Source organism: Streptomyces sp. NPDC051214 (assembly GCF_040682375.1).
Classification (GTDB): Bacteria; Actinomycetota; Actinomycetes; order Streptomycetales; family Streptomycetaceae; genus Streptomyces.
Window position 1 is genome coordinate 54,989 of sequence record NZ_JBFBAT010000023.1, and the last position, 47,199, is coordinate 102,187.

Here is a 47,199-nt window from a genome sequence, read left to right on the forward strand (position 1 = left end):
GAAGGATGCCCACGACGACGGGCTCGTGCTCCTGGGAGGCGCTCTCCACCGGCCCGCCGGAGTAGCCCGAGTAGTCACCCAGGACCTGATCCACCGTCAACTGCAGCGCCTCGATGGCTGCTCCGCCCTGACACGCGTAGTCGTGGGACTGGGCGTCGATGTTGCCGCGCAGCTTCGCCTCGTCCAGACCAGGCCGGTAGGGCCCTTCCCAGCGGCCGCCGACGAGGGCACGTCCGGCCTTCCTGATCATTGTCAGCGGTACGTAGTGATGTGTCCCGATCTCGATCAGCGCCAGGTCGGCGCTCTCGTCCTGCCGGCACACCTGCCCCTCGATCAGGCTGCCGTCGGACAGGACGATGCGCACGCTGCGATCGGGCGCGCTCAGCCCCCGCAGACAGTGCAGTGCGGTAAGGACGTATCGGGGCGTCAGCAGGAAGCCTCCGCCGAGGCGTTGCTGCCCTTGAAACAGATCGACCCAGCAGTCCGCCCCCGTCGCGCCGGTCATGGCGTACCAGAGGTCCGCTCCACGGTCAGGGTGACCTCGAACGATGCCTCCGCCGACGCTTTGGAGAGGATGACCCCGGCTTCGGCGGCAAGGGTCAGGCCGAAGGTGACCTCCATCGAGGAGACCTGCCAGCCGTCCCGGGCGGGAGCCTGTGCCAGGGCCGTCTGCGCGATCGTGGACGCCTGCACGATCGCCTCCTCCACCTCGGCCGAACGCTCGGCGAGCGGCGACGTCGTCCGGGTCCGGCTGGCGATCTGCCTGTTGCCGACGGCGTCGAGCGCCACCGTCTCCACCCTGACGTGATTCATGTACCGCGTCGCCCCCGTACTTCGTTGCCCCGTCCGGCAGTTGACCGGCCCGTCCGGCGGATCGATCACCCCCATCAAAGCGCGTGAGGCGACGCAGCGGCAAGGGTCCGCCACAGCTGCGGCCCGGTCACCCCACCAGATCAGGCGACCGCAGCAGCTGCGGCGGGATGCCCCAGGCGTCGACGAGGTCGGCCGCGAGGGGGCGGATCTTGCGGCACAGGTCGTTGACCTCGCGGCGGATCGCCTTGGAGCGCTGTGTCGTCAGGCGGCCGTGTTCCATGAACCAGGCGCGGTCGGCCTCGATGGTGGAGAGGGCGAAGAGGTCGCACAGCAGCCCCAGTGCGACCTTGTTGTCGCCGTCGGGCAACCGGCGCATCTTGTCCACGAAGGCTTCGAGCACCAGCCGCTCCACGTGGGCGTGGGCCACCGCGATGACGTGGTCCTGCACCTGTGAGAAGACGACACCGGGGTGGGTTTTCTGGTCCATTCCGCGCTTGAGGCGGCGTGCGACGCCGGCGAGCATGTGCTCCTCGCGGAAGCGGAGCATGGCCAGTTGATACTCCGAGTCGAGCAGGCCCGCTTCCTGGTCCCACTCGTCGCCGCCGGGCAGCAGGTCGCGTACCCGCTCCAGCAGTTTGTGGGCCGAGGTCTTCTCGATGACCGTTTCCACGGCGAGGTTGGTGACGTAGCGGACCATGCCGAGCTGGTCCAGGTTCTCGAACTCGCTGGCGTAGTGAGTGAGCAAGCCCTTCGCCACCAGTTGGAGGAGCACGTGGTTGTCGCCCTCGAACGTCGCGAAGACGTCGCTGTCGGCCTTCAGGGCGGCGAAGCGGTTCACGGCGAGGTAACCGGCGCCCCCGCACGCCTCGCGGCACTCCTGGATCGTGCGGGTGGCATGCCAGGTGCCCAGGGCCTTGGTGCCCGCGGCCCGTGCCTCCAGTTCGCGGCGTGCGAGCTCGTCGTCACCGCCCCCGGAGAAGACTTCGTGCAGCTGTGTGCGGACGACGTCCTGTGCGAAGTGCAGCGCGTAAGTGCGCGCGATGAGCGGGAGCAGGCGGCGCTGGTGCATGCCGTAGTCGAGCAGCACCTGCTCCTCCGTGTCCGATGCGGCCTGGAACTGCCGCCGGCGCACGGCGTACTTGGTGGCGATCGCCAGGGCCACCTTGCTGGCGTTGATGGCGCCACCGCCGACGCTGACCCGCCCCTGCACCAGCGTGCCGAGCATGGTGAAGAAGCGGCGGTCGGGGTTGTCGATCGGGCTCTGGTAGGCGCCCTCGGGAGTGACGTCGGCGAACTGGTTGAGCAGCGCCTCGCGTGGCACGCGTACGCCGTCGAACCAGATGCGGCCGTTGTCCACGCCGTTGAGACCCATCTTGCGGCCGTCGTCCTCGATCCGTACGCCGGGGGCCACCTCACCGTCGACGCGGACCGGCACGACGAACGCGTGCACGCCCTCGCGCTTGCCGTCCACCTCGAGCTGGGCGAAGACGACCGCCAGCTCGGCGTGCCGGGCCGCGTTGCCGATGTAGTCCTTGCGGGCCTCGTCGCCGCCGGTGGTGATGACGAACTCCTGGCTGTCGGCGTCGTACCGAGCCACCGTGCCAAGGGCCTGGACATTGGAGCCGTGTCCGGTCTCGGTCATCGCGAAGCACCCCATCAGCTCCCCGGTGATCAGGCGCGGCAGATAGGCCTCGTGGTGACGCTGGGTGCCCAGGTGCAAGATCGCACCGCCGAAGAGCCCGAACTGCACGCCGACCTTCACCAGCACCGACAGATCGCCGAAGGCGAGCGTCTCGAACGCGGCGATCGACGCACCGATGTCGCCGCCTCCGCCGTACTCCTTCGGAAAGCCCATGCCCGTCTGGCCCGTCGCCGCCATCTCGACGACAAGCTCCCGCACGCGCTCGCGGAACTCGTCGAAGCCGAGTTCCTCCGCTTCGTCCAGGACGCCCGCGTACGTCGTCAGATTGGTGCGAACCAGATCGCGGACCTCGGCGTACTCACCGTCGAGCAGCTCGGTGAGAGCCTGGATGTCGATGGTGGGCTGCGCGTAGCCGCTGGGGGAGGCAGAGCTTTCGGTGACCATGTCGCCCTGCTACCCGCGCGTAAGCGGATCAAATCGGTCGCCTGGTCCATCTGCGCTGCCGCCGTGAGGACGCCCGATGGGCGAAGCCGCCGAAGGGGCGCCCTTGTCAGTGGGGCGGTGCATGATCGGGCGTATGACCTTTGGTTCGATCGAGGCCCTGAGCACGCTCGCTCACCGACACCTGCCCTCCGACGTCGCCGAGCGATGGGTGAGTCTGTTCCGTCCGGGGGTCCGGCTCGAGGCGGCTGCGGGAGCGGACCCCGTGGTGGGCAGGCTCGGTGGTCTGCCGCATCTCCCGTCCGGGTGGCTCATCCGCCCCGCGGACCTGGCCGAACGCCGCTTCGACCGGGCGATGTTCACCTGGCAGTGCAGCTGAGCGGAGCGGTCCGGTACGGCCCTGTTCGTCATTAGGCTGGAGGCCCCACCGTCCAAGGAGCAGCGTGCCGCCGGCCTTCGTCCACCGGATCACCAAGTACGACCCCGCCGACCGCGACGAGCGCGGGCACTACACCGGTACGCAGGACACAGCCAGCGACCACGGGCCGGTCGAGGCGGCGTATCTGGCGGCCATCGCCGCCTTCGCGGAGGCCTCGGGCATCGACCGGCTGGAGATGCGCGAGCCCGCAATCACCGGCTTCGTTCACTTCGGCCTGGAGCCGCCGACGGAGGGGCACGGCCTCGCCGGGCTCTTTCCGCCCGACCTCACCGGCTATCACGACGGGGCCGAGATTTGTCTTCCGGTCGCTCTGGAGCTGGTCCGGGCCATGCTGCGCGACCAGGGCGCCTGGTGTCGGCTGGAGGTGGGGGACGTGTTCACCGTGCATGTCGGGTGGGACCAGTACGTGTACGTGGGCACCGACCGGCCCTGCGCGGACGCCGTGGCCCATACGCGCGAACTCGGTCTCTTCGCCGAGCCGATGGCGGCCTCGCCCTACGCGGCAGAGGCCGAGGAACACGAAGTGACGCAGGCCGCCGACGAGGACTTCTGGGCGCGTGTGCGCATGGAGCTTGCCGCACGGCAGACGGTGCTCCTCGAAGAGGCCTTCGTCCGCAACGCAGCACGCTGGCACCGCCTCACGGCGGACAACCTCGACGAGGTGCGCGCCGGCTTCAGCCCGCGCGCCCTGCTGACCGTCTGGCCCGACCTGGACCCCGCTGTCGGCGCGGTTCTCGCGGCGCTGCCCGAGGAGGGAACGGTGGTGTTCGTCTGGGAGGCGCAGGACTCGACGATCAGTCACGTGATCGTCGACGACAGCGAGTACCAGGAGCTCGCCGCCCTGGCCGCCGGGATGCGGGCAGCCTGTGCCCTGCCGATGGACCTCGACGACCACCACCCGTTGCTCTGCGCCGCCCTGCCCGACAGCGACGGCGTGCTGCGCGCCACGTGGTGACTTGGTGATCTGGTGATTTGTTGACAGCAGGGTGAGCCGGCCCGCGTGGGCGACGCAGCCGGCGCGACCCGGTCGACCACGCATTCTCAGCTCGTGAACTACGTGAGCCTTCGGCACCCTTGCGCCAGACGTGGCTGCTGTAGTCCGCTGGCCCGCATGGGGAAGAAGAGCATTGCCGCAATGACCGCCGCCCTTGTCGCGGGGTCCCTTCTGACGGGCGTATCGCATGCCGGTGCGCAGAGCGCCGGGCATCCTGCCGAGAGTTCCTCACCGCCGACCGGGTCGGCTCGCGTTTCCGGGGTCGACCTGGACACCGTGACGATCCCGGAGTTACAGGCGCGCATGGGGGAGGGGTCGCTGACCTCGGCGACGCTGACCAAGGCCTACCTGCGGCGCATCGCACACGTCGATCCCAAAATTCACTCGGTCCTGCGCACCAGCCCGACGTCCCTGCGGGAGGCAGCCGCCAGCGACGTACGCCACCGACGTGGAAAGCCCCTCGGTCCCCTGGACGGTATCCCTGTCCTCCTCAAGGACAACGTCAACACCCGTGACATGCCGACGACGGCCGGGTCGCTCGCGCTCGCCGGGAGCCCGCCCGACACCGATGCCGCGCTGGTGACCCGGCTGAGGAAGGCCGGGGCGGTGATTCTCGGCAAGACCAACCTGTCCGAATGGGCCAACTTCCGTGGTGCGAAGCCGACATCGGGGTGGTCGGCGGTGGGCGGCCAGACCAAGAACCCGTACGTGCTCGACCGCAATCCGTGCGGATCGTCCTCCGGTTCCGCCGCCGCACTCGCCGCTTCGTTGTCGCAGGTGGCGATCGGCACCGAGACGGACGGCTCCATCGTGTGCCCGGCCGGGATGAACGGTGTCGTCGGCCACAAACCCAGTCTCGGCCTGGTCAGCCAGTCAGGCGTGGTGCCGATCTCCGCCGAGCAGGACACGGCCGGACCCATGGCGCGCAACGTGATCGACACCGCGCTCACGCTGTCGGTGCTGAGCGAGCGCCAGGACGCGCGTGGTGACGACGCCCGCACCGGCCCTCTTGCGGACCTCCCCGGCACCGGCCTCCGTGGCAAGCGGATCGGCCTGTGGCGCCTGCCCTCGCTGGGACCGGACGTGGACGCCGTGATGACCCGTACGGCCAAGAAGCTGCGCAAGGCCGGAGCCGTGGTCGTCGAGGTGACACCCCCGTATCAGGCACGGCTGGCCGAACTCGAATTCCCGGCGCTGCTCACTGAGTTCCACCGGGACATCGACGCCTACCTCGGCACGCGCAAGGGGCCCCGCGACCTCGCCGAGCTGATCGAATTCAACCGCGCCCACCCCGAGGAACAGACCTGCTTCGCCGGACAGGAGCTGTTCGAGCAGGCCCTGGCCGCGCCGCCCACCACCGACCCCGAGTACCGGGCGATGCGCGCCGAACTGAAGGACCTCTCCCGGCGCTCCATCGACGAGACCATGTCCGCTCACCGTCTGGACGCCATCGCCGCGCCCACGAACCCGCCCGCCTGGACCACCGACTGCGCGCGCGGCGACAACGACGTCATCCCCTCCTCCACCCCGGCAGCCGTGGCCGGATACCCGTCCCTCTCGGTGCCCGCCGGGTCCGTGAACGAACTGCCGGTCGGCCTGCTCCTGATGGCCGGCGACCACCAGGACGCCGGGCTCCTGTCGCTGGGGGCCGCGGTGGAGGACCGCCTGAAGGCCTGGCGTGCACCGCGCTACCTGCCGACGCTCGGGGCCGGCGGGCAGAAGTGACCGGGCGGGGGCGAACCCGACGCCCACGTTGAGAATGATGCCGGTGACACCGCCCGAGGCCGGCCAGGATGCGCGGCCGGTTGTGAAGGACCCGCAGGGGCACGACTGCGCGCCTACTTGGCCTGGTAGGCGCGCAGGAAGGTCCGCACTCCCTCGACGATGAGGGGCCGGACCCGTGGGTCCTCCGCGGCGTTGGCCGAACCGAATCTGTTGAGCGCGACGTTGAAGGTCAGCGCGATGAACTGGTCGGCCGCGAGGCGGGCGTCGGGGGCGTCGAGGAGGCCGGCCTCGGCGAGCGCGGCGAACCGCTCGGCCAGTGCCTCGTCGGGGGCGTCGGCCATGGAGTTCTCGCCGCCGTCCGGCAGTTGGCCGGCCTGCGTCCGGACCAGTCGCTGCAGTGTGGCGTACTCCGCTGAACCGAGCATGTCGGTCGCGATCCGCATCGAGAACGTGACCAGCACGTCCTCCAGGTCGGCCGTTTCGGTGAGTTCCGAGGGGTCGGTGAGAGTGTCGTCGAGGATGCGCCGGATCGTGGTGATCAGTGACTGGCCGACGCCGTCGACGACTGCTTGCAGCAGCGTCTGCTTGTCGCCGAAGTAGTCATAGACCGTCCGCTTGGACACCTCGGCCCGAGCGGCGACCGCGTCGACGCTGGTGCGGTCGAAGCCGTCGGCGAGGAACAGTTCCCGGGCCGCGGAGAGGATCGCGGCCCGCTTCTTCGTGGACCCCTCGCGCAGTGTCTTCGTGGTTGGCATGGCCGTATCTTAACTCGACTTTACTACACCGTGTAGTGTAATTCTGAGTCAGGAGAGCTGCTGCCGAAGGGAAGTTCATGACCATCACCACCCTGGGCCCCCAAGTCCGCGTCGGGAAAGCCGCGATAGCGGCTCTCGGTGCACTGGCGGCCGCCACCGGAGCCCTGGAGTCGGTGGTGACACCGACGCTCCCGCTGTTACAACGCGAGTTATCAATGAGCCGCGCGCAAGGGGCACTTCTCAGCGTCACCCTGCTCATCACCGGCGCGCTCGTCACGCCCGTCGCGGGCAACCTCGGTGACCGCCACGGCGGAAAACGCGTCATGCTCCGGCTGATGGCGGTGGTCGCGGCCGGTGGTCTGGTGTCCTCGCTCGCACCGAACCTGCCGGTGTTGCTGCTCGGGCAGGTACTGGAAGGCGCCATGGTCGGCGCGATGCCACTCTCCTTCATCCTGGTGCGCAAGCACCTCTCGACCGGAGAGTCCCAGGTGGCCATCGGGGTGGTCAGCGGCCTGTTCGTGGGCGGGGGCATGCTGGGAACGCTGATGGCCGGCCCCATCGCCGAAGGGCTGTCCCGGCACTGGATGTTCGCGATACCGACGATCGCGGTCGTCGCGGCGACCTTGGCCGTCCACAGGCTGATGCCGGATGATCCGCCGGCCCGCACGGACGCCAGGATCGACTGGCCCGGCCTGGCCCTGCTGAGCGGCGTACTGCTGACCCTCATGCTCGGACTCTCGATGGCGCCCGAGGTCGGCAGCCGGCCGCTCGCCCTTGCCGCCCTCGTCGTCCTCCTGGCCGTCCTGGTGGCCGGATGGGTCGCCGTCGAACGCCGGTCGCCCTCGCCCATGGTCGATCTGCACCTGCTGGCCAAGCCCGCGATCTGGAGCTCGTACGTCGTCACCTTCGCCGTCTGCGTGGGCACCTCGGTGTCGATGTATCTCGTTCCGCAGCTGTTCGACGTGTCCGCCGCCGGCTACGGCTTCGGGGCCGACTCCACCGACATCGGACGGTATCTGCTGCCCGGCGCCATCGCGGGGGCGATCAGCGGGCCACTGGGCGGGGCCGCGGCGCGGCGCTTTGGCTCAAGTGCCGTGGTCGCAGCAGGAATCAGCGTCATGACGGCCACGCTGCTCGCCCTGGCGTTCCTGCACGCCGAGGTCTGGCAGCTTATCGTCGGCAAGGCGCTGATCGCTCTGGCCAGTGGTGTCTGCATCACGGCGATGGTCGTCAGGACCGCCACCTCCGTCGATCACGAGAACACCGGCACCGCCACCAGCCTGGTCCTGGTGACGCGCGTGATCGGCTTCGCCGCGGGCGCCCAGATCTCCGGCGCCATCCTCACGGCAGGAACTCGCCCCGGTATGGACGACCCGGCCGAATCGGCCTTCGTCACCGGCTTCGTCGTCGCCGGCATCGTCACGGCACTGTCCCTCCTCGTCGTCCGCACCATGAACAAGGGAGCCAAGCGATGACCCCCACCGATCAGTTGACGGGCAGTCAGGCCGGTGGCCGTACGTCCCCGCGGCGCAAGGTCCTGATATCGGGGGCCAGCATCGCGGGTCCCGCCCTCGCCTACTGGCTGACCCGGCGCGGATACGCGGTCACAGTGGTGGAGAAGGCGGCCACACCACGCAGCGGCGGCTACCCCATCGACGTACGCGGCACCGCGTTGGAAGTCGTCCGGAGGATGGGGATGTTGCCCCGGCTGCGGGACGCGCACATCGACACGCGCCGGATCACCTTCCTGGACGCAGATGGCGGCAAGGTGGCCGCGATCAACCCGCACGCCGTCGCCGGCGGTGTCGCGGGAGAGGACATCGAGGTACGGCGCGGGGATCTGACCGACGCTCTGTACGCGGCGGTCCGTGACGACGTGGAATTTCTGTTCGACGACTCCATCGAGGCCCTCGACCAGTCCGGCCACGGGGTCGACGTCACTTTTCGCGGGGGCGGCAGGCGTACGTTCGACATGGTGGTCGGCGCGGATGGCCTGCATTCCGCTACCCGCAAGCTGGTGTTCGGCCCCGAGGAGCAGTTCCACCGCTACCTCGGGTACTGCTTCGCCGTGTTCACCATGCGTAACACCTTCGGCCTCTCCCACGAGATCATGATGTGGAACACCCCGGGCAGAGCCGCCGCTCTCTACGCCGTGGAGGACACGGCCGACGTGCACGCCTTCTTGAACTTCGCCCGACCGGAACCGCCCTTCGACACCTTCCAAGGTCCGGGAGCGCAGCGGGAGTTGATCGCCTCGGCCTTCGCCGGCGCGGGGTGGGAGGTGCCGGGCATGGTCGCCGCCCTGGACGACGCGGACGACCTGTTCTGCGACATGGTCAGCCAGATCCGCATGCCGCGCTGGTCCGGCGGCCGGGTCGCGCTGGTGGGCGACGCCGCGTACGCACCCTCGTTCCTCACCGGACAAGGCACCAGTCTCGCGCTCGTCGGCGCGTACATGCTCGCCGCCTGTCTGGCCGACCGGGACATCGCCTCGGGGCTCGCCGCCTACGAGAGCAGCACCCGCGCGTTCGTGACCGCGAACCAGGGGCAGATCGGCAAGGGTGAGGCCACACTCTTCCCCACCACGACGCGCGCCCTCGCCCGGCGCAACGACATGCTGCGCAACCTCAGCACGATGCCCGCGAAGCGGGGTCGAGGGGCGCACTCGGCTCTCACCCTGCCCGAAGTCATGCCCATGAGGTGACGCACCGTGCGCCAAGAACCGTGCGCCAAGAACAGTGCGTCAAGAAATCGTGCGCCCTGAGCAGGCGGGGCAGGTCATACGTGGCGGTCGGCCGGACTCCCGTCCAGGTCATCGGCCAGGCCGAGAACCGCGGTGATGCGCTTGCCCGACGGTTCGCGCTCCACCTGGAGTTTGTGGCACACGGCCTGCACGACCTCCAGGCCGTGCTGTCCCAGGCGGCTTGGATCCGGCGCCGAGACCGCGGGAAGCGCGGAGTTGCTGTCCCGTACGGTGACCTCGATGTTGGCGCCCTGCACCGCGAGGGCGAGCAGGCACGGTCCCGGCGCGTATTTGCGTGCGTTGGTCACCAGCTCGCTGACCACCAGTTCCACCATCCCCATGGCCTGAGTGGTCACGGGGAGCCCGTGAACGGATCGTAGGTCTGTCAAAAAGTTTCGGGCCAGATGCCGTGCGTGTGCGATCCCCTCGCTGCCCTCGAACAGCTGGGAGACCGACACGGAGCCGTTGTCTGTCGTCGGCTGGCCGTCTTCGCCCGCTGTCTGATCCATGCAGTCCGCCTTGCTCCTCGATCAGCTCGGCCTATGCGGGCCGACTACCCCCATAACTGCGCTTAATCCGCCCGGCGGGGGGCGTCGGCTCAGCGTACTTGTGCCGCTCGGCGCAGAGCTGCGAGGAGTTCCCTGTTGCTGGCGCCCTTGAGTACGTACGCAAGAGCGCCCGCGTTCTTCATCTGCTCGATGGAGGCTTTGTCGTCATACGCGGAGAACGCCACGATGCGGCTGGCCGGTGAACACTGGGCGATGCCTCTGGCGACAGCGGGGCCGCCGCCGGGGAAGCGGACATCAAGGACGACGAGGTCCGGTTGAAGACGAGAGGCGAGTCGAAACGCCTCCTCGCTGTCGCACGCGGTGCCCACGACCTTCAGGTCGGGCTGTGCTTGGACGACCTCGCTCAGGGTCTCCAGGAGCAGCGCGTTGTCATCACAGAGGACGACGCTGAGCGGTGCACGGGGGCAGCCGTCCGCGGGACTCGCCGCGGTCACGGCGCGTCGTCCGGGGATGGCGCGGGTGGTGGGGGAGTCGGAAGGTGGTTCGGTAGCCAGAACTCGACGGTCGTGCCTGTGCCGGGTCGGCTGTGTATGGACCACCAGCCGCCGGCTGTTTCGGCTCTTTCCCGCATCTCGATGATCCCGAAGTGATCACGGGCGCCGTCGCGGGCGACCGGGGCGCCGGTTCCGTCGTCCACGACGCGCGTCACGATGCCCCCGTCGGCGGACGCGACGTGGACGTCGACTTTGCTCCCGCGCGCGTGTTTGTGCACGTTCAGCAATGCCTCTTGGACGATACGGAAGATGGTGATGGCGGTCTCGGGGGAAGGTTCATGATCCAGCTGGTGCTCGAAGGAGTAGGGCATGCCCCAGGAGGATCCCACGACATCGGCCAGGTGGCTGGAGAGGCCGTCGACCAGACCATGCCTGTCGATCCCGGGCGGATGCAGCCGGAAGGTCAGACTGCGCAGGCGGCCGATCGCCTCGCGCACCGATGTGTCAAGGCGCTGCAGTTCCGCGGCGAACGAATCCGGTACGCGATCCGCCAGTAGTTCCAGCCGCATCGCGACGGCGACCATGGCCTGGATGGAGTCGTCGTGGACATCCCACGCGATGCGGCGTCGTTCCGTTTCCTGTGCCTGGACCAGGTGATCGAACAAGCGCCGACGCTCGCTGAGGGCGTGCTGCGCGGCCCGCCGCTCCGACATGTCACGCGTGACCTTGCCGAACCCCCGTAGTACGCCCTTTTCGTCCCACAGGGCGGTGATGACCACGTTCGCCCAGAAGCGGGAGCCGTCCTTGCGGACGCGCCACCCCTCGTCCTCCAGTCTGCCGTCGGCCACGGCGGTCTCCAGCTCCCATTGGGGCTTGCCGGAGGCCTGGTCCTCGGGCGGATAGAAGACGGAGAAGTGCTGTCCGACGATGTCTTCGGCGCGGTATCCCTTGATCCGCTCCGCTCCCGCGTTCCAACTGATGATGTGGCCCTGCGGGTCGAGCATGAAGATGCCGTAGTCCAGTACGCCCTGCACCAGCAGGGTGAACGCCGCTTCCGTCATCGGAGCCGCTTGCTTGCGCGCGCGCCTTTGCTGTCGCGGCTCCTGTGTCACGAAAGGAGCCCTTCACGGCGCGCGATCGTCACGGCTTCCAGCTGGGAACGCGCTCCCAGCTTTTCCAGCACCCGCTGGACGTGGTTGCGTCCGGTGTTGAGAGCGACGCCCAGCTGATCGCTGATCTCGCTGGTGCTGCGCCCTTGGCCCAGCAGCTGGAGGGCTTCCCGCTCCCGCGGGGTCAGGTTCGCGCCGAGGCTCGGCGTTCTGCCGGCCAGCCGTCCCAGTACGTCGCCCAGCAGCTCCTGGCTGAACACCACCTCACCCGCTGCCACCCGGCGAACGGCGTCCTCCAGTTCGCTCAGGCCGCGGGCCTTCAGGATCAGGCCGGCCCCGCCCGTCTCCGCGACGCGCGCGGCCACCGATGCGCTGCCCTCGCCCGCCAGGACCAGTACCCGCGCCTTCGGTCTGAGAGCCAGCAGGTCGGTGATGGCGGCGACCCCGTCGCCGTCCGGCAGGCGCCGGTCCATCAGCACGACATCAGGTTCACATCGCTCCGCGTCGGCCAGCGCCGATGCCACCGACGCCGCGTGGCCCACGATCTGCAGATCGGGCGACCGCTCCAGGGCGAGGCGGATGGCCTCGGCCACCATGTCGTGATCCTCCACCAACAGGATTCTGATCGGACGGCTGTGCGGGGGAGACGAGGGCATTGGTGCATCCTTGCAGGTGGCGGACTGCACGATCATGCCAGAAGGTCCCGGAGCAGCGACTTGTCGGCGGCCGCCTCGGTGTCGCGGCGGCGTGCGGTCGTATCGGAGGCGCAGAGGGCGGCTTCCGCCTCCGCGTCCGTAAAGGTGCTGCCCTCGGTGAAGATGCCGTCGGCCCCGATCAGCGCGAGAAGCCGCTCCAACTGGACTCCGACCCCTATGACGAGAAGCTCCACGCCTGCCTGGAGGACGGAAAGCCGCGCCGTCAGCAGGGAGTTCAGACCGGCGCAGTCGCAGAAGGAGATGCCGGTCAGATCGAGGCAGAAGCCAGTCGGCCGCTCGGCCAGGCAGGAGTCGACCGCTTCGAGAACACAGGGTGCGGTGTCGAAGTCGAGTTCACCGGCGAGCGTCACCCGGGCGTGGCCGGAATCAACGACGGCATGCGAGGTGAAGGGGGGGAAGGTCACAGCGTTCCGCACCTCTCCGTGCTCTTGTGCGGCGCGTGCGAGCGCGGTGCGATCCCACGATCCCTGCCCGCGGAGGCTTCTCCTGCTGTCAGCTGCGGCATCACTACCTCATAGCCTCATAGTGCGAGGGCATCAGTTGAGCTCTAGTGAATCTGCACTAGGCGCGGAAGTCAACACGCGTCAGCGGAGGTTGACGTCGGAGGATGCCGTGAGCCATGCGGCCGCCGAGTGGCAGGGCAGACCCGAAGTGGGCGCGGAAGCCGTGGAGTTGCCCGGCGGTCTTCGCCCTGGGGCTGATCGGGCGATCCCTGGTGACGCCTGCCGCGGAGTCGGAAGCGCGCGCCCTTAGCTTGTGACGGGCCGACAAGGCCCTGGTCCCAAGGAGGAAATATGCGCCCTCTGGTGCGGCGTGGTGCTCTCGTTGCCGGGGCGGTGCTGCTGGCCGCCGCCCTCACTGCTCCGTCGGGGCAGGCCGATGCCCCTGTCGGCGGTTCCGCCGAGGTGCGGAGGGAGCAGGTGCTCGGGCTGGTCAAGCAGTACTTCATCGCGCGTGACAAGGGTTGGCTCACGTCACAGACGGGGTTGCTCGCGGCACGACAGTCCGGTGGCGGCAGTAGTGGTAGCAGGTCCAGTAGGGGCAGCGTCGGCGCTCAGCCCCTCCTTGTGGCCCGATCCCTCGCCCGCATCGCAGACGAAGCGGCAGGGCAGCGGGGGCTGCGTGCGGTGAAGGTGCGCACGGGGTTCGGGCCCGATCAGCGGGTGGACTTCTCCGAGCGGGCCGCCACAGGAACGGCGACGGCCACCCTTACCACCGGCACGTACCTGGCCTGGAACGACAGGGCGCTCAAGGCGACTGAGCTCAGCGACACGTACACCGTGCGTCTGCGCCATGACGGGCGGAAGTGGAAGCTGACGCGCGTCTCGTACGCGCCCGTGCCCAGCACGGACGGCATCCAGGCGCCGGACAAGCCGGACCGCGGTAAGGGGCCGCGGCGCAGCGCAGGGCCACGGGCGGGAACCTACAACCGGGCCGCAGCCGCGGCGTACGCCAACAAATGGTCGGGGCAGTGGCGGAAAACGTCCTTCGGTATGACGTTCACCCAGGACGCGCACAACCCCGACTACGACCACTTCGACAACGACTGCGCCAACTTCGCCTCGCAGGTCCTGCACGCCGGCGGCTGGCCCATGAAGCATGGCAAGGGTTGGTTCCAGGACCCGGCCGACCCGCTCGTGTGGAGCAGCAACGTCAGTGGGATCCGGGGGGCGTCCCGCACGTGGACCCAAGCGCGTTCGCTCCACAGGTATGCGACCGATCCGGCACGCGGTCAGGCGTGGAAGGCCGGGTTGCCGGGCGACACGAACGACATCTGGAAGCTTCGGCCGGGTGATCTGCTGTTCTCGGACTGGGACCCGAACGGACGCTTCGACGGTCACATCGACCATGCGATGGTCATCAGCGGCACCTTCACGGAACTCGGCTTCACCGAGCCGACGTATTCGCAGCACAGCCCGCACCGCAAGAACGTTCCGTTGAGCATCGGCATCAAGATCGCCACCGCTACGCCGCCGCGGGTGGAACCAGGCGGCGGGATGGGCGGCCAGGGGCGTGCGGTGATTCTGCACCCCGTGCACGTGAAGGACTCGTACACGGGCTGAGATCGCGGCCCTCAGCGCTCGGACAGGCCTTGGCGAGCAGCCAGTCGCTCCATCAGGGCTGCGCTGCGCGCGAGCAACTCCCGCTCTTCATCCGTGAGTTCGGCCTCGATGGCCTGGGCCAGCCAGCCGGCCCTGCGGCCGCGTTCCGCTTCCAGCGCGGCCCGGCCCGCGTCGGACAAGCCGAGCAGGGTCTTGCGCCCGTCCGTGGGGTGGGCGGTGCGGGTGAGCAGGCCCTGTTCGAGGAGGAGGCCGACCGCGCGGGCCATCGACTGCGGGCGTACGCGCTGGTCGGTCGCGAGGTCGCTGGTGGTCATGGCGCCGTCGCGGTCCAGGACGCCGAGGACGGCGACCTGGCCGTGCGGGATCCGGTCCTCGTGCTTCACGCGCCGGGTGAGCTTGCCCATCGCGGTGCGCAGTTCGGCGGCGACGGCGGCGGCTTGCGAGGTGGGCATAGGGCACTTTAACCCGGACCGGCCGTCACGCAGCGGAACTGAACAGCAAGGCTAAACAGCTGAACTGAACAGCAAAACTGAACAGCAATGCTGTAGTGTCTGTCGCGTCGGGCTGAGCGCCAGTGCCGTCGCAGCCACGGCCCGACAGGCGACAAAGGGAGGAACTCCCATGCCCGCACCTGCAGTTGAGCCGACCAGCGTCCGCACCGTCACCGCCCGCACCGTCCTCGACAGTCGAGGCAACCCCACCGTCGAGGTCGACGTCGTCCTCGCCGACGGATCACTGGGGCGTGCCGCAGTGCCCTCCGGCGCCTCCACCGGAGCCCGCGAAGCGGTCGAGCTGCGCGACGACGACCCCCAGCGGTGGCACGGCAAGGGCGTCGACCGGGCCGTGGCCCACGTGAACGGCGAGATAGCGGATGCCGTCACCGGGCGCGACGCCGACGACCAGGCCGGACTCGACGCCGCGCTCGTCGCGCTCGACGGCACCCCCACCAAGGCGCGGCTCGGTGCCAATGCCCTGCTCGGGGTCTCCCTGGCCACGGCGAAGGCCGCCGCCCTCTCGCACCGGCAGCCGCTGTACCGCTATCTCGGCGGGGCCGACGCCCGCGTGCTTCCGGTGCCCATGATGAACATCGTCAACGGCGGCGCCCACGCCGACAATCCGCTGGACTTCCAGGAGTTCATGATCGCGCCGGTGGGTGCGGCCACCTTCGCGGAGGCCGTCCGGATGGGCTCCGAGGTCTTTCACACGCTCCGGCGCGACCTGCTGGCCGCGGGCCACTCCACCGCCGTCGGCGACGAAGGCGGCTTCGCGCCCGCGCTGCGTACGGCCGAGGAGGCGCTGGACTTCGTCATGGCCGCGATCGAGCGGGCCGGGTACCGGCCCGGCGCGGACATCGGTCTCGTCATGGACCCGGCGTCGTCGGAGTTCTACCGGGGCAGTGCCTACGAGTACGTGGGGGAGGGGGTGCGGCGTACGCCCGCCGAGCAGGTCGACTACTTCGCCAAGCTGATCGACGCGTACCCGATCGTCTCGGTGGAGGACCCGATGGCCGAGGACGACCACGACGGATGGCGCGAGCTGACCGCGCGGGTCGGAACGAGGTGCCAGCTGACCGGCGACGACGTCTTCTGCACCAACGAAGCGCTGGTACGGGAAGGCATTCGTACCGGGGTGGGCAACGCGGTCCTGATCAAGGTCAACCAGATCGGCACGCTGACCGAGGCGCTGGGAACGGTGAGCACCGCGCGACGGGCCGGCTGGGCGGCGGTCATGTCGCACCGTTCCGGCGAGACGGAGGACACGACCATCGCGGACCTGGCCGTGGCCACGGGATGCGGGCAGATCAAGACGGGTTCACTGTCCCGGTCGGACCGCACGGCCAAGTACAACCAACTCATCCGAATCGAGGAGGAGTTGGGGGAGTCGGCGGTGTACGGATACGCCGCTGCGTGAGCCCGGTCAGTCGGCGCCGGACCCGAATAATCGGTCGGGCGTATTGCGTCGGCCCTCGTACCGTTGCGCCATGACAAACGACAGAGAGCCGCAACTCTTCGTGAACCGCTGGGGTGACACGTCAGGTCCGGGTGCGGAGGGGCATGGAGGGCGCCAGGACGCCTGCTCGTGCCTCAACCAGTCCAGGCCGGCTCCGCGAGCCCGGGTCGGGTTTCACGCCGAGCGCCAGGACACCTCCGCGCCGGGCTGGCGACGTCTGCTTGAGCTGGTCGAGGAAGCCGTCGCCGACGGGCGGGAGGAGTTCCGTCCCCTGGTGGAGTTGAGCCCGCAGGAGCGGAGGCAGATCGTCACCCTGCCATCGAGCATCGGTCGGCTGACAGCGGTCAAGCATCTCGTGCTCTACGGCAGCAACCTCGTCCGGATCCCGCCCCAGATCGGGGGCATGACCAACTTGGAGGAGTTCACCCCTTACACCTCCTACCGGCTGCATTGGTTCCCCTACGAACTCACCCGGTGCGCCAGGTTGACGCGCAGCACGGTGAGCACGCGTGCGCTGTTCGGCAACTACAAGCTGCGGCCACCCTTCCCGCGGTTGCAGCCTGCGGAGGACTCCGGCACGGACCTCGACCCGGGCAACCTGGACCCCCGACGCCGGGGCGTCACGGCCCTCCATGGATGCAGCGTCTGCGACGGCCCGATCGGGCCTGCCGAACTCCACCAGAGGTGGATCTCACTGCGGGTGGCCACCGACGTACTGCCCCTGCTGGTGAACGCCTGCTCATCGGCGTGTGTCGCCGCGCTGCCCAGGGGCGCTGACGACTACATCGCGACGCCGCACCAGGGCGGCCGAGTCGATCAGCCGTCGTCTGACGAGGACTGACCTGGCAGAAGCCGGTCGGGCTGTCCGGCCCCGTGGCCTCAGCCGCTGAATGCCTTGCGAAGGAGTTCGCCGAACTGGGCGGGATGCGTGGTCAGGCCGGTGTGCCCGCCGGGGAAGTGCAGGAGTTCGGTGCCGAGGCGCTCGGCCATCAGCGCGGCCGGGCGGTAGGCCAGCTCGCCTCGTGAGTCCTGGCCTGCGGCGAGCACGAGCTGATCCGACAGCTCTGCCAGCCGGTGCAGGTCCGGCGTGTAGGGCATGAAGCTGGGAACGATGCGGCCGACGAAGTACGGCAGGTTGGCCATGGTCTGTTCAGCCCTCGCCGCTGCCTGCGGCGGAAGCTTGATCTCGGCCTTGGGTTCAACGGTGTCGGTGCCGGGGGCGGCGTCGCCGTCCTTCTTGAGTCCCGCGGCGAACACGTTCATCGCAGGCATGAGCCCTTGCGTGCGGAACACCTCCTGCACGCGGGCTATGAGGGCGAGATGAGTGGAGGCGTCCGGCAGCACCGTCACCGTCGGGGGCTCGTGCGCCACGACGCGTCGGACATGCTCGGGGCGGGTGGTGAGCAGATGCAGGGCCGCGATGGCGCCCGAACTGGAGCCGAACACCCGGGCGGGCTCACCGGGTGACAGCAGTTCCAGCAGGCGGAAGGCGTCGTCGGCGTGTTCGGCCACGCTCTGCTCGGCCTCGGGGTCGTCCAGCGTGCTTCGGGACATGCCGCGCGGATCGTAGGTGGCCACGGTGTATTCGACGGCCAGGTCGTCGGCGAGCTCGTCGAAGGAGGCCGCGCCGCCCGATCCTCCGGGTATCAGCAGCAACAGCGGGCCCTGGCCGCGCACTTCGTAGTGCAGGGTTGCGCCGTCCACGCGCAGGGTGCCGGTGGTCGGGTCAGCCATGGTGAGTCTCCTTCTCGGAATGGGGCCAGCGCTCCAGGAGGGTGTGCAGGGCGTCGAGGGCGCGGGCCCACGACTGCTGCGGCGAACGCTGGTGTGCGAACCCGCCCGCGGCCTCCAGGGCGACAAACCCGTGGAAGGTGCTGCGCAGCAACCGGACCGCGTCGGTCAGGTCGGGTTCGGTCAGGCCGTAGCCGTGCAGCATGCCGTAGGTCAGCTCGACCGCGCGCCGAGGGCCGGGCGCCTTCGCGGCGAGCTCGGGATCGATCTGGATCTGGGTCTGGGTCGCCATGTAGCGGCCCGGATGCTTGTGCGCGTACTCCCGCCAGGCGTTGGCGAAGGCGACCAGCGCGTCCTTGCCCGAGCGGCCGGCGGTCGCCTCCGCGATACGGATGGTCTTCTCGTCGGCCGCCAGCAGCGCGATGCGGCCGCGCAGATCCTCCAGGCCGCGCACGTGCGTGTAGAGGCTCGCGTCCTTCACGCCGAGCCGCCGGGCGACCTGCGACATGGTCACCTGGTCGAGCCCCGCCTCGTCCGCCAGCTCAGCGCCCGCGAGCGTCACCCGCTCCGGCGTCAGCCCTGCCCGCACCATGTGCCCTCCACCTCGTTCCTAGGGCTCCTAGGATAAACCTAGGAGCCCTAGGAACGGCAAGTCGGTTCTGGTGCGTCAGCGCAGCTCCTGCGCTCCGATGACGGAGAGCAGCTGCAACTTTTCGTAACTCTGGCTGCCGGGGCCGGCGGTGTAGACGAGAAGGAGATGCGACTGGTCGGGATCGAGCAGCGTCTGGCAGGTCAGTTCCAACTCCCCGAGCTCGGGGTGGACGAAGTGTTTTACCTCGTGAGGCCGGACGCCGATCTCGTGGTCGTTCCACACCTGACGGAACTCCTCGCTCTGGGCGAGCAGCAGGTCGGCGTAGTGGGCCGCGCGGGAACCGGGGCCCCGCAGTGTGGCCACCCCGCGCAGGCCCGAGACGAACATGCGGGTCAGGAAGGGATGGTCGTCAGGGGCGTAGAGCTGTCGCGTGGCGGGGTCGGTGAACCATCGGTAGCCGAGGCTGCGGGCCGGGCCGCTGTAGCGGGTCAGGTCGCCGGTGAGCGCGATGCCGAGCGGGGTCTGCCGCAGCGTCTCGCCGAGCTCGGTGACGATCTCCGCGGGAGTGTCGTGCAGCCGGTCCAGGATGCGCAGCAGGCCGGGGCTGATGTGCTCGCTGTCCGCGCCCCGCGGGGGAGGGCTCTGTCCGGCGAGCCGGAAGAGGTGGTCGCGCTCATCGAGGGAGAGGTGGAGGCCCTGCGCGATGGAGGCGATCATCTGCTCGGACAGCTGAGGTCCGCGCTCCCGCTCCAGGCGCGCGTAGTAGTCGGTCGACATGTGGCACAGCGCGGCCACTTCCTCCCGCCGCAGCCCGTTCGTCCGTCGGCGCTGTCCGCGCGGAAGACCCACATCCTCGGGTTGCAGCGACTCCCGGCGACGCCGCAGGAACTCCGCAAGGCCGGTCCGATCGATCACCGCGCGCCTCCGTCACCGTGCATGCCTGCGTACCTGCTCATGTCTACCGCCCGCGCACCTCGACAACCACGGATCGTCAGTCCCCCTTCACGGGTTGCCACCCCTACGGAGCCATCCGAGGCTTTGGTACGTACGCGGCGCTCTGTGACGTAGCCGCCCGCGAAAGAAACCCCAGCCAGGACTTCCCGATCAGTGGATCGACCGGCCCTGCACAGCGCCGCCGTCCTGCCCGACGGTGGAGGCAACCACACACCTCAGGAGTGGGCACATGCCACGCACAACCATCGACATCACCCTTCCCGGCCTGTCCGGCAAGCGCGCCGTCGTCACCGGAGCGAGCGACGGCATCGGACTCGGCCTCGCCACAAGGCTCGCGGCGGCCGGGGCCGAGGTGCTGCTGCCCGTACGCAATCCCCGCAAGGGCGAGGCCGCGATCCGCACGATCCGCCAGGCGGCCCCAGACGCGAAGGTGTCGCTGCGCGAACTCGACCTGTCCTCACTCGCCTCCGTGGCAGCCCTCGGCGCGACCCTGCGGGAAGAAGGCCGGCCGATCCACGTTCTCGTCAACAACGCCGGCGTCATGACCCCGCCCGACCGGCAGACGACCGCGGACGGGTTCGAGCTTCAGTTCGGCACCAACCACCTCGGTCATTTCGCCCTGGTGGCCCACCTGCTGCCGCTGCTGCGCGTCGGCCAGGCACGCGTGACCTCACAGATCAGCGTCGCGGCCCATCAGAACGCCATCAACTGGGACGACTTGAACTGGGAACGCTCCTACGACGGCATGAAGGCCTACAGCCAGTCCAAGATCGCGCTCGGTCTCTTCGGCCTCGAACTCGACCGGCGCAGTCAGGCCCATGGCTGGGGCATCACCAGCAACCTCGCCCACCCCGGGGTCGCTCCGACGAACCTGCTCGCCGCCCGCCCGGAGGTCGGCCGCGCCAAAGACACCATGGGTGTACGCCTGATCCGGGCTCTGTCTGCCCGCGGCATCATCGTCGGGACGGTCCACACCGCGAAACTCCCCGCCCTGTACGCCGCCACCTCACCCGACGCCGAGCGCGGCGGGTTCTACGGGCCGCGCGGACCCGGGCACATGGGCGGCCCTCCCGCAGAGCAAAAGCTCTACTCACGCCTTCGCAGCACCGAGGAAGCCCAGCGCGTCTGGCAGATCTCCGAAGAGCTCACGAGGGTTCCCTTCCTGGTCAGTTGAGAAGCTCGCCGCCGCTTCGTGCGTGGTTGCCGCGCCGGCTCATGCGTCCGGAGCGGGCTCGGTGGGGCCGTGCCAGTCCAGGATCATGACGGTGGCGTCGTCCTTGAGGTTGCCGCGGCAGGCGTCCAGGACCGCTGTCGTCAGGGTGCGAACGGCCTCCCGGGGATGCAAGGTGCGGGTCTCGCGCACCAGAGAGGCCAGATCGACGGCCGACGCCCCGCGTTCCTGCATGCCGTCGGTGAGCAGGACCAGGCGGTCACCCGGGCTCAACTGAAGCTCCTGCAGCCGGTACGGGGCGGGAGACGCCACCCCGAACGGCAGGTTGATGGCCAGCTCGACCTCCTCGACCTCCGCGGAACCTGCCCGTAGGCGCAGGGGCCAGGGATGCCCCGCGTTGATCAGTTCGCAGGTGCCCGTCTCGAGGCGGACGCAGAGCAGTTGCCCGGTGGCGAGCCCGCGGTTGTGGGCCAGCAAGGCCTCATGGGCGCGACGGGCTTGTTCCAGCGCGTCGCAACCGGAGCGGCGGGCACCGCGCAACGCGGCCATCACCAACGTGGCCAGCAGAGCGGAGTCGGTGTCGTGGCCCATGGCATCGGTGATGGACAGATGCAGCGCGTCGTGGTCGAGCGTGTAGTCGTAGGTGTCCCCACCGATGTCGTCGGCCGGGACCAGCCCCGCGGCGAGGGTGAACTGTGGTGCTTCGCAGCAAGAGGCCGAGGGCAGCAGCTGGTGCTGGATCTCGGCGGCCAGACTGGTCCGGGTGGTGCGCCGGCCCGCGTGATAGAGGTCCGTGAAGCGGCGGTCCGTGACGATGATGTAAGCCAGTGCGTGAGCTGCTTCGCGGATCTGTCCGAGCACGACGTCGTCGGCGTACTGCAGGCTCACCTCCAGCACGCCGATGCAGTCGCCGCGGTTGGTCACCGGCGAGATCACGCGCCGTCCGCCCTGACGGTCCGGCTCCACATGCTGGCGCTGGTCGCGCAGCACCGCCTCGTAGACGCTGCCCCGCAAATCGAGCCGCTCCGCGGCATCCGTCGCCTCTCCCTCGGCGGGCGCGCTCAGGCGCAGGAGCTGCTGCTCCATGAGATCGACGAACAAGAACGACACACGGTCCGCCCCGAACCGCTTGCGCAGATCGTGCGCTATGACACCGACGGACTCCCCGGGCGGCGCTGACTCCGCGGCGGCCAAAAGCTCGCCCAGTTCCAGATCTCTACCATCCATGGCAACCTCCATCGTCTAGTCGCCACTCCTTCCCCGGGATTGGCTGATCTCACCCAGGAAGTTCGTCACGCCCCGACCGCTGCCCTGTTCCGTCCGGCCGGTCCCGCGGCGTGGCGTGCGGGGTGCGCCCGCAGTGCATCTGACGCGGTGACCTGCTGTTTTGCCCCCGAAATTGGCCAGAGAGGCGTGCGTGTCGGCGCTTGGTCAGGAGGAGGTGAGGCTCACACATCCAGTGCATGGGGCTGTCGGCCGTGGGCTGCCGGTTCAACCAAACCGGTTGGCGAAGCCGAACGGGGGTACGTGCTTTCGATCGAGGTGCGGACGAACAGACACTCGAAGCGTGATTGCTCTCGCCTTGCTGACGACGGCACTCGAGAGCAATCACACGCGGCTTCGCCTACGCCCTCATGAACGTGCCTCGTCGGCCACCGCGCCGGAGTGCGCCGTGGATGCCCCGTACGCGGATCGGGTCCGCGTGCCCCAGCGTTCAAGCGGCGGGCCGACCGCGCCCACGGCTGCGAAGAACAGGCCGAGGAACAGCCAGCCGGTCGTGCCGTACCCCAGCACGAGGGTGGTGAGGACGGCGGGGGCCAGCGCCTGGCCCGCGCTGAAGCCGAGACCGAGAAGTCCTTGGTACTGGCCCTGGGCATGGTCGGGCGCAAGGCCGAATCCGAGGGCGAATCCGGCCGAGGACTCCCAGATCTCCCCGAGGCTGTGGACGCAGATCGCCGCGACCGCCAGGCCGACGGCCACCCAGACGGGGGCGTGTGCGGTCAGTGCCATCAGCGGACAACTGACCAGGAAGAGGAGCCCCGCGGTGCGAAACGCCCGGCCGCCGTCGCGAGGGGTCTCGATGCGGGAACCAATTCTGGTCTGCAGCAGGACGCAGACGGCGGCGTTCAGCGCGGACACCGCGGGCACCGTCCAGCGTGGTGCGTCCGTGTGTTCCGAGATCCAGATCGGCAGCAGCAGGGACACCACCGGGTACTGCAGCCCCATGGCCCCGAAAAGGGCTGTGAACGCGACGAAGGGCCGGTCGCGGAGCGCGATCCAGCGGCGTTGCAGCGGCGGAGGCGCCAGCGCCTCGTAGTGGGGGAGCAGGAACAGGAGAAGGGCGCAGAGCGCGAAGCTGGCGGCGTTGCCAAGAATCAGCACCACGTAGGCGGTTCGGGTATTGGCTGCCACGGCGAGTCCGGCGCCGACGGTACCCAGGACGACGCCCAGGTTGACGTAGGTGCGCAGCTTGGCCCGGAAGAGCGCGGGTTGATCGGTTCCGACGCGTACGACGAGGGCTCCCCACGCCGCTCCTCCCGCGGACGCGGCCAGTTGGTCGATGGTGGCGATGGCCGCGAGGGCGGTCCAGCTCTCGACGAAGACGAGGGCGGACATCGCCGCCGCCTGAACGGCGAGAGCCAGCATCATGATGGTGCGAGGACCCCGACGATCGGCGAGGTGGCCTCCCGGGATCCCCGCGAGCAGGCCGATCAGTCCGGCGACGGTGAGGGCGAAGCCGACCTGCACTGCCGGGAGTTGCACGACCAAGGTGAAGTACAGCGCTGACGCGGTGTTGAAGAGGCCATTGCCGACCCGGTTCACGAAGCTGGCCAGGATCAGCACCCGTTCGGACCGGGTGTCTCCCGCCATGCGCGCTATTCGTCCGGCTGCGGCTGATCTCCCCGTGATCATGGGGCGCAGGTTAGCAGCGGCCGTACGAGGCCGTACGAGGCCGTACGGGGCCTCTGCGGACCGCGGGCACGAGCTGAGTCGCGAGGGGCCACCCGGAGTCCGTGCGAAGGAGGGCCGCCTACCCGATCGCGTCCTTCGCGGTCACTCGATCCCTAGGGGGCCGAAGCCCAGGTCCTCTCTCATGCGGCTGCGCATCTCCGCCATGGCCGTGCGACGCTGCTGGATGAAGGCCCTGTCCTCCGCGGACCCGATCTCGACCCCGCGCGCATAGGCGTCGCGCATCCGACGCAGGCTGTGGAACGCCTCGTTCCCGGCCGCCACCACGGCCGGCGAGCCCACGAGCCAGAGCTGCTCGCTGGCCGTGTGCAATCCCGTTCCCCGAAAGGCTTCACGCACCGCCGCATCGCGCGCTGACTCGGACATGTGATCGCCCAGGGCGACAGCACGTATCTCTTCCCCCGCGTCCTTGAGGGCGACGGCGTACTCGGTGTAGACACCACGCCGCACTTCCAAGGCGTGCTGCCCTTCCTCGCGACGCCACCGGCTGCGATCGGCGACGAGGGTGGCAGCGATGCCGATGACAGCGCCTGTCAGCGTGGAGAGCAGAGGCATCCAGTCCATGCGCCGCATGCTGTCACCTCAGTGGGCGTCGTCGGCTTTCGGTGCGCCAGGGACCCGGCGATCACCGCCGTTGCGGTCCTGCCACAGGCGGTAGACGTCGACGGCGCTTTCGCGCGGCTCGTGGCGCATCGGCAGCCGGCGCTCCTGCCAGGGTTTGGCGAACTCGTCGTAGAACGTGCTCAGTTCGAAGTACTTGCGGTCGTCGACGTAGTGCGGCTCATAGGCGTCGCGGGTCGTGACGAAGACGACCTCGTCGGGGGAGCAGTAGTAGAGCGCGCCCAGGCACATCGGGCACGGCTGGGCCAGGACGTAGATCGTGGTGCCGGTCAGGTGCTCGGTGCCGAGCCGCACGCACGCGTCCCGGATGGCCAGCACTTCGGCGTGCGCCGTGGGGTCGTGGGTCTGGGCGACCTGATTGCCGCGCTCCGCGATGATCTCGCCGTCCTTGACGATGACGGTGGCGAAGGGGCGCCCGCCGTCAAGGACGTTCGCGCGTGCCAGGTCGATCGTGCGCCGGACGAAGTCCATGAAGTGCCTCCGGTCGGTCGTTTCCGCTGCGTTCGGACACCCTCCAGTGTCGCTGATCTGCGTCTATAGCGTCCAAGACGCGCTGTGCATGCCTCCTATAGATGTGAGCTATAGGCGGCGTTACGCTTCCTGGCATGGCCCCTGTGGAACTGCGGCACCTGCGCTATCTCCTCGCCGTCGTCGAGCACGGCACCTTCACCCGGGCCGCCGAGGCGCTGCACGTGTCCCAGCCGACCTTGTCGCAACAGATCCGGGCGTTGGAGCGGACCGTCGGCCTGCCGTTGCTCGACCGGGCCGGGCGCACCGTGCGGCCCACGGACGCGGGCCAGGTGTACGTGGACCATGCGCGAAGAGCGCTGCGCGAACTGGCAGCCGCCGACCGGGCCGTGCAGGACGTACGGGACCTCTCGCGAGGGCAGCTGCGGCTCGGGGTCACCCCCACCTTCACCGCCTATCTCGTCGGACCGCTCGTTGCCGCCCTGCACGCACGGCATCCCGGGCTGGCCTTGACCGTCCGCGAAGGGACGCAGGAGCGCATCGGCGAGGCGCTGATCGCCGACGAGCTGGACGCGGGGATCGGCTTCACCGGTGATCCCGTGCCCGGCGTCGAGGCTGCGCCGCTGTTCGTCGAGTCGCTCGGCGTGGTCGCGGGCGCCGGGGAGGGTTCCGGACCGCTTTCGGCCGCCGAGCTGGCCGGGCGTGACCTGGCGCTGCTCGCCGGTGACTTCGCGACCCGGGCCCGGATCGACGCCTACTTCACCGAGCAGGGTGCGACGCCGCGGGTGGTCGTCGAGGTGGACTCGGCGCTGGCGCTGCTTGAGATCGTGCGCGCCGGGGGACTGACCGCCGTGCTGCCGGACGCCGTGACTCTGGACCGGCCGGGGCTGACACAGGTTCCCCTGTCACCGCCGCTGCCACCCCGTACGGCCGCGCTGCTGACCCGGACCGGCGCCTACCGTTCCGCGGCCGTGCACGCCTTCGTCGCGCTGCTGCGCGCGCAGGTGAGGGAGCGGGGACTGCCGCCTGTCGGGCCGCGCGAGGAGTGAGGTCGCGGCGGGAGGTTCCGCATGGGGCGAACTGGCCTCCGGCGCACGGTTGTTGACGCGATGGTCCTCGGCATGATGGGTGCCGTCCACGGTGAATTGACGTCGGCCATCGCCTCTCCGCGGTTCGTGGTGAAGGCTTAGCAAGGCACTGCCGGCAAGTCGCAGCCAGCCAGCAAGGCGCAGGAGTACCCGGCGAAGATGTATGTCGCGATATAGCGTTAGTCTTCTACGCGCGCGTCGCTCCCTGCGTCGCGCAAAGCGTTCGACAGGACCAGGACGGAAGCATGTCGGGAGAGAACCCGCCCACCGGTAAGCACGCCGACCCCGGCTCGTCGCCCGGGCTGCGGGCCTCGCATGCGGACCGGGACCGGGTGGTCGATGTGCTGCGTGTCGCGGCGGGGGACGGCCTCCTGACCGCGGAGGAGCTGGACGAGCGCCTGGAAACCGCGCTGTCGGCGCGGACTCTGGGTGAGCTGGCCGCGCTCACCACCGACTTGCCGCCCGTATCGGTTACGGAGGGGACGGCTGCGCATGCGGCTGCGGCTGAGGCCAAGGATGTCGTCCGGATCGAGCAGATTCACAGTGGTGCGGTAGAGCGCCGGGGGTGCTGGGTGGTGCCGCGGCGCCTGGAGCTCGCGGTCGTCTGGTGCGACGTGACGCTCGACTTCAGCGAAGCCGTGATCACGCAGGACACCCTTCGGATCGATGTGACCATGGCGGGGAAGAGTCTGACCCTGATCACAGGGCCGGGCATCGAGGTCGATGCCGACGGCCTGACCCTGGTGCACTGCAAGCTGGTGGACCACGCCACGCGGACGCCCCCGGGCGTGCCGACCAAGTTGCGCGTGGAACTGGTCGGTCAGAAGGCCCACGGCCGTGTGGTGGTGCGGCCCCCGCGCCGGACGTTCGGGCAGTGGTTGTTGCGTAGACCTGCGATTTCAGGCTGAGCGGTGCTTCGTCGAGAGGGCGGGTCTCGCCCGCGCCTCACATGCTCTCTTGTGGTTACTGAGGAACCATAGGAGAGTGGTGGGCGTCGATGTGGAAGAACGCACTTCTCGGTGACTGGGGAACACAATGGGCACCAAGCAGCAACTCAAGGGCCTGCCCGAGGACGCCGACCTGAGGCGCGCGGACTCGTTGGCGCGGGAGATCTTCTCGGACGTCGCCAACAAATGGGCGCTCCTGATCATCGAGGCGCTGGGCGAACGCACCCTGCGCTTCAGCGAGTTGCGCAACGAAGTCGAGGGCGTCAGCCACAAGATGCTCACCCAGAACCTGCGCATGCTGGAGCGCAACGGACTGGTCAGCCGGAAGGTGTACCCCACCGTGCCTCCCCGAGTCGAGTACACCCTCACCGAGCCGGGCCGCGGCCTGCGCGCCGCGGTCGATGCCCTCTGCGACTGGACCCATCAGTACCTCGGGCACATCGAGGACGCGCGCCATCGCTTCGGTGCCTGACGGACACGCACCAGCGTGCCGCCCTGTCCAAGGGCTCGCCCCAACCACTGGCGCTTGAAGGCTCATTGGCCGAGGCTGCCCCGGCACAACGCCACCGTGGCGGGGTCCGTGACACCTTCGGCCATGTCGCACACGATCTTGGCGTCGTAGGTCTTCCGTTGACGCGGGGGACGGGGCGCCACCGGTTTGGGGCGCCGCTCGGGCCGTTGTGTCACGGGCTGGGGCCGCGGCGTTGACGCTCGCTGTACCGGTGTACGGGGAGGGGCTGGAGGCCGGGGTTCACGGTCGGCGGCCGCTGCGCTGCGGCGCGGCGTCGGCTCCGCGTCCTTCCTGTCCTCCTTGCTCTTCGGCCTGCCCGTGCCGCTCTTCACCAGCGCGTCACGGGCCGCGGGCTCGGTGGCGGGCGCGTGAGCCTCCCGCGAAACCGGCGCCTGCCCACCCGCGGGCTTCAGGGACGGAGGGAGACGCGGCGCCACGGAGGTGCATCCCGCGGTACTCAGCAGGACCAGAACGACGAGCGTGACGAGGCGGCGGCGCATCGGGCCACTGTCCCCCAGCGGAAAGCCCGCGCGCAGCCGCCTGCGGCCGAACCACCGGAGTGAGTGACGGGGACGCCGTGCGTTGAAATGCATCGGTCCCGGCGACGGCTCATCGAAGCGTGCGAGTGGCTGTGCGCAGCTTCTTCGCGCATGGCCGGTGGCCGTTCACTGATCCTTCGGTTCGAATGCCTGGGCGACGGCAAGGCTGTCCTCGTAGACGTGGTGCCGGGTGACAAGACCGTCTTCGACGGTGAGATGCAGCGCGAACCGCGCCTTGTAGGCACGTCCGGTGGGCCGGGCAGTCTGACGAATCTCGCCCAGCACGACCGCGTCGCTTCCGTCGACAAGGATGCGCTCGACCTCAGTGGCCGCATGCTCCGGCACGTGGTTCTCGGCCAGCTCGCGGTAGTGGGCGGCCGCGTCGGCCCGGGTGGAGCGGTGACGGATCCACGGTGTGGCGGTACGGCCGTGCTCGGACTCCGGCCAGTCCAGCTTCCAATCACCCTGCTCGGCATACAGATCGGCGATGCGCTCGGGGTTTCCCTCGCCAATTCTGCGCAGCAACTCCTGCACCACAGCACGCGTGTTGGTGGATGTGGCTATGGACATGGCCGACCTCTCCGTCCTGGTCCGCGTCCTCCGACGCGAAGAGATCACCAACCCTGCCAGCGTGGGCGCGCCGGGACGATTACCTCAGACGTAATGGGGGCGGCGGATCACCAAGATCCACTTTCGGTCAACGGCCTGGCGTCCGCTCAGCCTTCCGCATCGGTCTCCGTCGCTTCGCGTGCCGTGGCGAGGGCCCGCTGCCTGATGTCGCCGAACAGCTGGATCATGGTGGCGGCCAGGACATCGTTCCTGTCGATGGTCCGCCCGCCCTTTGTGCAGGTGGGCAGGGCCGGGACGGACTCCGGAACAGACGGGCGCGTCTCAGTCGGTTCGCCCGGCATCGTCAGGGTGACCGTGCCGAACCGTGTGATGCCGCCCTCCCGCACGACCAAGGCAGCGTCCCGGGCGAGGTCCGTCAGGAACACGCTCGCGAGCCCGTCCAGATCGCGGAGCATCGCCGGGACAGCAGCCGTACCCCGGTGGCGCAGCAGCTTCCTGATCCCGGCCTCGAACCTGTGGGCGCCCACCATGGCACTGGGCTTGCGGGACCTGCTGCGCTTGGGAGCCTGTACGGCGACACCCTCGGCGTCGTACACCACGCCGGTCAGCCCCTTGAAGGTAGGGCTGTGGCGATACCAGATTTCTCCCACCTCCAGCTCGACGTCCCGGCCGATGGCTGTCACAAGGTCCTTGGGCAGCAGCTTCTTTCGGGCCTCCTCCTCCGCCGCTCGCCGCGCGCCGTCAACGATGCCCGTCAGTACCGTCTGCGTCACCGACGCGGCAGCCCGCGCGGCCGAGCGCGAGACGTGCAGAGGGGTGACGTCCCTGAACACCGCCTTCACGAGGGAAGCCTTGAACACTGGAACGTGCATGCCTGCGGCGGACGCGGAACCGGTGCGCTCGGGGCGTATGGACTGTGCAAGCTGTGTGGGCTGTGCGGGTGGTGCGGGCATAGGAAAGGGCGCTCCTTGCTGTCGGTATGCATCGGGGCCCGCCTCGCCGCGCGGGCCCGCTCTCTTGCGCCGTCCTCCGTCGATGCCGTACGCGATCACGGGGCTGACGGGCACTGGCGCAGATCCACCACCGTATGTCGTCCATCAGTCGGCGCAGGCCAACTCCTGCGGGCACCCACCGCCGCAAAGCCGTGCAACAACCCTGCTATCGGGTCGAGTTCCGCCCACCGCGGCCATGATTCGGGTGACCGATAGGCTGATCTTCATGGAGACCGAGAGGGCCGGGGAGCCGGCGGGTGTGGTGTGTCCCGGGTGCGGCGGTGTCGAGGTGCGGACCGTTGAGGAGGCGCGCGGCGGCAAGGGCGCGATGCGTGAGGACCTGCACGGGCGGTTGGAACCGGGGCCGAACAAATCCGGCGACGGATGCCTGCACTTCGTAGAAGGCATGGTACTGACCGGCTTGGGCATCGCCCTTGCTTACATGGGCGTCGAGGAGGACAAACCGCTGTACACGGTCGGCGGTGTCGTCCTCGCGTTGATCTGTCTCTTCGGTACCTTCGCGGTCGTGCGCAGCGACGGGCGTGAGAAGTTCGCCGCAGAGGCAGGCCAAGCTCGTGCGGAACGCCTGTGGAAGCCCGCACGTTACTGCTACGGCTGCACCTCGGTGTTCTGCCCCGGCGGCACCCCGTGGCAGGGAGTGCTCACCCCGGAACAGTTCAAGAAGCTGGTGTGGACCGAAGCGGGTTACGCCGATCAACTCCAGCCGGGAGACAAGGCGAAGGACGCGGAGCTGCCTGCGAACGTACTGCAGGAACGGTCGTAGGGGCCCGACAGGGCCCGACAGCTCCGGCTGAACGCACGAGCATCAGTGGGGGGGATGAGGGGTGGGCCTTCACGTACGCACGAGCGTGACCGTCCCTGTCGCGGCGATCCGTCCGGCGACGCTGACGAGGACACGCGTGCCGCCGGTCTCCGTTGCCACGTCGATCTCAGCTCCACGCAGTGGTACCGGCGCATGCACCTGCATGCGCAGCCCCGTCACGGCTGCCGCCGTCATCCCCGAGTTGAGCAGCGTTGCTTGGCGCCCCGCTTCCAGCACGGCAAGGACGGGGAGCGTAGTGGGCCGGCCGGGCAGCAGTACGGGATGGCGGGGGTCTCGTGGTGCGATCAGCACCCTTCCTTGTGGTGCCCGCGCCAGCATGACGTCGAGATCGGCCGCAGCCCCCACCGCGGCGCCCGCGGGGGAGAGGAGTGCGGGAAGGACCCTGTCGTCCCCGTGGGCCGGGCTTGCAGGGGACGGACGTGCGAACTGCATGGTGCACGACGCGAACGGCTTCCCGCCGTGCAGGTACTCGGCCGTGAGCCGGTAGCGGGCGAGCGGGCCGGCCTGCGGCGCGCGGTCACTCAAGACGAGGCGGACCGCCACATCGGTGGCACTGCCGTGCTCGGTCGGCCGTACACGGGGATTCAGGCCAAGGCTCACCGAGAGGGGATCGAGCGGAGGCAGGCCCGTTGACGGCAGGTGTCGGCGTTCAAGGGTCAGGGCGAGCTGCCGGGTGGTTTCCACCACGATCAGCGGATGGTGCGCTACGGGCACGGCGCGCTCGTTGAGCGGATGGAGCCGGGGCCACTGGCAGCGGGCCGCGAAACTGCGGCTTCCCTGCTTGCGCAGGGACACGACCAGCATCAACGCCATCGCGTCGAGTCCGATCGAACTCCAGGTGAGGGGAGCATCCGGTGCGTGGGGCTCTTGCCACCAGGGGACACGGGCGCCGCTGTCATCCGGCCGCTGATCGGCAGTGTGCGCCCCGTCCAACGCCACACCACGCATGTGCTTCTCCTGCCGATGAGGCCTGACCAGCCGACGCGACCGATTCGCACGCAGAGGCGCCGACGGATGCAGCTTTTTCCCCGGACCCCCCATTCAGCGGCAGAGACGCAGCCACAACTCACGGCTCGCAGATCGCGACTCGAGGCTCGCAACTCGCGGTTTGACACTCACTGCTCGCAGAGAGCGAGGAGTGCGGTGACGGCTTCGTTGAGTCGGTGGGGGCGCAGGGTGCCCGCGAGGTGTGGTCCTGCCCAGCCGGGGCCGGCCACCATGACGGCTGACTGCGTACGGGCTCCGGGAACGCCCCATTGCAGCGAGCTGACATGCTGGGCGAGGGGGCGGCTTGCGGTGCCGTAGGACTGCGCCCACAGGACGACCGCGGCGGGACCGATGCGGCGTACGGCCTGGTCGAGCGCCTCGGCCGGCACCGAAGACCCGAACATGCTCACCGGAACGCCGCGTTCCGACAGGGCCGCCGCGAGGGCTTCCAACGGCAGGGTGTGCGCCTCGCCCGGCACGCAGGCGAGGAGTATGGGTGAGGTCGGGGCCCCGGCCTCGCGCTGCATCGCGCCGTAAGGTTTCGTCACGCGCCGCAGAGCCGTCGACACATGCCACGACAGCAGATGCTCGACCTCGACATAACGCTCGCCGGAGGTCTCCCATTTACGGCCGACCGCATGCAGGGCAGGCATGATCACCTCGTCCCACGCGGGGATCAGCCCCAACTGCGCGATGGCCGTACTGAGCAGGCTTTCGACTGCGGGGGAGTCGAGCCTCAGCGCCGCACGGCTCAGCCCGCGCAGGTGCTGGCGGGCCTGGCCGGGCGAAGCAGGCCGCTGGAGCGGCGCGGGCCGGCCGCTCGGATCAGGGGCCGCGGGTTCCAACTGGCCCGAAGGAGCTACGGAGATCTGCAGGGCGGCCCGAGCGGCTTCGGACGGTGGTACGCCCGTACTGGTGAGCCGGCACATGTGCTCCAGGACCGCTATGTCCTCGCACGTCCAGCGACGATGGCGCCCGCTCTGGTGGCCGGCGGGGCCGACGCCGTAGCGCTGGCCCCATGAACGCAGTGTCGTCGGCGCCACGCCGAATCGTCTGGCGACAGCCCCGGTGCTCAGGCCCGCCACGGCCAGTAGGGGGCGCTGCAGCTCGGAGTCCCTCATGGGTTCACCGTACGACGCAAGACCGACGCATGTTGCGCGGCCCGGCGCGTGATCGCGAGTCTTGGCCCGTCACAGCGCGCAAGGCGCTTGGTGGAACTGAGCTGCGGTGAGCTCTCGCAGCCCCGCCGAGCCGACTGGACCGAGCTCACCGGGGCGCCAGGTCCGGCAGGAGGAAACCCCATGGCGGTGAACGCGGCACCCGTTTCCACAGCGGTCCCATTGCATGTGCCGGCCGAGGAGAGCCAGGACGCCGCGGATATCGCGGCCGGGTTCGTCCGCGGCGACGAACGCTGTGTCGCAGCGCTCTATCAGCGCTGGGGCGCCCTGGTGCACACGCTCGCCGCGCGTGCGCTGGGCGATGCCCGTGAGGCGGAAGACGTCACGCAGCAGGTCTTCCTCGCCGCGTGGCGCGGCCGGGCGGGCTACCGGCCCGACCGAGGGCCTCTCTCGGCATGGCTTGTGGGCATCACCCGCCGGAAGACGGCGGATGCGCTGACGGCCCGCACCCGCCGTCTCGCGCTCACTACGGCCGCAGGTGTGCAGGGCGAGACGGGGGTGCTGCCGATGCACGATCACCCGGAAGCCGCGCTGGACAGGGTGCTCATCGTGCAGGAGCTCGGCAAACTGCCACCGGTGCAGCGGCTCATGCTGGGCCTGGCGTTCTACCAAGACCTCACCCAGGTGCAGATCGCCCAGCACACGGGCCTTCCTCTGGGCACCGTCAAGAGCCACATCCGCAGGGGCCTGCACCGGCTGAGGCACACCCTCGAAGGTGAAGAGGATCCGGTGGACGGATAGCGCCTCTGGTGCAGAGGCGCAGAAGCGACGCGATTTCGGTGCGATGGCAGAGTCTTCGCGAGCGGCCAGAAACATCTCCCGCACCCGCACCCGCACCTGTTCTCACACCCGCATCCACACCCGCACCCGCACCCGCACCCGCACCCGCTTTCAGTTTCGCGTCCGCATCCGGCAACGTGCCCTCGCGAGAAGTAGTCCGAGATCTGAGGTGCCGGGCGGCTTGAGCGAGGCGGGAGGTGCGCGATCGTGAAGCACATTGACTCATCGGACCTCGCTGAACTCGCTCTCGCAGAGGCCGATGCGGCGCGGTCCGGTCCCGTCGGCGCCCACCTTCGCCAGTGCGGCGCGTGCCGGGCGCATCTCGATGCGCTGCGCCGGGTCGTCGACGCGGCGCGGTCCGTTTCCCCGGCCGACGTACCGACGCCGCCACCCCAACGCGTCTGGCAGGCCATCTCGGCGGAGTTGACCGACGACCTGGGCGGCACCTCGCAGCCGCGCCCGCTGCAGTCCGCCACCGCGCAGGGCACCGTACGGCGGGAGCCGACCCCCGGGGACGGTGGGTCCGGGCCCAAACACGCCCCTTCGGTGCGTCACGCCGGACGCAGGTCCGCGCTGCTGCTCGCGGCGGCCTGTCTGCTGGTCGGCGCCGCGCTGGGGAGCGCGGCCACCCGGTGGCAGCTGCAGGCGCCGGTCCGGCAGGACAGCAGCGCAACCGCCCGCTCGGGCGCCGACGCCACGCTCGCTCCGCTGGCCGTTGACCGGGCCAGGGGAGTCGCACACCTCGTCGTGGACGGCAGCGCGCACAAAACTCTGCGCATCAAGGTGAAGGGGTTGCCCAGTACCGAGGGCTACTTCGAGGTGTGGTTGATGGACTCGACCCACAAGAAGCTCATCGCGGTCGGTGTCCTTGGGGCCGACGGGTCGGCCACACTGCCGCTTCCTCAGGGCGTGAACCTGTCCGGCTACCCCGTGGTGGACGTCTCCGACCAGGCGTACGACGGAGATCCCGCGCACTCCGGTAAGAGCGTCGTCCGCGGGGCGTTATGAGGTGCTGGCTTTCGTAAGTACCCATGTCTGTGCATCCAACGGCTCCCTTCGTAGGGAATGCTGGCTGCAAGGGCCGACGCACGGGCAATGTACGAGGGGCGGCATGGACGACGCGGAGATCGCCATCGTGGGCGCGGGCGCGGCCGGGCTGTCCCTGGCCTACCGGCTGTGCGCCCACCCTCCTGCGGGCACCGGCCATCCCACTAACACCACCCCTTCCGCACGCGCCACCGCTCTCGCACGCGACAGGCCTTCGATCGTTCTCATCGATGCCCCGCGCGGCCCGCTGAGGCCCCCCGAGCGGACCTGGTGTTTCTGGGAGGGGAGCGAGGGCGAGTTCGACGCGTCGCTGTCCGGCGTGTGGGACACCCTGCGGGTACGCGCCCCCGACGGAACATCCGTGATCGGCTCTCCGGCGCCGCTGCGCTACAAGATGCTCCGCTCCAGCTCCTTCGAGGAACTGGTCGCGGCGCGACTCGACCATGACAGCCGGGTGCGGCGCGTGGAGGCCGAGGTCAAGGAGGTGCGTGACCTGCCGCAGGGTGCGGAGGTGCGCGCCACCACGCCGCAGGGCGAGTCGTTGGCCCTGCGCGCCCGGTGGGTGTTCGACTCACGCCCGCTCACGACGTTGCCGCCCGCAAGGACCACGCTGCTGCAGCACTTTCGCGGCTGGTTCATCCGCACCGACCGACCGGTCTTCGAAGCCGGCCTGGCCGACCTGATGGACTTTCGCACCCCGCAGCCCGCGCACGGCCTCTCCTTCGCGTACGTGCTGCCCATGACTCCGTACGACGCCCTGGTCGAGTACACGGAGTTCTCCGGCGCCGTGCTCGATGAGCAGGCCTACGACGAAGCGCTGCGCCTGCACGTCAAGAAGCAACTTGGCCTGGAACGTTACGAGGTCAGGAGTGTCGAGCAGGGCGTCATCCCCATGACCGACGCGCGCTTTCCCCGTCGCTCAGGCCGGTCGGTCTTCCGCATCGGCACGGCCGGCGGGGCGACACGCCCGTCCACCGGCTACACCTTCGCGGCGGTGCAACGACAGACGTCCGCCATCGCGGCCGCCTACCACCTCGGGCGTACGCCCGAGCCCCCGCCCGTCCACGCCAGACGCTCGCTGGCCATGGACTCCGTCATGCTGCGGGCCCTGGACACCGGACGTGTGGACGGGGCCGCGTTCTTCGCCGGACTGTTCGACAAGGTGCCCATGCGACGGCTGCTGCGTTTTCTCGACGGACGTACCCGCTGGGACGAGGACTTCAGGATCGGTCTGCGTACGCCCGTCCTGCCCATGCTGCGTACGGTCGCGGAGCTGCCGTGGCTGCCCCGGCACCACCAGACGCACCCCCTGCCGCAGCGCCGAACGTCGTGACCGGCGACCGACACAGACGTGACAGGCAACAACCCGAAGGAGAAGCCGAGATGACGCTGCTGCGCGACGACGAACTGTCCGCCGCGTTCGACCATGCCGCTCACACCTACGACCGGCTGGTGTCCGCCAATCCCGGCTACCACGCCCATCTGCGACGCTCCGCCCGACGCCTGGGACTGGCGAACGAGGGCGCGGGCCTGCGCGTGCTCGACCTGGGATGCGGCACCGGTGCGTCGACGGCCGCCCTCCTGCACGCGGCACCGCGGGCCGAGATCGTCGCGGTGGACGCCTCGCAGGGCATGCTGGACCGCGCCGCGGCCAAGCCCTGGCCCCCAGGTGTGCGTTTCGTGCACGCGCCGGCCGAGCAGCTTGACCGGGCCGGGGTCGAGGGCCCCTTCGACGCGGTCTTCGCGGCCTACCTGTTCCGCAATCTCGATGATCCGGATGCCCTGCTGACCTCCCTGCGTGAACTCCTCGCCCCGCACGGCCGGTTGGGCGTGCACGAGTACACGCTCGGCGGCCGGGCACTGGACCGCGCGGTGTGGACCGCGGTGTGCAAGGGCGTGGTCCTTCCCGCCGGCACGGTGGCCGGCGACCGCCGCCTCTACCGGCACCTGTTTCGCAGCGTCGTCGAATTCGACACGGCGGCGGCCTTCGCCGCACGGGTACGGCGGGCGGGCTTTCGCCAGGTGCGTGTGCTGCCGATGCCGGGCTGGCAGACGGGCATCGTGCACACCGTGGTCGCTGCGGCCCCGGGCGCCGCGCGGTGAACGGACGCGACACGGTAAACGGGGGTGCGACGCGGCACGGGCGTGACCGGCGTGCGCGTGTGGTGCCGGGCCCGACGGGAGCGGCGCGCGTCTCCGGCGAGGCGCGCAACGTAGCGGTCATCGGCGGGGGCATCGCCGGTCTGGCCGCGGCAACCGCACTGGCGGAGAGGGGCGTTGAGGTAACGCTCTACGAGCGGGACGATCAGCTGGGGGGCCGGCTCGCGGGATGGTCCACGGAACTGGCCGACGGTTCCACGGTCACGATGAGCCGCGGGTTTCACGCCTTCTTCCGCCAGTACTACAACCTGCGTGGGCTCCTGCGTCGTGCGGATCCCGCCCTGAGCATGCTCTGGGGCCTGCCCGACTATCCGCTGCGGCACAGCGGCGGCCTGCAGGACAGCTTCGCGCGGGTGCCACGCACCCCGCCCTGGAGCGCGCTCGGCTTCGTGGCCCTGAGCCCCACCTTCGGCTGGCGTGACCTGACCCGGATGAGTCCGCGCTCCGCGTTGCCGCTGCTCGACGTACGCGTGCCCGACGTCTACCGGCGCTTCGACCACATCAGCGCCTGGGATCTGCTGGAACGCATCCGCTTCCCCCAGGCGGCCCACCACTTGGCCTTCGAGGTGTTCTCCCGCAGCTTCTTCGCCGATCCGCGGCAGTTGTCGGCGGCTGAACTCGCCCTGATGTTCCACATCTACTTCCTCGGCTCCAGCGAGGGGCTGCTGTTCGACGTGCCTCGCGAACCCTTCCCGGCCGCGTTGTGGGAACCGCTGGCCCGGTATCTGGCCGGTCACCGGGCCGACATCCGTACCGGCCAAGGCGTCGAGAGCATTGAGCCCGTGCGCCAAGGCGGCTTCCACGTCGTCACCCGGGACGGACACAAGCGGCATGACGCCGTCGTTCTGGCCCTGGACATCAAGGGGCTTCAGCAGGTGGTGGAACAGTCGCCAATGCTTGTCGACCGCGACTGGCGTGCACGGATCATGAGCCTGCGCACCGCGCCGCCCTTCCTCGTCTCCCGGCTCTGGCTCGACCGGCGCCCGGCGCCCGAGCGACCCGGCTTCCTGGGCACGAGCGGATACGGATCACTGGACAACGTCAGTGTGCTGGAGCGCTGGGAGAACGAGGCGGCCGCATGGTCGGCCCGTACGGGTGGCTCGGTCATCGAACTGCACGCCTACGCGGTGCACCCGGGAGCGGACCGGGCAGCGGAACAGCGCGATTTGTGGGCCCAGTTGCACCGGGTCTACCCGGAGATCCGTGACGCCAAGATCGTCGACGCACGGCATGAGTGGCGCGCCGACTGCCCGCTGTTCCCCGTCGGCGGATACCGGGACAGGCCCGCGGTGCGCACCTCGGACCCGGCCGTCACCCTCGCCGGAGACATCGTGCGCAGCGATTTGCCGGTGGCCTTGATGGAACGGGCGGCCACGACCGGCTTCCTCGCGGCGAACGCCCTGCTCGAACGCTGGGGCGTGGCCGGACAAACACTGTGGACCGTCCCGGACAAGGGCAGGACGATGGTGCTGAGGGCCTTCAACCAGTTGGCCGGTACGAGATGAGAGGTGCAGGTGGTGGCTCACACACCGGCTGAGCGTGTCCTGGCTCGCTCCTACAGCTCCGATGACGGTGCAACCCGATTCAACGTCACCGACTTGACGGTGGACCACCACCCGGATCGCAGCATCACGTTGACCTACCGACTCATCGTCGAGCGGAAGGGGCACGCGGAGGAGTGCTGGGTGTTCACGCTGCCGTGGAGCGACCGGTCCTTTGTGGACGTGTTCGCCTCGCCCGCCCCTGACCCCGAGCGTCTTCGCCACCTGGTGCAGCTGGTGCGTGGCCTGTTGGAAGAGTGGTGGGACACCAAGGGGCGCAACCGTCAGTTCGCGAAAATGGGGCGCCGGTGCACCTGACCTGTCTTCACGGGCAGGAGAAGGGGCTCGGCGTCTCCGCTTACCCGCGGTCGCCGCCACCCCAGGCGCTCAGCCCGGGAAGCGTCCGCTGTTGCGCAGAGTCCAGCGCCTCTCCGCGTACGCCATGTCATCACGCCACAGTCGCCCGGCCGCCGCCCGCATGACGGGGCGCAGCAGGGGCGTCAGGGACCTGGCGACCGCGAAGCCCCGCCGGTCGGACGCGGCGATCACTGCTTCGAACACGGCCGTACGAGGTTGTCCCGCAGGGTCCGGCTCGAGCGGCGTGGCGTGCGTTTCCACCACGGAGCCCGCTCCCTCGCCCTGGGTGATGTGCATGACCACGGTCCGCGGTTCGGGAGCCGTGAAGACGGCCGTGACCGGTACCACCGCGCGTGCGGCCACCTTGAAGGACACCTCCACGGCGAAGCAGTCCTCGGCATCGCTCACCGGCCCGGCGCCGGGCTCGTCCACCACGCGGAGATCGACAAAGGAGTAGGGGTGGAACCAGGCGCCGTGCCAGGGGTCGAGGCGATTGGCGATGATGTCCTCGGGTTCGCAGGCCCCCGTGGCGGTGCAGACCGCCGACACACTCCCGGCCGCCCGCGGACGCTCGGGGATCACCGGACGGTCCAGGGGCTGCTCACCGCCGACCGAGTCGAGGCGTACCCAGGCCAGGACCCCGTCGTCGTAGGCGGGGTAGGGCTGCCAGCCCGCCCGCGCCGATCCGTCGAGGGCCAGCCCGTGCCAGTGACAGAAGAGGGTGCCGCACCGCACGGCACTGTCCTTCAGCGGAGCTCCGAGATGGGGACAGGCGCCGGGGCCGGCCCGTAGAGCTCCCGCGGCGTCGCGCCACGCGACGACCTCGGTGCCGGCGATGGTGCGGCCCAGCGGTCGCTCGGCCGTGATGTCACGGATGTCGCCCAGCACGTACCAGTTGCCGGATGGCCTGGCCTGGGCGCGCTTGAGTGCCTGCGCGATGACGGCCGGCTTCGCCTCGCGCCAGGTCGGGTGCTGCCGCTCCCACGCCACGGGACGGCGCCGCAGCCTCAGCGGATAGCGGCCGGTGCCGGAGAAGCGTCCGGAGCTCATACGGCCTCCTTCCTCGGCTGCCGCGTTCGGGCCTGAGCAGGGTGCGGCCTGTTCGACGGTGACGGCGCGTCAGCTTCAGTTGCGTAGGAGACGGCGGCGCCCGTGGAGCGGGCGCGCAGGCGGGCCGCGGCCAGGCGGGCCAGACCGTCACAGGCGACCGCCGCCCGGCGGCGGCGCGGTACCACGGCACGTCGGTGCAGGACCGCGAATCCGTCGCGTGCGATGGCGTCGAGGATCGCGCCGTACAGCACGAACGCGGTGCGGATGCAGGGCCGAGACACGGGGGCGAGCAGCGGCAGGCCGGGTGCTGCCTCGCGGTAGACGCGCCGGGTGAGCGAGGTGGCGTCCCGCAGGGCCGCGGTGATGCGCCGGTCGTCGCGCCCGCTGTCCCTGCTCCAGCGCAGGAGGGCGCGGTCGACGCCGTGTGCGGCCAGCAGGTCCATGGGGAGGTAGACGCGTCCGCGGTCGAGGTCTTCGCCGACGTCCCTGAGGAAGTTGGTCAGTTGGAAGGCGACGCCGAGCGCGGCGGCGTGCGGGGCGGCCTCCTCGCGGGGGGCGACCGTGCCCAGGACGGGAAGCATCTGCAGGCCGATGACGGCTGCCGAGCCGTGCATGTAGTTCCGCAGGTCCGCGTAGCGCGGGTACTCGGTGACCTCCAGATCGAGGCGCATCGACGTCATGAAGTCCGTGAAGAGTTCCGGTGCGATGGCGTAACGGGCGGCGGTGTCCGACAGGGCCGCCACCACCGGGTCCGTGCTCACCCCCTTGCGCAGGCCGACTTCGAGGTCGGTCTGCAGGAGGTGCAGGGCCTTCGCGCGCTCGTCTGCCGTGGCCGTGGAGTCGAGGTCGTCGACGATGTCGTCGGCCCATCGGGCGAATCCGTACAGGGCGTGTACGGCGGGTCTGCGTTCGACGGGCAGCAGCCGTGTGGCCAGGAAGTACGTCTTGCCGTGCCGTGCGTTGAGCTGGCGGCAGTGGGTGTAGGCGGCGCGCAGGGCGGGGTCGGTGATGCCCGCGCTGTCGAGTTCCCGGGCGGTCATGGCGCGAGGCCCTTCGTGTGGGTCGGAGCCTGGATCCGGGCGGGTGCTGCCGGCCGCGGGCCGGTGATGCGTGCCGCGGCGAGCTTTCCCGAGATCAGGACGGTCGGTACGCCGACTCCCGGGGTCGTGCCGCAGCCTGCCAGGACGGCGTTGTCGATGCCGCGTACGAGGTTGCGGGGGCGGAAGGGGCCGGTCTGGGCGAAGGTGTGGGCGGCGGAGAACGGGGTGCCGGCCGCGTGTCCTTGCGCGGTCCAGTCCGCCGGCGTGACCAGGCACTCCTCTTCGATGGCGGAGGCCATGCCGTGCAGCCCGCGTCGTTCCAGTTCGGTGAGGAGGTCGTCGCGATAGCGGGGCGTGAGGTCGCGCCATTGGTGGGCGGAGGGGCCGATGCGGGTGTTGGGGCAGGGCGCCAGGATGTAGTGCAGGTGGCGTCCTGGCGGGGCGAGTGTGGGGTCGGTGGCCGTGGGGCGGGTGATCAGCAGGGAGGGGTCGGACATCAGGCTGCCGGTGCGGGTCAGTTCGTGGAAGGTACGTTTCCAGGCGGAGCCGAACGAGATGGTGTGGTGGGCCAGTTGGGGCCAGGTGCGGTCGGTGCCCGCGTGCAGGACCACCGCCGAGGGAGAGTGGCTCAGGCGGACGGGGCGGCGCGGCTGAGTTCCGAGCAGGCGGTAGGCGACCGGCAGGTCCGGCGTCAGGACCACGGCGTCGCACGGGAACCGTTCCTGATCGGTGACCACGGCCGTGATGCGGTCCCCGCGTCGTTCGAGGCGCGTCACCTCCTGCCCGAAGCGCAGGTCGGCTCCTGCGTCGGTGGCGGCCGCCGCCATGGCCCGTGGCAGGGCGTGCATCCCGCCTCGCGGGAAGTAGACGCCGGCGATGGTGTCCATGTACGCGATGACGGCGTACGCGGCCAGCGCGCGGGCCGGGGGCACACCCGCGTACAGCGCCTGGAAGGTGAAGACGCGGCGCAGTCGCTCGTCGGAGATGAACCGGCCGATGCGCGCGTCCAGACGGCCGAAGCCGCCGAGTGCCGCCAGGCGGACCAGATCCGGTGTCAGCAGGCCCAAAGGTGAGTCGAAGTTGGTGTCGATGAACCGGCGCATCTGGGCCTTGTACACGTGCTGCAGCCAGGTACGCAGCCTGCGATATCCGGCGGCCTCCCTGGCCCCGGCGAAGCGCTCGACCTCGGCTTCCATCGCCTCCGCCCGGGTGTGGACGTCCAGGCTGCTGCCGTCGGCGAACCGCGCCCGGTAGGCCGGGTGCAGCTCAAGCAGCTCCACACGGTCGCTGAGCCGGTCGCCGACCGCGGCGAACGCTTCGTCCGCCAGGTCGGGCATGGTCAGGACGGTGGGCCCGGTGTCCATCCGGTAGCCGCCGCGTTCGAGCAAGCCGGCCCGGCCGCCGGGCTCCAGGTCCCGCTCGATGACGGTGACACGTCGGCCGGCGCCCAGGAGGTGCAGCGTGGCGGACAGGCCCGCCAGTCCCGCTCCGACGACCACCACATGATCCGTCGGTCCTTGCAGACGCCTCATCGGTTCCTCTCCTCGCGGGCGGCAGTGGCAGCGGCACCGGCACCGGCAGTGGCAGCGGCACCGGCACCGGCAGTGGCAGCGGCAGTGGCGGCGGGGGCGAGCCGGGGGGCCGACACGCCGCTGACCAGGTAGAAAAGCTCCCGAAGTTGCGCTTCGGCCGCCCGGCGAGGGAGCGCGGCATCGGCCAGATGCCGCACGCTCTGCGCGGCGAGCCGTCGTACTCGGTTCTCGACGATGCCGCGGGCCCCGGTCGCCTCCAGCACGCTGCGTACGCGGTCCAGTGCGAGCCCTGTCGACTCGGCCCGGCCGCCGAGGACGGTGTCGAGGACGGCGAGTGAGTCCCGGTCGGCCCCGGCCTCGGCGCGCTCCCGGGCCACGGCCATCAGATACGTCGCCTTGCCTTCGCGGATGTCGTCGCCCGCAGGTTTGCCCGTGTGGTCGGAGTCCGCGTAGACCCCCAGCAGGTCGTCCCGCAGTTGGAAGGCGAGGCCCGCGCAGCGGCCTGCCGCGCACAGCGCCCGCGTGGTCCGGCCGTCCGCGCCGGCCAGCGCCGCACCGAAGGCCAGCGGCCGTTCCACTGAATACAGGGCGCTTTTCAGCGTCGCCGTGCGGGCAGCCCGGGACAGGGAACGGGAACCGGTCACCTGCCCGTGCAGGTCGAGGTACTGGCCCGCGACCATTTCCTCCCGCATGGCCTGCCACAGCGCACGGACGGCCCGTGCCGTGCCCGCATCGAGCGCCGTGTCGGCCACCAGGTCGTCGGCCCAGGCCAGGGCCAGGTCGCCGACCAGGATGGCCGCGGATGTCCCGAACGAGGCACTGGCCCTGCGGGCGGCTGCGTTGGTGCGGGTGCTGGTGCTGTAGCGGGCCTCGAGTTCGACATGGACGGCTTGTTGCCCCCTGCGCAGTGGCGAGCCGTCCATCACGTCGTCGTGGACCAGCGCACAGGTCTGGATCAGCTCGAGGCCGACGCAGAGGCGCAACGCGGCCCGGATCTGGTCGGCATCGAGGGTCTCGGCGCACGCCCGCAACCCCCACCAGAGGAAGCGCGGGCGCAGGCGCTTGCCGCCGCTGGAAGTGAAGTGGGCGACGCGTCCGGCCACGTCCTTGGCGAAAGCGGGGTCGATTCTGCGGGCGGCCTCAAGACGTTCGGCCAAGACCCGTTCCAGCGTGCGGCCCACGGCCGCGGGAACATCTGCGTCGATGAGGGCCGGATCGTGAAGAACCTCGGGGGCCGCTGCAGCCTCAGGGATCTCCGGGACCGCCGGGATTTCCGGCCGCTCCCCGGGGACCTGGGGCATCCCGGGGGAGGGGCCGGGATCTCGGCCAGACCTCGCCCGATCGTGCCCATGGTCGTACGCGATCCGTGGATCGCCCAGGTCAGGGGCGAGGAATGCCTCCGTCCGGGCGCGGTGCATCGCATTTCCTCTCGTCGCATTCGATCGGCATGACGTCTCCTCCCCTTCCGTCCGCCTGCACCGGGCGGATGCAGCTGACAAGCAAACCTTTGGGGGAGCAGGTCTGGGGCCGATTGGCTGGGTGCTCCCAGATGCCGCCGTGCCAACGTTCCGCGTGCGCTTCGGCTACGGATCCCTCGACGGGTACGTTTCGCTCGGCGGGACGAGTGGACGAGTCATGAGGCCACCGTCTCGCGGCGCGGCCTGACACGCATGTCGACGAGACGGTGCTGGAGGGCGGTTCGAGGAGCAAAGGACCGCGTCCCGCATGGTGATCCGTATGTCGTGCATCCATAGGTGCCATATCGGGTGAAACGACACCATGAAGCTGAAAGATGAACTCCCGGTCGACCATCACTTGGCGACCGTCTACCGCTACGGGGCGGCGTTCTGCGGTCTGGTGCTGCTGGTTTTCGCGGGCCTGGGCTTCGCCGACGCGCTCGACCCCTTCGCCACGAAGGGCGACACGATCGCGGGCATGACCACCAACGTCGCGCTCAGCACGATCTCGGTCGTGGTGGGGATCGCGCTCCTCGCCGGAGCCGTGATCGGCGGCAATTTCGCCTCTACGCTCAACGTCACCGTGGGCGCGCTGTTCGTACTCAGCGGCTTCGCCCACCTCTTCGTCCTCGACCGCGCCGCCAATGTCCTGAACTTCGGAATGACCAACGTGATCTTCAGTTTCGTGATGGGACTGCTCATCGCGACGTTCGGCATGTACGGCCGGGTCTCCAGCAAACTCCCGCACGACAACCCGTACTGGCGTCGTCGGCATATCGCGTGAGGCGGGAGCCGCCGACTGCGAGTGCCCCATGCCCGAGGGCCCCATGCCCGAGCGCTCCACGCCCGGGCGCCGCTGCCCACGTGCATGGTCGGACGGCCGTATCCCCCCACATCACGGCCGTCCGACCGACCGCATCCAGGTCGCGTCACCGGTGAAGGGGCCGAACTGGAGCTTTTCGTGTTCGCTCACGGACAAGAGTGGCCCAACAGGTGATCTGGGGTCGACGTGATTTGGCCTAGCCCGAATAACGACATCTTGATCAGGCTCTGCGCATGCCCTTACGGATCCACTTCACCGCAGCCGACTTGGCCCGCACCCGGCTGGCCGAGGGACCTCGTCCCATGCTGGAGCTGGATATCGCGTTGCGACTGCTGCAGGAAGGAAGCCATGCGACACGGTTCGGGGCCTGGCGCAAGGAATCGCTGCACCGTCTGTCGCCCAGGGTGCGGCGACTGTTCGATCTGATCCCGCCGACGGGCTGGACCGTGGACTTCCTCGATCAATCGACCGCCGGCAGCATCGACGAGGCAGTGGAGCGGGTGCGGGCCACGCCCGCCACCCGTATCCGCAAAGATACGGAGACCTGGGCCGGGCGCGACCGTCGGCGTGCCGCGCCGCCCTGGACGCAGTCACTCGGCAGCGACGGGCACCTGCTCACGGAACTGGCCGACACCGTCGCTCACGCCCACAAGCAGGTCATCGCCCCCTACCAGCGGCACATGGACGCCCTCAGCCGCGCGGATCAGGCACTGCGCGCCCGCCAGGCCACGCACGGCGGCCTCGACATGCTGCTGACCGGCCTCAACCCCCGCTACATCCGGTGGGAGGCGCCCGTCCTCGAACTCACCATGGCTTCCGGCAGCTCCGGCGACATCCATCTCGCGGGCCGCGGCCTGCTTCTGATTCCCTCAGTCTTCGGGGCGGTGTACCCGGCGCTGGATGACACAGCCGAACCCCAGCCGTGGCTGACCTACCCCGTGGGGCTCCGCGACACGGACCTCTGCCTGCCGTCCACCGACACGGCGCGAGCCCTCAGTACGGTCCCCGACTCTCTGACCGCGCTCCTCGGCCACACCCGCGCCGTGGTGCTGTGGACCATCGCCCGGCACCCTGGCTGCACCACCACGGAACTCGCCCGCCGCGCCGGCATCTCCCCGGCCAGCGCCAGCCAGCACGCGACCGTACTGCGCACCGCAGGCCTCTCCCACACCACACGCCACCACAACACAGCTCTGCACACCACAACGCCCGCAGGCACCGACCTCCTGAACACCGCAGCCTGAAACCACGGCCCCGTCATCTCTCAGGCGCCGATCCCTCGCCATGGGCCACCCGCCGTGCCGCCCTCAGTCAGGCGGCTAACCTGCGCTGCCGCGTCGCCGCACATGGCCACATGGAAACAACAGTTGGCACGGGCTCCTGCCAGGCTGCTCTAGAGGCGTTCTTGCGGGAGGGGGGTGCCGCACCCGGCGGGCAGACGCCTGGACCGGCAGAACGAAAAGAAGGTCGCTTGGGTCAGTTCGGTGTGCCCGGGCCTGTCGCTTACCGGTACCTGAACCGCTGCCGACAGTGTGCATTCGTGTGCCGTGCGGCGAGAACCTCTGCAGGTCATGGGATACAGGACGATTTGTCGCCCAAGGCGACCCCGGCTCTCCCCAGGCAAGAAGAGCCGGGTCGCAGCAACAGGCCAGGGGAACCGAACGGGCGGACTGACGGAGTAAGGCCACGCCAGCCCCGCCCTGCTCTACGTCGGGGAGACCATCGCACCCACTGCAGGATCTGTGATCGTGGCGCTGAAGAACTGAAAGGCCGACAGCTCAAAGCCATTGTGGCGCGTGATGCCTGCGTGCCTGAGACACCACAGGTGTGCCTCATCCGGGTCAGCCGAATCCACCGAGTGCTTACTACAGACGAGGCATTTGCCTACGTGCCGCACGGCCGTTCCAGGCATGGCCGCCAGTGTCCATTCGAGGGGCACGTAACGGCCTCGTGGCAAGCTGTCCTCACTCACCCGAACGCCCCTGCCGGAAGCTGCGGATCGTCGTCGTCCTCGTCGCTGTCGTCCACATCGGATAGGTCGGATGCGGACAAGCGATCTCCCCGGCTCTCCGCGATTCGATGGACCTCTCGAAGCGACTCGGTCAACCGGGCAGTCACGAAGCGGAGTTCCTCGGGCGTGGCCTTGCGGTCAGCGAGCGTGTCCGCCGCATGCCCGAGAAGATCGCACGCCATGCCTAGTTGAACACTCTCGACGTTGTCGGCCAACCGCGCCATGAAGCCCGTCCCCGGACCCACAAGAATGCAAGGGTTTCCCTCCAACGTCGACCACGGCAGCACCCGCACTTGATCACTCATACCGTCAGCTCCACCCTATGGATCAAAAGGGGGCTGATGTCCTCACCAGTCAGCCCAGGCATGTGCAGCAGCGGCCCAATTAGGACGTCGTCGTTCCGTACAGCCGAGCTTGCCCAGGAAGGCCGGTGGCGCCCCGGGGCGGGTTGGAGGAGCTGTAACGGCTGCCCGGAGACGCGAGCGATACAGTCCGACATGTCGACCTGCTTTCTCAGGTAAGCCATGCCCCGAGGCCGTTGCAGCGGTCGCCGGGGTCTGATCTTTCAGCCTTCCGATTGGAACGTCTGAGAAGTAGCCCAAGCTGGATACCCGCGGTGAGTAGCATCAGCGGACAACGAGTAGCACCGGCCGGCGTCTTGTCCCTCACTCCGGAGCGTCGCTCATGCCTACCTACGAACCGCCCCGCGACCTTCCAGAGCGTGTTCTCAGTGATCCTGAGATGATTCGGGATGGTGTCCCACCGAGTGGTGTAGGCGGGCCGGGCGTTGGAACGCGCGGTTATCTGCTCGGGGCGTGCGCCTGCTGACGGCGTCTGCTCCCTGA

General features: G+C 69.5%; 46 protein-coding genes and 1 pseudogene (1 of these 47 running past the window's edge). 21 read left to right on the top strand and 26 right to left on the bottom strand.

Translation table 11 applies throughout. The features are described 5' to 3' along the window. The 3 genes from AB0M70_RS39525 to AB0M70_RS39535 all read right to left on the bottom strand — a co-directional run. Positions 1–505, bottom strand: the 5' portion of a protein-coding gene (locus AB0M70_RS39525) for a trypsin-like peptidase domain-containing protein (RefSeq protein ID WP_365828213.1). It extends 326 nt beyond the left edge of the window; only the first 505 of its 831 coding nucleotides appear in the window; the start codon lies at positions 503–505; its stop codon lies off the left edge, out of view. Continuing rightward, positions 502–813 (bottom strand): CU044_2847 family protein, encoded by a 312-nt coding sequence (locus AB0M70_RS39530; RefSeq protein ID WP_365828215.1) that lies wholly within the window; start codon positions 811–813, stop codon positions 502–504. Before AB0M70_RS39530 ends, AB0M70_RS39525 begins: the two co-directional genes overlap by 4 nt. Positions 814–940: 127 nt before the next feature. Next, a complete protein-coding gene (locus AB0M70_RS39535) occupies positions 941–2,899 on the bottom strand; it encodes an acyl-CoA dehydrogenase (protein WP_365828217.1) in 1,959 nt (652 codons plus the stop codon). A 133-nt stretch (positions 2,900–3,032) separates the two neighbouring features. Here AB0M70_RS39535 and AB0M70_RS39540 point away from each other — a divergent pair, with 133 nt between their 5' ends. From AB0M70_RS39540 to AB0M70_RS39550, 3 genes are all read left to right on the top strand, one after another. After that, positions 3,033–3,275 (top strand): hypothetical protein, encoded by a 243-nt coding sequence (locus AB0M70_RS39540; RefSeq protein ID WP_365828219.1) that lies wholly within the window; start codon positions 3,033–3,035, stop codon positions 3,273–3,275. A 64-nt stretch (positions 3,276–3,339) separates the two neighbouring features. Next, positions 3,340–4,290, top strand: coding sequence for an RNA-binding protein (locus AB0M70_RS39545; RefSeq protein WP_365828221.1), 951 nt, complete (start codon positions 3,340–3,342; stop codon positions 4,288–4,290). Positions 4,291–4,446: 156 nt separating this feature from the next. Next, entirely contained in the window at positions 4,447–6,054 is a 1,608-nt protein-coding gene (locus tag AB0M70_RS39550) for an amidase (RefSeq protein WP_365828223.1), read from the top strand. A gap of 113 nt (positions 6,055–6,167) precedes the next feature. Here AB0M70_RS39550 and AB0M70_RS39555 read toward each other — a convergent pair whose 3' ends face one another. Then, the gene (locus tag AB0M70_RS39555; RefSeq protein ID WP_365828225.1) at positions 6,168–6,809 is read right to left on the bottom strand and encodes a TetR/AcrR family transcriptional regulator; all 642 of its coding nucleotides are present in this window, start codon (positions 6,807–6,809) and stop codon (positions 6,168–6,170) included. Between the two features lie 77 nt (positions 6,810–6,886). Between AB0M70_RS39555 and AB0M70_RS39560 the strand changes: the two genes are divergently transcribed. Beyond that, the gene (locus AB0M70_RS39560; protein WP_365828227.1) at positions 6,887–8,284 is read left to right on the top strand and encodes an MFS transporter; all 1,398 of its coding nucleotides are present in this window, start codon (positions 6,887–6,889) and stop codon (positions 8,282–8,284) included. Continuing rightward, positions 8,281–9,513 (top strand): FAD-dependent monooxygenase, encoded by a 1,233-nt coding sequence (locus AB0M70_RS39565; RefSeq protein WP_365828229.1) that lies wholly within the window; start codon positions 8,281–8,283, stop codon positions 9,511–9,513. Before AB0M70_RS39560 ends, AB0M70_RS39565 begins: the two co-directional genes overlap by 4 nt. Positions 9,514–9,587: 74 nt before the next feature. On the opposite strand, the gene AB0M70_RS39570 is transcribed toward AB0M70_RS39565, so the two are convergent. The 5 genes from AB0M70_RS39570 to AB0M70_RS39590 form a co-directional block, all read right to left on the bottom strand. After that, complete coding sequence (locus AB0M70_RS39570) at positions 9,588–10,061, bottom strand: ATP-binding protein (RefSeq protein ID WP_365828231.1); 474 nt, start codon at positions 10,059–10,061, stop codon at positions 9,588–9,590. 89 nt (positions 10,062–10,150) lie between these two features. After that, entirely contained in the window at positions 10,151–10,555 is a 405-nt protein-coding gene (locus AB0M70_RS39575) for a response regulator transcription factor (protein WP_365828233.1), read from the bottom strand. Next, entirely contained in the window at positions 10,552–11,616 is a 1,065-nt protein-coding gene (locus tag AB0M70_RS39580; RefSeq protein ID WP_365828235.1) for a PAS domain S-box protein, read from the bottom strand. Before AB0M70_RS39580 ends, AB0M70_RS39575 begins: the two co-directional genes overlap by 4 nt. A gap of 47 nt (positions 11,617–11,663) precedes the next feature. After that, the gene (locus tag AB0M70_RS39585; protein ID WP_365828237.1) at positions 11,664–12,356 is read right to left on the bottom strand and encodes a response regulator transcription factor; all 693 of its coding nucleotides are present in this window, start codon (positions 12,354–12,356) and stop codon (positions 11,664–11,666) included. Beyond that, complete coding sequence (locus tag AB0M70_RS39590; RefSeq protein WP_365828239.1) at positions 12,353–12,784, bottom strand: STAS domain-containing protein; 432 nt, start codon at positions 12,782–12,784, stop codon at positions 12,353–12,355. The genes AB0M70_RS39585 and AB0M70_RS39590 overlap by 4 nt, the downstream gene beginning before the upstream one ends. 390 nt (positions 12,785–13,174) lie before the next feature. Between AB0M70_RS39590 and AB0M70_RS39595 the strand changes: the two genes are divergently transcribed. Next, a complete protein-coding gene (locus AB0M70_RS39595; protein WP_365828241.1) occupies positions 13,175–14,443 on the top strand; it encodes an amidase domain-containing protein in 1,269 nt (422 codons plus the stop codon). Positions 14,444–14,454: 11 nt separating this feature from the next. Here the strand turns inward: AB0M70_RS39595 and AB0M70_RS39600 are convergent, their stop codons facing one another. Continuing rightward, entirely contained in the window at positions 14,455–14,895 is a 441-nt protein-coding gene (locus AB0M70_RS39600) for a MarR family transcriptional regulator (protein WP_365828243.1), read from the bottom strand. Between the two features lie 169 nt (positions 14,896–15,064). Between AB0M70_RS39600 and eno the strand changes: the two genes are divergently transcribed. Together eno and AB0M70_RS39610 are read left to right on the top strand one after the other, a co-directional pair. Continuing rightward, on the top strand, positions 15,065–16,354 hold the full coding sequence (gene eno, locus AB0M70_RS39605; RefSeq protein WP_365828245.1) for a phosphopyruvate hydratase: 1,290 nt from the start codon (positions 15,065–15,067) through the stop codon (positions 16,352–16,354). Between the two features lie 70 nt (positions 16,355–16,424). After that, a complete protein-coding gene (locus AB0M70_RS39610) occupies positions 16,425–17,234 on the top strand; it encodes a leucine-rich repeat domain-containing protein (protein ID WP_365828247.1) in 810 nt (269 codons plus the stop codon). 38 nt (positions 17,235–17,272) lie between these two features. Here AB0M70_RS39610 and AB0M70_RS39615 read toward each other — a convergent pair whose 3' ends face one another. The 3 genes from AB0M70_RS39615 to AB0M70_RS39625 form a co-directional block, all read right to left on the bottom strand. Next, positions 17,273–18,127, bottom strand: coding sequence for an alpha/beta hydrolase (locus tag AB0M70_RS39615; RefSeq protein ID WP_365828249.1), 855 nt, complete (start codon positions 18,125–18,127; stop codon positions 17,273–17,275). After that, positions 18,120–18,716, bottom strand: coding sequence for a WHG domain-containing protein (locus AB0M70_RS39620; protein WP_365828251.1), 597 nt, complete (start codon positions 18,714–18,716; stop codon positions 18,120–18,122). The genes AB0M70_RS39615 and AB0M70_RS39620 overlap by 8 nt, the downstream gene beginning before the upstream one ends. 75 nt (positions 18,717–18,791) lie before the next feature. After that, on the bottom strand, positions 18,792–19,631 hold the full coding sequence (locus AB0M70_RS39625) for a helix-turn-helix transcriptional regulator (protein WP_365828253.1): 840 nt from the start codon (positions 19,629–19,631) through the stop codon (positions 18,792–18,794). Positions 19,632–19,899: 268 nt separating this feature from the next. On the opposite strand from AB0M70_RS39625, the gene AB0M70_RS39630 reads away from it, so the two are divergent. Continuing rightward, on the top strand, positions 19,900–20,844 hold the full coding sequence (locus AB0M70_RS39630) for an SDR family oxidoreductase (protein WP_365828254.1): 945 nt from the start codon (positions 19,900–19,902) through the stop codon (positions 20,842–20,844). A 39-nt stretch (positions 20,845–20,883) separates the two neighbouring features. Here AB0M70_RS39630 and AB0M70_RS39635 read toward each other — a convergent pair whose 3' ends face one another. The 4 genes from AB0M70_RS39635 to AB0M70_RS39650 form a co-directional block, all read right to left on the bottom strand. Continuing rightward, positions 20,884–22,068 carry a PP2C family protein-serine/threonine phosphatase gene (locus tag AB0M70_RS39635; RefSeq protein WP_365828256.1) on the bottom strand — a complete coding sequence of 395 codons (1,185 nt, stop codon included), beginning with the start codon at positions 22,066–22,068 and terminating at the stop codon, positions 20,884–20,886. A gap of 405 nt (positions 22,069–22,473) precedes the next feature. Next, entirely contained in the window at positions 22,474–23,712 is a 1,239-nt protein-coding gene (locus AB0M70_RS39640; RefSeq protein WP_365828258.1) for an MFS transporter, read from the bottom strand. A gap of 183 nt (positions 23,713–23,895) precedes the next feature. Beyond that, entirely contained in the window at positions 23,896–24,375 is a 480-nt protein-coding gene (locus AB0M70_RS39645) for a hypothetical protein (protein WP_365828260.1), read from the bottom strand. An 18-nt stretch (positions 24,376–24,393) separates the two neighbouring features. Continuing rightward, on the bottom strand, positions 24,394–24,903 hold the full coding sequence (locus AB0M70_RS39650; protein ID WP_365828262.1) for a nucleoside deaminase: 510 nt from the start codon (positions 24,901–24,903) through the stop codon (positions 24,394–24,396). Between the two features lie 134 nt (positions 24,904–25,037). On the opposite strand from AB0M70_RS39650, the gene cynR reads away from it, so the two are divergent. From cynR to AB0M70_RS39665, 3 genes are all read left to right on the top strand, one after another. Then, positions 25,038–25,949 (top strand): transcriptional regulator CynR, encoded by a 912-nt coding sequence (cynR, locus tag AB0M70_RS39655; protein WP_365828264.1) that lies wholly within the window; start codon positions 25,038–25,040, stop codon positions 25,947–25,949. A gap of 284 nt (positions 25,950–26,233) precedes the next feature. Beyond that, entirely contained in the window at positions 26,234–26,896 is a 663-nt protein-coding gene (locus AB0M70_RS39660) for a DUF1707 domain-containing protein (RefSeq protein ID WP_365828266.1), read from the top strand. A 127-nt stretch (positions 26,897–27,023) separates the two neighbouring features. Further along, positions 27,024–27,407 (top strand): helix-turn-helix domain-containing protein, encoded by a 384-nt coding sequence (locus tag AB0M70_RS39665; RefSeq protein WP_365828268.1) that lies wholly within the window; start codon positions 27,024–27,026, stop codon positions 27,405–27,407. Positions 27,408–28,111: 704 nt separating this feature from the next. Here AB0M70_RS39665 and AB0M70_RS39670 read toward each other — a convergent pair. Together AB0M70_RS39670 and AB0M70_RS39675 are read right to left on the bottom strand one after the other, a co-directional pair. Further along, complete coding sequence (locus AB0M70_RS39670) at positions 28,112–28,555, bottom strand: nuclear transport factor 2 family protein (RefSeq protein WP_365828270.1); 444 nt, start codon at positions 28,553–28,555, stop codon at positions 28,112–28,114. Between the two features lie 146 nt (positions 28,556–28,701). Continuing rightward, positions 28,702–29,427: a hypothetical protein gene (locus tag AB0M70_RS39675; protein WP_365828272.1), complete on the bottom strand. Its 726-nt coding sequence runs from the start codon at positions 29,425–29,427 to the stop codon at positions 28,702–28,704. Positions 29,428–29,773: 346 nt separating this feature from the next. On the opposite strand from AB0M70_RS39675, the gene AB0M70_RS39680 reads away from it, so the two are divergent. Next, on the top strand, positions 29,774–30,331 hold the full coding sequence (locus tag AB0M70_RS39680; RefSeq protein WP_365828274.1) for a hypothetical protein: 558 nt from the start codon (positions 29,774–29,776) through the stop codon (positions 30,329–30,331). A 69-nt stretch (positions 30,332–30,400) separates the two neighbouring features. Here the strand turns inward: AB0M70_RS39680 and AB0M70_RS39685 are convergent, their stop codons facing one another. Then, the gene (locus tag AB0M70_RS39685; protein ID WP_365828276.1) at positions 30,401–31,339 is read right to left on the bottom strand and encodes a hypothetical protein; all 939 of its coding nucleotides are present in this window, start codon (positions 31,337–31,339) and stop codon (positions 30,401–30,403) included. Positions 31,340–31,506: 167 nt separating this feature from the next. After that, positions 31,507–32,499, bottom strand: a complete 993-nt coding sequence (locus tag AB0M70_RS39690) for a B12-binding domain-containing protein (RefSeq protein WP_365828278.1) — start codon at positions 32,497–32,499, stop codon at positions 31,507–31,509. Positions 32,500–32,679: 180 nt separating this feature from the next. On the opposite strand from AB0M70_RS39690, the gene AB0M70_RS39695 reads away from it, so the two are divergent. The 6 genes from AB0M70_RS39695 (at position 32,680) to AB0M70_RS39720 (ending at position 38,402) form a co-directional block, all read left to right on the top strand. Beyond that, complete coding sequence (locus AB0M70_RS39695) at positions 32,680–33,297, top strand: sigma-70 family RNA polymerase sigma factor (protein ID WP_365828280.1); 618 nt, start codon at positions 32,680–32,682, stop codon at positions 33,295–33,297. Between the two features lie 246 nt (positions 33,298–33,543). After that, a complete protein-coding gene (locus AB0M70_RS39700) occupies positions 33,544–34,344 on the top strand; it encodes an anti-sigma factor (RefSeq protein WP_365828282.1) in 801 nt (266 codons plus the stop codon). A gap of 103 nt (positions 34,345–34,447) precedes the next feature. Next, a complete protein-coding gene (locus tag AB0M70_RS39705; RefSeq protein ID WP_365828284.1) occupies positions 34,448–35,716 on the top strand; it encodes a lycopene cyclase family protein in 1,269 nt (422 codons plus the stop codon). Positions 35,717–35,766: 50 nt separating this feature from the next. Continuing rightward, positions 35,767–36,486: a methyltransferase domain-containing protein gene (locus AB0M70_RS39710; protein ID WP_365828286.1), complete on the top strand. Its 720-nt coding sequence runs from the start codon at positions 35,767–35,769 to the stop codon at positions 36,484–36,486. After that, positions 36,483–38,048, top strand: coding sequence for an FAD-dependent oxidoreductase (locus AB0M70_RS39715; protein WP_365828288.1), 1,566 nt, complete (start codon positions 36,483–36,485; stop codon positions 38,046–38,048). The genes AB0M70_RS39710 and AB0M70_RS39715 overlap by 4 nt, the downstream gene beginning before the upstream one ends. A gap of 93 nt (positions 38,049–38,141) precedes the next feature. Next, positions 38,142–38,402 carry a hypothetical protein gene (locus AB0M70_RS39720; RefSeq protein WP_365828290.1) on the top strand — a complete coding sequence of 87 codons (261 nt, stop codon included), beginning with the start codon at positions 38,142–38,144 and terminating at the stop codon, positions 38,400–38,402. Between the two features lie 69 nt (positions 38,403–38,471). On the opposite strand, the gene AB0M70_RS39725 is transcribed toward AB0M70_RS39720, so the two are convergent. Genes AB0M70_RS39725 through AB0M70_RS39740 form a run of 4 tightly spaced genes read right to left on the bottom strand, consistent with a single transcriptional unit; the run spans position 38,472 to position 43,220 of the window. Next, a complete protein-coding gene (locus tag AB0M70_RS39725) occupies positions 38,472–39,491 on the bottom strand; it encodes a DUF5914 domain-containing protein (RefSeq protein ID WP_365828292.1) in 1,020 nt (339 codons plus the stop codon). After that, positions 39,488–40,531, bottom strand: a complete 1,044-nt coding sequence (locus AB0M70_RS39730) for a phytoene/squalene synthase family protein (protein ID WP_365828293.1) — start codon at positions 40,529–40,531, stop codon at positions 39,488–39,490. Before AB0M70_RS39730 ends, AB0M70_RS39725 begins: the two co-directional genes overlap by 4 nt. Then, positions 40,528–42,063 (bottom strand): phytoene desaturase, encoded by a 1,536-nt coding sequence (locus AB0M70_RS39735; protein ID WP_365828295.1) that lies wholly within the window; start codon positions 42,061–42,063, stop codon positions 40,528–40,530. The genes AB0M70_RS39730 and AB0M70_RS39735 overlap by 4 nt, the downstream gene beginning before the upstream one ends. After that, positions 42,060–43,220, bottom strand: coding sequence for a polyprenyl synthetase family protein (locus tag AB0M70_RS39740; RefSeq protein WP_365828296.1), 1,161 nt, complete (start codon positions 43,218–43,220; stop codon positions 42,060–42,062). The genes AB0M70_RS39735 and AB0M70_RS39740 overlap by 4 nt, the downstream gene beginning before the upstream one ends. 622 nt (positions 43,221–43,842) lie before the next feature. On the opposite strand from AB0M70_RS39740, the pseudogene AB0M70_RS39745 reads away from it, so the two are divergent. Beyond that, positions 43,843–44,295, top strand: a pseudogene (locus AB0M70_RS39745) (DUF4383 domain-containing protein); the annotation flags it as partial. 281 nt (positions 44,296–44,576) lie between these two features. Beyond that, a complete protein-coding gene (locus AB0M70_RS39750; protein ID WP_365828298.1) occupies positions 44,577–45,587 on the top strand; it encodes a winged helix-turn-helix domain-containing protein in 1,011 nt (336 codons plus the stop codon). A 724-nt stretch (positions 45,588–46,311) separates the two neighbouring features. Here the strand turns inward: AB0M70_RS39750 and AB0M70_RS39755 are convergent. Continuing rightward, positions 46,312–46,659, bottom strand: coding sequence for a hypothetical protein (locus AB0M70_RS39755; protein WP_365828300.1), 348 nt, complete (start codon positions 46,657–46,659; stop codon positions 46,312–46,314). Between the last annotated feature and the right edge of the window lie 540 nt (positions 46,660–47,199).

What these genes read in the sequence shown, in the direction of transcription:
- AB0M70_RS39550 (WP_365828223.1), top strand. Translation starts at nt 4,447, where the DNA reads ATGGGGAAGAAGAGCATTGCCGCAATGACCGCCGCCCTTGTCGCGGGG.
- AB0M70_RS39710 (WP_365828286.1), top strand. Translation starts at nt 35,767, where the DNA reads ATGACGCTGCTGCGCGACGACGAACTGTCCGCCGCGTTCGACCATGCC.
- AB0M70_RS39595 (WP_365828241.1), top strand. Translation starts at nt 13,175, where the DNA reads ATGCGCCCTCTGGTGCGGCGTGGTGCTCTCGTTGCCGGGGCGGTGCTG.
- AB0M70_RS39685 (WP_365828276.1), bottom strand. Translation starts at nt 31,339, where the DNA reads ATGCGTGGTGTGGCGTTGGACGGGGCGCACACTGCCGATCAGCGGCCG.
- AB0M70_RS39730 (WP_365828293.1), bottom strand. Translation starts at nt 40,531, where the DNA reads ATGACCGCCCGGGAACTCGACAGCGCGGGCATCACCGACCCCGCCCTG.
- AB0M70_RS39650 (WP_365828262.1), bottom strand. Translation starts at nt 24,903, where the DNA reads ATGGACTTCGTCCGGCGCACGATCGACCTGGCACGCGCGAACGTCCTT.
- AB0M70_RS39530 (WP_365828215.1), bottom strand. Translation starts at nt 813, where the DNA reads ATGAATCACGTCAGGGTGGAGACGGTGGCGCTCGACGCCGTCGGCAAC.
- AB0M70_RS39750 (WP_365828298.1), top strand. Translation starts at nt 44,577, where the DNA reads ATGCCCTTACGGATCCACTTCACCGCAGCCGACTTGGCCCGCACCCGG.
- AB0M70_RS39735 (WP_365828295.1), bottom strand. Translation starts at nt 42,063, where the DNA reads ATGAGGCGTCTGCAAGGACCGACGGATCATGTGGTGGTCGTCGGAGCG.
- AB0M70_RS39580 (WP_365828235.1), bottom strand. Translation starts at nt 11,616, where the DNA reads ATGACGGAAGCGGCGTTCACCCTGCTGGTGCAGGGCGTACTGGACTAC.
- AB0M70_RS39635 (WP_365828256.1), bottom strand. Translation starts at nt 22,068, where the DNA reads ATGGATGGTAGAGATCTGGAACTGGGCGAGCTTTTGGCCGCCGCGGAG.
- AB0M70_RS39600 (WP_365828243.1), bottom strand. Translation starts at nt 14,895, where the DNA reads ATGCCCACCTCGCAAGCCGCCGCCGTCGCCGCCGAACTGCGCACCGCG.
- AB0M70_RS39610 (WP_365828247.1), top strand. Translation starts at nt 16,425, where the DNA reads ATGACAAACGACAGAGAGCCGCAACTCTTCGTGAACCGCTGGGGTGAC.
- AB0M70_RS39565 (WP_365828229.1), top strand. Translation starts at nt 8,281, where the DNA reads ATGACCCCCACCGATCAGTTGACGGGCAGTCAGGCCGGTGGCCGTACG.
- AB0M70_RS39675 (WP_365828272.1), bottom strand. Translation starts at nt 29,427, where the DNA reads ATGCACGTTCCAGTGTTCAAGGCTTCCCTCGTGAAGGCGGTGTTCAGG.
- AB0M70_RS39640 (WP_365828258.1), bottom strand. Translation starts at nt 23,712, where the DNA reads ATGGCGGGAGACACCCGGTCCGAACGGGTGCTGATCCTGGCCAGCTTC.
- AB0M70_RS39540 (WP_365828219.1), top strand. Translation starts at nt 3,033, where the DNA reads ATGACCTTTGGTTCGATCGAGGCCCTGAGCACGCTCGCTCACCGACAC.
- AB0M70_RS39630 (WP_365828254.1), top strand. Translation starts at nt 19,900, where the DNA reads ATGCCACGCACAACCATCGACATCACCCTTCCCGGCCTGTCCGGCAAG.
- AB0M70_RS39615 (WP_365828249.1), bottom strand. Translation starts at nt 18,127, where the DNA reads ATGGCTGACCCGACCACCGGCACCCTGCGCGTGGACGGCGCAACCCTG.
- eno (WP_365828245.1), top strand. Translation starts at nt 15,065, where the DNA reads ATGCCCGCACCTGCAGTTGAGCCGACCAGCGTCCGCACCGTCACCGCC.
- AB0M70_RS39555 (WP_365828225.1), bottom strand. Translation starts at nt 6,809, where the DNA reads ATGCCAACCACGAAGACACTGCGCGAGGGGTCCACGAAGAAGCGGGCC.
- AB0M70_RS39535 (WP_365828217.1), bottom strand. Translation starts at nt 2,899, where the DNA reads ATGGTCACCGAAAGCTCTGCCTCCCCCAGCGGCTACGCGCAGCCCACC.
- AB0M70_RS39585 (WP_365828237.1), bottom strand. Translation starts at nt 12,356, where the DNA reads ATGATCGTGCAGTCCGCCACCTGCAAGGATGCACCAATGCCCTCGTCT.
- AB0M70_RS39755 (WP_365828300.1), bottom strand. Translation starts at nt 46,659, where the DNA reads ATGAGTGATCAAGTGCGGGTGCTGCCGTGGTCGACGTTGGAGGGAAAC.
- AB0M70_RS39680 (WP_365828274.1), top strand. Translation starts at nt 29,774, where the DNA reads ATGGAGACCGAGAGGGCCGGGGAGCCGGCGGGTGTGGTGTGTCCCGGG.
- AB0M70_RS39695 (WP_365828280.1), top strand. Translation starts at nt 32,680, where the DNA reads ATGGCGGTGAACGCGGCACCCGTTTCCACAGCGGTCCCATTGCATGTG.
- AB0M70_RS39570 (WP_365828231.1), bottom strand. Translation starts at nt 10,061, where the DNA reads ATGGATCAGACAGCGGGCGAAGACGGCCAGCCGACGACAGACAACGGC.
- AB0M70_RS39560 (WP_365828227.1), top strand. Translation starts at nt 6,887, where the DNA reads ATGACCATCACCACCCTGGGCCCCCAAGTCCGCGTCGGGAAAGCCGCG.
- AB0M70_RS39705 (WP_365828284.1), top strand. Translation starts at nt 34,448, where the DNA reads ATGGACGACGCGGAGATCGCCATCGTGGGCGCGGGCGCGGCCGGGCTG.
- AB0M70_RS39670 (WP_365828270.1), bottom strand. Translation starts at nt 28,555, where the DNA reads ATGTCCATAGCCACATCCACCAACACGCGTGCTGTGGTGCAGGAGTTG.
- AB0M70_RS39660 (WP_365828266.1), top strand. Translation starts at nt 26,234, where the DNA reads ATGTCGGGAGAGAACCCGCCCACCGGTAAGCACGCCGACCCCGGCTCG.
- AB0M70_RS39645 (WP_365828260.1), bottom strand. Translation starts at nt 24,375, where the DNA reads ATGGACTGGATGCCTCTGCTCTCCACGCTGACAGGCGCTGTCATCGGC.
- AB0M70_RS39665 (WP_365828268.1), top strand. Translation starts at nt 27,024, where the DNA reads ATGGGCACCAAGCAGCAACTCAAGGGCCTGCCCGAGGACGCCGACCTG.
- AB0M70_RS39690 (WP_365828278.1), bottom strand. Translation starts at nt 32,499, where the DNA reads ATGAGGGACTCCGAGCTGCAGCGCCCCCTACTGGCCGTGGCGGGCCTG.
- AB0M70_RS39725 (WP_365828292.1), bottom strand. Translation starts at nt 39,491, where the DNA reads ATGAGCTCCGGACGCTTCTCCGGCACCGGCCGCTATCCGCTGAGGCTG.
- cynR (WP_365828264.1), top strand. Translation starts at nt 25,038, where the DNA reads ATGGCCCCTGTGGAACTGCGGCACCTGCGCTATCTCCTCGCCGTCGTC.
- AB0M70_RS39620 (WP_365828251.1), bottom strand. Translation starts at nt 18,716, where the DNA reads ATGGTGCGGGCAGGGCTGACGCCGGAGCGGGTGACGCTCGCGGGCGCT.